This is a genomic window from Nonomuraea sp. NPDC048892, assembly GCF_040649735.1.
Classification (GTDB): Bacteria; Actinomycetota; Actinomycetes; order Streptosporangiales; family Streptosporangiaceae; genus Nonomuraea; species Nonomuraea maheshkhaliensis.
The window spans coordinates 1-56,632 of sequence record NZ_JBEZFZ010000008.1; the positions used below are offsets into that span (position 1 = coordinate 1).

General features: G+C 71.6%; 50 protein-coding genes (1 of these 50 cut by a window edge). 23 read left to right on the plus strand and 27 right to left on the minus strand.

What is annotated here, in order from left to right; genetic code table 11:
• Positions 1–1,239 (plus strand): GAF domain-containing protein (locus AB0C28_RS26530; RefSeq protein ID WP_358078134.1); only part of this gene is annotated, 1,239 nt, incomplete at its 5' end.
• Positions 1,240–1,264: 25 nt separating this feature from the next.
• Here AB0C28_RS26530 and AB0C28_RS26535 read toward each other — a convergent pair.
• The gene (locus AB0C28_RS26535; RefSeq protein ID WP_358078138.1) at positions 1,265–2,152 is read right to left on the minus strand and encodes a M48 family metalloprotease; all 888 of its coding nucleotides are present in this window, start codon (positions 2,150–2,152) and stop codon (positions 1,265–1,267) included.
• A 155-nt stretch (positions 2,153–2,307) separates the two neighbouring features.
• On the opposite strand from AB0C28_RS26535, the gene AB0C28_RS26540 reads away from it, so the two are divergent.
• The 4 genes from AB0C28_RS26540 to AB0C28_RS26555 all read left to right on the plus strand — a co-directional run bounded on the left by AB0C28_RS26540 (position 2,308) and on the right by AB0C28_RS26555 (position 7,723).
• Complete coding sequence (locus AB0C28_RS26540; protein ID WP_358078142.1) at positions 2,308–3,483, plus strand: OmpA family protein; 1,176 nt, start codon at positions 2,308–2,310, stop codon at positions 3,481–3,483.
• 155 nt (positions 3,484–3,638) lie between these two features.
• On the plus strand, positions 3,639–4,484 hold the full coding sequence (locus AB0C28_RS26545) for a shikimate dehydrogenase (RefSeq protein ID WP_357850297.1): 846 nt from the start codon (positions 3,639–3,641) through the stop codon (positions 4,482–4,484).
• 39 nt (positions 4,485–4,523) lie between these two features.
• A complete protein-coding gene (locus AB0C28_RS26550; RefSeq protein ID WP_358078144.1) occupies positions 4,524–6,260 on the plus strand; it encodes a TIM barrel protein in 1,737 nt (578 codons plus the stop codon).
• A gap of 113 nt (positions 6,261–6,373) precedes the next feature.
• Entirely contained in the window at positions 6,374–7,723 is a 1,350-nt protein-coding gene (locus AB0C28_RS26555; RefSeq protein ID WP_357850303.1) for an MFS transporter, read from the plus strand.
• Here the strand turns inward: AB0C28_RS26555 and AB0C28_RS26560 are convergent.
• Positions 7,686–8,033, minus strand: a complete 348-nt coding sequence (locus AB0C28_RS26560) for a nitroreductase family deazaflavin-dependent oxidoreductase (RefSeq protein WP_357850306.1) — start codon at positions 8,031–8,033, stop codon at positions 7,686–7,688. The two genes, AB0C28_RS26555 and AB0C28_RS26560, sit on opposite strands and share 38 nt — an antisense overlap.
• A 149-nt stretch (positions 8,034–8,182) precedes the next feature.
• Between AB0C28_RS26560 and AB0C28_RS26565 the strand changes: the two genes are divergently transcribed.
• The gene (locus AB0C28_RS26565) at positions 8,183–8,830 is read left to right on the plus strand and encodes a TetR/AcrR family transcriptional regulator C-terminal domain-containing protein (RefSeq protein WP_357850308.1); all 648 of its coding nucleotides are present in this window, start codon (positions 8,183–8,185) and stop codon (positions 8,828–8,830) included.
• Between the two features lie 69 nt (positions 8,831–8,899).
• On the opposite strand, the gene AB0C28_RS26570 is transcribed toward AB0C28_RS26565, so the two are convergent.
• Entirely contained in the window at positions 8,900–9,289 is a 390-nt protein-coding gene (locus AB0C28_RS26570; RefSeq protein WP_357850311.1) for a hypothetical protein, read from the minus strand.
• A gap of 296 nt (positions 9,290–9,585) precedes the next feature.
• Between AB0C28_RS26570 and AB0C28_RS26575 the strand changes: the two genes are divergently transcribed.
• The 4 genes from AB0C28_RS26575 (at position 9,586) to AB0C28_RS26590 (ending at position 13,742) form a co-directional block, all read left to right on the plus strand.
• On the plus strand, positions 9,586–10,218 hold the full coding sequence (locus tag AB0C28_RS26575; protein WP_357850314.1) for an isochorismatase family cysteine hydrolase: 633 nt from the start codon (positions 9,586–9,588) through the stop codon (positions 10,216–10,218).
• 135 nt (positions 10,219–10,353) lie between these two features.
• Positions 10,354–12,219: an ABC transporter ATP-binding protein gene (locus AB0C28_RS26580; protein ID WP_358078147.1), complete on the plus strand. Its 1,866-nt coding sequence runs from the start codon at positions 10,354–10,356 to the stop codon at positions 12,217–12,219.
• 52 nt (positions 12,220–12,271) lie between these two features.
• Complete coding sequence (locus AB0C28_RS26585; RefSeq protein WP_357850320.1) at positions 12,272–12,736, plus strand: MarR family transcriptional regulator; 465 nt, start codon at positions 12,272–12,274, stop codon at positions 12,734–12,736.
• A gap of 100 nt (positions 12,737–12,836) precedes the next feature.
• Positions 12,837–13,742 (plus strand): LLM class flavin-dependent oxidoreductase, encoded by a 906-nt coding sequence (locus AB0C28_RS26590; RefSeq protein WP_358078150.1) that lies wholly within the window; start codon positions 12,837–12,839, stop codon positions 13,740–13,742.
• A gap of 110 nt (positions 13,743–13,852) precedes the next feature.
• Here the strand turns inward: AB0C28_RS26590 and AB0C28_RS26595 are convergent, their stop codons facing one another.
• A complete protein-coding gene (locus AB0C28_RS26595; RefSeq protein ID WP_358078153.1) occupies positions 13,853–14,434 on the minus strand; it encodes a RidA family protein in 582 nt (193 codons plus the stop codon).
• 204 nt (positions 14,435–14,638) lie between these two features.
• On the opposite strand from AB0C28_RS26595, the gene AB0C28_RS26600 reads away from it, so the two are divergent.
• Together AB0C28_RS26600 and AB0C28_RS26605 are read left to right on the plus strand one after the other, a co-directional pair.
• Entirely contained in the window at positions 14,639–15,013 is a 375-nt protein-coding gene (locus AB0C28_RS26600) for a helix-turn-helix domain-containing protein (protein ID WP_358078156.1), read from the plus strand.
• A 256-nt stretch (positions 15,014–15,269) separates the two neighbouring features.
• Entirely contained in the window at positions 15,270–15,530 is a 261-nt protein-coding gene (locus AB0C28_RS26605; RefSeq protein WP_346112245.1) for a hypothetical protein, read from the plus strand.
• A 355-nt stretch (positions 15,531–15,885) separates the two neighbouring features.
• Here AB0C28_RS26605 and AB0C28_RS26610 read toward each other — a convergent pair whose 3' ends face one another.
• The 6 genes from AB0C28_RS26610 to AB0C28_RS26635 all read right to left on the minus strand — a co-directional run bounded on the left by AB0C28_RS26610 (position 15,886) and on the right by AB0C28_RS26635 (position 25,344).
• Entirely contained in the window at positions 15,886–18,363 is a 2,478-nt protein-coding gene (locus tag AB0C28_RS26610; RefSeq protein ID WP_358078159.1) for a beta-galactosidase, read from the minus strand.
• 51 nt (positions 18,364–18,414) lie between these two features.
• Positions 18,415–19,629, minus strand: coding sequence for an MFS transporter (locus AB0C28_RS26615; RefSeq protein WP_358078162.1), 1,215 nt, complete (start codon positions 19,627–19,629; stop codon positions 18,415–18,417).
• 412 nt (positions 19,630–20,041) lie between these two features.
• Complete coding sequence (locus AB0C28_RS26620; RefSeq protein WP_358078165.1) at positions 20,042–22,177, minus strand: protein kinase; 2,136 nt, start codon at positions 22,175–22,177, stop codon at positions 20,042–20,044.
• A 91-nt stretch (positions 22,178–22,268) separates the two neighbouring features.
• The gene (locus AB0C28_RS26625; RefSeq protein ID WP_358078168.1) at positions 22,269–23,666 is read right to left on the minus strand and encodes an MFS transporter; all 1,398 of its coding nucleotides are present in this window, start codon (positions 23,664–23,666) and stop codon (positions 22,269–22,271) included.
• A 4-nt stretch (positions 23,667–23,670) separates the two neighbouring features.
• Positions 23,671–24,738, minus strand: coding sequence for an FAD-dependent oxidoreductase (locus AB0C28_RS26630; protein WP_358078170.1), 1,068 nt, complete (start codon positions 24,736–24,738; stop codon positions 23,671–23,673).
• Between the two features lie 102 nt (positions 24,739–24,840).
• Positions 24,841–25,344, minus strand: a complete 504-nt coding sequence (locus tag AB0C28_RS26635; protein WP_357850345.1) for a peptidase inhibitor family I36 protein — start codon at positions 25,342–25,344, stop codon at positions 24,841–24,843.
• A gap of 198 nt (positions 25,345–25,542) precedes the next feature.
• Here AB0C28_RS26635 and AB0C28_RS26640 point away from each other — a divergent pair, with 198 nt between their 5' ends.
• A complete protein-coding gene (locus AB0C28_RS26640; RefSeq protein WP_357850348.1) occupies positions 25,543–26,019 on the plus strand; it encodes a hypothetical protein in 477 nt (158 codons plus the stop codon).
• A gap of 9 nt (positions 26,020–26,028) precedes the next feature.
• Here AB0C28_RS26640 and AB0C28_RS26645 read toward each other — a convergent pair whose 3' ends face one another.
• The 12 genes from AB0C28_RS26645 to AB0C28_RS26700 form a co-directional block, all read right to left on the minus strand.
• Positions 26,029–27,813, minus strand: coding sequence for a hypothetical protein (locus tag AB0C28_RS26645; RefSeq protein WP_358078173.1), 1,785 nt, complete (start codon positions 27,811–27,813; stop codon positions 26,029–26,031).
• A 194-nt stretch (positions 27,814–28,007) separates the two neighbouring features.
• Positions 28,008–28,319: a hypothetical protein gene (locus AB0C28_RS26650; RefSeq protein ID WP_357850354.1), complete on the minus strand. Its 312-nt coding sequence runs from the start codon at positions 28,317–28,319 to the stop codon at positions 28,008–28,010.
• Between the two features lie 170 nt (positions 28,320–28,489).
• The gene (locus tag AB0C28_RS26655; RefSeq protein ID WP_357850356.1) at positions 28,490–29,692 is read right to left on the minus strand and encodes an erythromycin esterase family protein; all 1,203 of its coding nucleotides are present in this window, start codon (positions 29,690–29,692) and stop codon (positions 28,490–28,492) included.
• Between the two features lie 97 nt (positions 29,693–29,789).
• A complete protein-coding gene (locus tag AB0C28_RS26660) occupies positions 29,790–31,718 on the minus strand; it encodes an amino acid transporter (RefSeq protein ID WP_357850359.1) in 1,929 nt (642 codons plus the stop codon).
• Between the two features lie 382 nt (positions 31,719–32,100).
• A complete protein-coding gene (locus AB0C28_RS26665) occupies positions 32,101–32,625 on the minus strand; it encodes a DUF1707 domain-containing protein (protein WP_357850362.1) in 525 nt (174 codons plus the stop codon).
• Positions 32,622–33,425 carry an ABC transporter permease gene (locus tag AB0C28_RS26670; RefSeq protein WP_357850364.1) on the minus strand — a complete coding sequence of 268 codons (804 nt, stop codon included), beginning with the start codon at positions 33,423–33,425 and terminating at the stop codon, positions 32,622–32,624. Before AB0C28_RS26670 ends, AB0C28_RS26665 begins: the two co-directional genes overlap by 4 nt.
• On the minus strand, positions 33,425–34,387 hold the full coding sequence (locus AB0C28_RS26675) for an ATP-binding cassette domain-containing protein (RefSeq protein WP_357850367.1): 963 nt from the start codon (positions 34,385–34,387) through the stop codon (positions 33,425–33,427). The genes AB0C28_RS26670 and AB0C28_RS26675 overlap by 1 nt, the downstream gene beginning before the upstream one ends.
• A 17-nt stretch (positions 34,388–34,404) precedes the next feature.
• Positions 34,405–35,346 carry a DUF4097 family beta strand repeat-containing protein gene (locus tag AB0C28_RS26680; protein ID WP_358078176.1) on the minus strand — a complete coding sequence of 314 codons (942 nt, stop codon included), beginning with the start codon at positions 35,344–35,346 and terminating at the stop codon, positions 34,405–34,407.
• On the minus strand, positions 35,346–35,882 hold the full coding sequence (locus AB0C28_RS26685) for a hypothetical protein (RefSeq protein ID WP_358078179.1): 537 nt from the start codon (positions 35,880–35,882) through the stop codon (positions 35,346–35,348). Before AB0C28_RS26685 ends, AB0C28_RS26680 begins: the two co-directional genes overlap by 1 nt.
• Positions 35,883–36,160: 278 nt before the next feature.
• Complete coding sequence (locus AB0C28_RS26690; protein WP_358078182.1) at positions 36,161–37,306, minus strand: indoleamine 2,3-dioxygenase; 1,146 nt, start codon at positions 37,304–37,306, stop codon at positions 36,161–36,163.
• A 211-nt stretch (positions 37,307–37,517) separates the two neighbouring features.
• Positions 37,518–38,429 (minus strand): diacylglycerol kinase family protein, encoded by a 912-nt coding sequence (locus AB0C28_RS26695; RefSeq protein WP_358078185.1) that lies wholly within the window; start codon positions 38,427–38,429, stop codon positions 37,518–37,520.
• Positions 38,430–39,086: 657 nt separating this feature from the next.
• On the minus strand, positions 39,087–39,902 hold the full coding sequence (locus AB0C28_RS26700; RefSeq protein ID WP_358078188.1) for a GDSL-type esterase/lipase family protein: 816 nt from the start codon (positions 39,900–39,902) through the stop codon (positions 39,087–39,089).
• 350 nt (positions 39,903–40,252) lie between these two features.
• Here AB0C28_RS26700 and kdpF point away from each other — a divergent pair, with 350 nt between their 5' ends.
• From kdpF to AB0C28_RS26730, 6 genes are all read left to right on the plus strand, one after another.
• A complete protein-coding gene (gene kdpF / locus AB0C28_RS26705) occupies positions 40,253–40,345 on the plus strand; it encodes a K(+)-transporting ATPase subunit F (RefSeq protein WP_357850385.1) in 93 nt (30 codons plus the stop codon).
• The gene (gene kdpA / locus AB0C28_RS26710; RefSeq protein ID WP_358078190.1) at positions 40,342–42,003 is read left to right on the plus strand and encodes a potassium-transporting ATPase subunit KdpA; all 1,662 of its coding nucleotides are present in this window, start codon (positions 40,342–40,344) and stop codon (positions 42,001–42,003) included. The genes kdpF and kdpA overlap by 4 nt, the downstream gene beginning before the upstream one ends.
• A gap of 1 nt (position 42,004) precedes the next feature.
• Positions 42,005–44,104 (plus strand): potassium-transporting ATPase subunit KdpB, encoded by a 2,100-nt coding sequence (gene kdpB, locus AB0C28_RS26715; protein WP_358078193.1) that lies wholly within the window; start codon positions 42,005–42,007, stop codon positions 44,102–44,104.
• Between the two features lies 1 nt (position 44,105).
• On the plus strand, positions 44,106–44,933 hold the full coding sequence (locus tag AB0C28_RS26720) for a potassium-transporting ATPase subunit C (protein ID WP_357850394.1): 828 nt from the start codon (positions 44,106–44,108) through the stop codon (positions 44,931–44,933).
• Positions 44,930–47,464 (plus strand): DUF4118 domain-containing protein, encoded by a 2,535-nt coding sequence (locus AB0C28_RS26725; protein WP_358078196.1) that lies wholly within the window; start codon positions 44,930–44,932, stop codon positions 47,462–47,464. The genes AB0C28_RS26720 and AB0C28_RS26725 overlap by 4 nt, the downstream gene beginning before the upstream one ends.
• A gap of 217 nt (positions 47,465–47,681) precedes the next feature.
• The gene (locus tag AB0C28_RS26730; RefSeq protein ID WP_358078199.1) at positions 47,682–49,511 is read left to right on the plus strand and encodes a BTAD domain-containing putative transcriptional regulator; all 1,830 of its coding nucleotides are present in this window, start codon (positions 47,682–47,684) and stop codon (positions 49,509–49,511) included.
• A 19-nt stretch (positions 49,512–49,530) separates the two neighbouring features.
• Here the strand turns inward: AB0C28_RS26730 and AB0C28_RS26735 are convergent, their stop codons facing one another.
• Positions 49,531–50,424 (minus strand): M48 family metalloprotease, encoded by an 894-nt coding sequence (locus AB0C28_RS26735; RefSeq protein ID WP_357850403.1) that lies wholly within the window; start codon positions 50,422–50,424, stop codon positions 49,531–49,533.
• The gene (locus tag AB0C28_RS26740) at positions 50,421–50,783 is read right to left on the minus strand and encodes a BlaI/MecI/CopY family transcriptional regulator (protein WP_357850406.1); all 363 of its coding nucleotides are present in this window, start codon (positions 50,781–50,783) and stop codon (positions 50,421–50,423) included. The genes AB0C28_RS26735 and AB0C28_RS26740 overlap by 4 nt, the downstream gene beginning before the upstream one ends.
• 170 nt (positions 50,784–50,953) lie before the next feature.
• Here AB0C28_RS26740 and AB0C28_RS26745 point away from each other — a divergent pair, with 170 nt between their 5' ends.
• Positions 50,954–51,607 (plus strand): SAM-dependent methyltransferase, encoded by a 654-nt coding sequence (locus AB0C28_RS26745; RefSeq protein ID WP_357850409.1) that lies wholly within the window; start codon positions 50,954–50,956, stop codon positions 51,605–51,607.
• Positions 51,608–51,670: 63 nt separating this feature from the next.
• Here AB0C28_RS26745 and AB0C28_RS26750 read toward each other — a convergent pair whose 3' ends face one another.
• Both AB0C28_RS26750 and AB0C28_RS26755 read right to left on the minus strand, forming a co-directional pair.
• Positions 51,671–51,820 (minus strand): hypothetical protein, encoded by a 150-nt coding sequence (locus AB0C28_RS26750; RefSeq protein WP_358078202.1) that lies wholly within the window; start codon positions 51,818–51,820, stop codon positions 51,671–51,673.
• 9 nt (positions 51,821–51,829) lie between these two features.
• Positions 51,830–53,050 carry an acyltransferase gene (locus tag AB0C28_RS26755; RefSeq protein ID WP_358078204.1) on the minus strand — a complete coding sequence of 407 codons (1,221 nt, stop codon included), beginning with the start codon at positions 53,048–53,050 and terminating at the stop codon, positions 51,830–51,832.
• 354 nt (positions 53,051–53,404) lie between these two features.
• On the opposite strand from AB0C28_RS26755, the gene AB0C28_RS26760 reads away from it, so the two are divergent.
• The 3 genes from AB0C28_RS26760 to mltG all read left to right on the plus strand — a co-directional run bounded on the left by AB0C28_RS26760 (position 53,405) and on the right by mltG (position 56,568).
• Complete coding sequence (locus tag AB0C28_RS26760; RefSeq protein ID WP_358078206.1) at positions 53,405–55,069, plus strand: ABC-F family ATP-binding cassette domain-containing protein; 1,665 nt, start codon at positions 53,405–53,407, stop codon at positions 55,067–55,069.
• A 75-nt stretch (positions 55,070–55,144) separates the two neighbouring features.
• On the plus strand, positions 55,145–55,657 hold the full coding sequence (locus tag AB0C28_RS26765; protein ID WP_357850421.1) for a SigE family RNA polymerase sigma factor: 513 nt from the start codon (positions 55,145–55,147) through the stop codon (positions 55,655–55,657).
• Positions 55,654–56,568: an endolytic transglycosylase MltG gene (gene mltG, locus AB0C28_RS26770; RefSeq protein ID WP_358078209.1), complete on the plus strand. Its 915-nt coding sequence runs from the start codon at positions 55,654–55,656 to the stop codon at positions 56,566–56,568. Before AB0C28_RS26765 ends, mltG begins: the two co-directional genes overlap by 4 nt.
• Positions 56,569–56,572: 4 nt before the next feature.
• Here mltG and AB0C28_RS26775 read toward each other — a convergent pair whose 3' ends face one another.
• Positions 56,573–56,632, minus strand: the 3' portion of a protein-coding gene (locus AB0C28_RS26775; protein WP_357850427.1) for a glycosyltransferase family 4 protein. Its footprint extends 1,113 nt past the window's final position; the window shows 60 of its 1,173 coding nt (coding positions 1,114–1,173); its start codon lies beyond the right edge, outside the window; it ends in the stop codon at positions 56,573–56,575.

The following is a 56,632-nucleotide window of genomic DNA, read 5'->3' on the forward strand; positions in this document are numbered from 1 at the left end:
GTGTTCGGCAACCTGTACCTGACCGAGAAGCGCGGTGGCGGCGAGTTCGACGAGGAGGACGAGGCGGTGGTGATCGCGCTGGCCACGGCGGCCGGCGTGGCGGTGGAGAACGCCCGTCTGTATGAGGAGTCGCGCAGCCGCGAGACCTGGTTGCAGGCGTCGTCGGAGGTGACCACGAGCCTGCTGTCGGGCGCCGACCCGCGCGAGGTGCTGTCGGTGGTGGCCGCCCGCGCCCACCGCATGAGCGACGCCGACGTCGTCCTGATGCTGCTGCCCGGCTCGTCGCGGGAGACGCTCGTGGTGGAGGTCGTCGAGGGGGAGGGCGCGGAGGAGCTGGAGGGGACCTCGATCGAGCTGTCGAGCACGCTCGCGGGCGAGGCCTTCACCCGGGGCGAGGTGGTGTCCTGCGCCGACCTGCAGACCGGCCCCTTTCCCGACTCGCCGCTGCGGCGGCTCGGCTACGGCCCCGCGCTCGTCGTCCCGCTGGGCGACGCGCCCGCCGTGCGCGGGCTGCTGATGCTGGCCAAGCGGAGCGGGCGGCTGCCGTTCAGCGGCGCGGCCGAGCAGATGTTGCGGGCGTTCGCCGGTCAGGCGGCGGTCGCGCTGGAGCTGGCCGAGGCGCGGCGCGACGCCGAGCGGCTGGGTCTGCTGGAGGATCGCGACCGGATCGCGCGAGACCTGCACGATGTGGTCATTCAGCGGCTGTTCGCCACCGCGATGACGCTGATGAGCACGCTGCGGCTGGTCGAGCGGCCCGAGGCGGGCAAGAAGCTGCAGCACGCGATCGACGAGCTGGACGAGACGATCCGGCAGATCCGCTCGTCCATCTTCGCCTTGCAGGCCTCCTACGACGACACGCCGCCGAGCCTGCGCGGGCAGATCGTGGAGCTGGTGGAGGGGGCGGGCAGCCACCTGGGGTTCATGCCGGGGCTGCGGATGGAGGGCCGGCTCGACACCGAGGTGCCCGAGGCCGCCGCCGAGCACGTGGTGGCGGTGCTGCGCGAGGCGCTGTCCAACGTCGTACGGCACTCGCACGCGACCAGGGCCGAGGTGTCCGTCGAGGTCGCGGCGGGCGCCCTCACCCTGCTGGTCACCGACAACGGCGTGGGCCTGGGCGAGGGCGGGCGGCGCAGCGGGCTGCGCAACATCGAGGAACGGGCCGCGCGACTGGGCGGCTCGGTGGAGCTGGAGCCCACGAAGGAGGGCGGGACCCGGCTGTGCTGGCGGGTCCCCCTATGAGACCAGGCTGTGAAGCCGATCGTCCTCAGGTCAGGCGGTTCACCCGCTGGGCGATCGTCGGGTGGCTCGACCACCAGCCGTGCCTGGCGGGCTCTGCGGCCACCAGGCCGACGGCGGGGATCGTCGCCGCCCGCAGGTCGGTGGCGGGGATCCCACAGCCGCTGATCTTGAGCAGGGTGGCGGCCAGCAGCGCGGGCTGCCCGGTCTGCACGGCCGCGTCGTGGTCGGCGGCCAGCTCGCGGCTGCGGCTCAGCGCCCGCAACGGCAGCCGGGCCAGCACGCTGAACACCCACAGCACGGCGATCCACGAGGCGAAGGAGGCCAGGAAGAACATCACCGGCAGGTCGCGGACCTGCTGGAGGAAGGGCACCGGGCGGCTGTTCCTGCGCACGTACTTGCGGGCGACCCGCATCCCCCAGGCCATGGCGATGGTCAGCGAGCCGGCCAGCGTCATGAAGGCCACGTCGCGGTGGCGGATGTGCGCGACCTCGTGCGCCATGGCCACGGTGAGCTCCTCCGGCTCCAGCGTGTCCAGCAGCCCCTGGGTCACCATGACGGTGGTGTGCCGGCGCGAGCGGCCGAGGGTGAAGGCGTTGGGCCGCGGGTCATCGCTGACCGCGACGCGCGGTATGGGTAGGTCGTTCAGCGCGCACAACCGGTCCAGCACGGCGTGCAGCTCCGGCTGCTCCTCGGGCGAGACGATCCGGGCCCTGGTCGCCTTGCGCGCCATCCACTCGGTCGCCCACCACTGCGGCAGCACCGCCAGCGCCACCGCGACCACCACCACGGGCACGACGATCCCGGCCAGCAGCGCCAGCCCGATGGGCACGGCGTAGACGAGCGCCAGCAGCGCCATCGCCACGATCATGCGCGGAACCAGTCCCTGTGCCGAGCGCCGGGCCATCAGCCTCATCCACCCATCTGCCTGAGGTCGCGTCCTCACTCCCCAGTGGACCTCTCGCGGCCGGGGAACTCAAGGCCCGTGATCCCTTTTCCGGCTCTATACAGATCCTGAAGGTGGATGTCCTACCGTCGTGGGTCTACGCGATCCTTGTGGGAGATTTGATCATGACGAGAACCCTGCTCGTGACACCGCTGCTCGCGATCGTGCTGGCCGCGTGTGGCGTGGGCACGACCGGTGGGGGCGGGGAGGAGCGCCAGACACCGGCGGCGACGGGCTCGGCCGGCACGGTGACCAGTCCGGCGCAGGCCGGTGAGACGACGGGCAGCCCTTCGGCGACGCCGACCGGCCCCGAGCCGACGCACTGCCCGAACGGCGAGCTCATCCCCGCCGTGGACAGTCCGGCCGTGCACGCCGATCCGGTGGTCATCCCTGAGGCGAAGGTGGGTGGCACGACCATTCCCGCCGTCACCATCCCCGGTGTGGACATCCCCGCCGTGCACATCCCGGCCCAGTGCACCGAGATCGCCCCGGCACCCGGCGGCTGCCTCGGCGCCGCGTCGATCCCGCCGGTGTCGATCCCGGCCGTGGAGATCCCCCCGGTCGAGATCCCCGGCGTGAACGCGGGCGGGATCAAGCTCGACCCGGTCAGGGCCGAGGGCAAGCGGGCGGAGGCCAAGCACGCCCAAGGCGTCTCGACGCCCGAGGTGTGCCAGGTCAAGCCGAAGCGCGGGAGCATCGTCCCGTTCGTGATCCGGCCCTTCATCATCAGGCCGTTCATCATCAGGCCCTTCGTGATCAGGCCGTTCATCGTCCGGCCCGGCGCCTGTAACAAGCAGAACGAGTGCCTGCCGGCCGTCGAGGTGCCCGCGGTGGAGGTGCCCGCCGTCGAGGTGCCGGCCGTGGAGATCCCGGCCGCGGAGCTGAAGGCGTACGAGGTGGGCAAGAGCGAGGTGCTGGAGGGAGAGGGCTCGATCGCGTTCAGCATCGAGGCCGACGTGCTCTTCGACTTCGACAGCGCCACCGTCAAGCCCGAGGCCGCCGCCGAGCTCAGGCGCGTCGCCCGCGAGATCGGGAAGAAGGCGGGGAAGGACGCGCGGATCGCCGTGGACGGGCACACCGACGCCAAGGGTGAGGACGCGCACAACCAGCCGCTGTCGGAGCGGCGGGCGCAGGCGGTCGTCGACTGGCTGGCGGACGAGGGCGGCCTGGACCGGTCGCGGCTGAAGGCGCGGGGATACGGGGAGAGCAAACCGGTCGCGCCGAACACGAAGGCGGACGGCTCGGATGACCCGGAGGGCCGCGCCAAGAACCGGCGCGTGGTGGTCTCCACCGCGACCTGAGCCATCCGGCCGAGAAGCCGGCGGCCCCCGCGCGATCGTCCGCGCCGGGGGCCGTTGAGTTTCGCCGTCCGTGAGGCTTCTGTCTGGTCATGTAACTCACTAGTACGTACATTAGGAGGACATGCGCGGTCGTACCCGCTGGAAAGGGAGAAGTGATGGATTCGTTCCTGATCGGACTGATCGGCTCGGGTATCGGCCCCTCCTTGAGCCCGCCCCTGCACGAGCGGGAAGCCGTGCACCACGGGCTGCACTACGTCTACCGGCTGCTCGACACCGACCGGATGGGCGGCGACGTGGGCGAGCTGATCCGCACGGCGCGCCGGTTCGGCTACGACGGGCTCAACGTCACCCATCCCTGCAAACAGGACGTCATCCCGCACCTGGACGAGCTGTCGCCGGACGCCCGCATGCTCGGCGCGGTCAACACCGTGGTGTTCGACGGTGATCGGGCGATCGGCCACAACACGGACTGGACGGGCTTCGCCGAGTCGTTCGCGCGCGGCCTGCCCGACGCGCCCGCCCGCCGGATCGTGCAGCTCGGCGCAGGGGGAGCGGGGGCAGCGGTCGCGCACGCGCTGCTCACGATGGGCGCCGACCGGATCACCGTGGTCGACTCGGAACCGGCGCGGGCCCGCACCCTCACCGGGGAGCTGACCGCCCGCTTCGGGGACGGGCGGGCCCGCCCCGCGCCCGCCGCCGAGCTGCCGCGGCTCATGGAGCGGGCCGACGGGCTGGTGCACGCGACGCCGACCGGCATGGCCCGGCATCCGGGGATGCCGCTGCCCGCCGGGCTCCTGCATTCCGGCCTGTGGGTGGCCGACATCGTCTACCGGCCGCTGGAGACCGAACTGCTGCGGCAGGCGCGGGCGGCCGGCTGCCGGACCCTGGACGGCGGCGGCATGGTCGTCTTCCAGGCCGTGCACGCGTTCCGGCTGTTCACGGGCCGGGAACCGGACGCCGAGCGGATGCTCGCGCACCTCACCGATCTCGTCGCCGTCTGAAGCCCGCCTGGCGAAACCGCCGTCAAAGGGAGGAAAAGCGTGCGCAAGTCCATCGCCACCGTGTCGGTGAGCGGCACCCTGGTGGAGAAGCTGGAGGCCATCGCGGCCGCGGGGTTCGACGGAGTGGAGATCTTCGAGAACGACCTGCTGGCCTGCCCGCTGCCACCGGAGGAGATCCGCGCCCGCGCGGCCGATCTCGGCCTCGGCATCGACCTCTACCAGCCCTTCCGCGACTTCGAAGGGGCGCCGGCCGAGCTGCTGGCGGGCAACCTGCGCCGGGCCGAGCACAAGTTCCGGCTCATGGAGCGCCTCGGCGCCGATCTGCTGCTGCTCTGCTCGAACGTCTCGCCCGCGGCCGTCCCCGATGACGACGTGGCGGCCGGGCACCTGCGGCTGCTGGCCGAGCGGGCCGCCGAGCACGGCATCCGCGTCGCCTACGAGGCGCTGGCCTGGGGCCGGCACGTCAACGAGTACCTGCACGCCTGGCGCCTCGTCCGGCTGGCCGACCACCCCGGCCTGGGCGTGTGCCTGGACAGCTTCCACATCCTGTCGCGGGGCTCCGACCCGATCGGCATCGAGGCCATCCCGGGCGAGAAGATCTTCTTCCTGCAGCTCGCCGACGCGCCGCGGCTGGCCATGGACGTGCTGCCGTGGAGCCGCCACTATCGCTGCTTCCCCGGTCAGGGCACGTTCGACCTGGCCGGGCTGCTCGTCGGCGTGCGGCGCGCGGGCTACGCGGGGCCGCTGTCGCTCGAGGTGTTCAACGACGTCTTCCGCCAGGCGTCGGCGGAACGCACCGCGCTGGACGGCATGCGCTCGCTCATCGCCCTGGAACGGGAGGTGGCGGGCGCGGCCCATCCGGCCGTGCCCGCCGGGTTCGCCTTCGCCGAACTGGCCGGCCCCGCCGGGCTCGGCGGGCTTCCCGCGGCGCTCGGCTTCACGCGTACGGGGACACATCCCGGCAAGCCGGTGGAGCTGTGGGAACAGGGCGGGGCGCGGCTGCTGGTCAACGCCACGGGGGCGGCCCCCGCGCTCGTCGCGGTCGGCCTGGACAGCCCCGACCCCGCCGGAGCGGCCCGGCACGCCGAGTCGCTGCTGTCGCCGATCCTGCCGCGCGCGCGTACGCCCGATGAGGCGGAGCTGAACGCGGTGGCCGCGCCGGACGGCACCGAGATCTTCTTCTGCGACGACGGCTGGCTCGCCGACTTCACCCCTTCCCGGCCGTACGGGGAGCAGCCGGGCCACGTCACCGGCATCGACCACGTCGCGCTCACCCAGCCGCGGCACCACTTCGACGAGGCGGCGCTGTTCTACCGCAGCGTGCTCGGGCTCCGGCCGCAGCAGAGCCTGGAGGTGCCCGACCCGTACGGGCTGCTGCGCAGCAAGGCGATGTCGAGCCCCGGCGGCGAGGTGCGCGTCGTGGTGAACGTCGCCCAGGTCGGCGCCGACCACCTTCCGTGGCAGCACGTGGCGCTGGCCTGCGACGACGTGGTGGCCGTGGCCCGCAGGCTGCGCGAGGAGCATCCAGGGCTGCTGCTGCCGATCCCCGGCAACTACTACGACGACCTGGACGCCCGGTGGGAGGTCGATCCCGAGCTGCGCGGCCTCGGCGTCCTCTACGACCGGGACGAGCGCGGCGGCGAGTTCCTGCACCTCTACACCGTCACCGCGGGCCGGGTCTTCTTCGAGCTGGTCCAGCGGATCGGCGGCTACCAGGGGTACGGCGCCGGCAACGCCGCCGTCCGGCTGGCGGCTCAGCACGCGGGACGTCGCTGAGGCGGCGTGTGCGCGGCCAGAACGTCCGAAACGCGGTCTTGTAACGTACGAACCAGTGAGTTAGTTTCGCTGGAAGCATCACCCCCCTCGAATTCCCCTGTGAGGAGCGAATCGTGACCGTGCCCGGCAAACCTCGGAAAGCGGCCGTCGCTGCCTGGATCGGCAGCGCGCTGGAGTACTACGACTTCTTCATCTACGGCACCGCCGCCGCGCTGGTCTTCAACCGGATCTTCTTCCCCTCCTCCTCGCCCGCCACGGGAACCCTCCTCGCCCTGGCCACCTTCGGGGTCGGCTACCTGGCCAGGCCCGTGGGCGCCTTCGTGCTCGGGCACGTGGGGGACAAGTTCGGCCGCAAGCGGGTGCTGGTCACCACGCTGGTGCTGATGGGCGCGTCGACGTTCCTGGTCGGCTGCCTGCCCACGTACGACGAGATCGGGGTGGCGGCGCCGATCCTGCTCGTCGCGCTCCGCCTGCTGCAGGGGTTCTCCGTCTCCGGGGAGCAGGCGGGCGCGAACGCGATGACGCTGGAGCACGCGCCTGAGGACCGCCGGGGCTATTACACCAGCTTCACCCTGAACGGCACGCAGGCCGGCCAGATCATCGCCACCGCGATCTTCCTGCCGGTCGCCGCCCTGCCCGAGGAGCAGCTGCTGAGCTGGGGCTGGCGGGTGCCGTTCTGGCTGAGCGTGGTGGTCGCGGCGGCGGGTGTGATCATCAGGCGGACGCTGGAGGAGACGCCCGCGTTCGAGCGGGAGGTCGCCACCGACACCGTGGCGAAGATGCCGCTGGCGGTGCTCTTCCGCGAGCAGTGGCGTGACGTGCTGCGCGTCGTCGTCGCCGCGGTCATCGCGTCCGTGAGCACGATCTTCACCGTGCACGCGCTGTCGTACGCGGTCAACACCATGGGCCTGGAACGCACGCCGATGTTGTGGGTGGGCGTGCTGGCCAACATCGCCGCGCTGATCTCCATCCCGCTGTGGGGCAGGCTGTCGGACCGGGTGGGCCGCAAGCCGGTCCTCATCGGCGGCTCACTGGGCAGCGCGGTGCTGATGTTCGGCTACCTGTGGTCGATCTACACCGGCGACTTCCTGCTGATCTTCGTCGCGGGCATCGCGCTGTTCGGCATCGTCTACAGCGCCGTCAACGCGGTGTGGCCGTCGTTCTACGGGGAGATGTTCACCACCCGGGTACGCCTGTCGGGCATGGCGATCGGCACCCAGATCGGCTTCGCCATCGCCGGGTTCGGGCCCACCGTGGCCACCGCCGTGGCGGGCACCGGCCCGGAGAGCTGGCTCGGCGTCTCGATCATCACCGCGGTGTTGTGCCTGGTCAACGTGGCCGCGGTCGCGACCGGGCGGGAGACGTACCAGGTGCCGACCGCCCGGCTCGGGCTGCCGCAGGAGGTCGGGGCCGGGCGGCGGGACGTCAGCTCGCGGCCAGGTCCATCCGCAGGAACTCCTTGATGCGGAGCACGCGTACGGGGCGGCGCGACTTGGTGGGCAGCGCCTCCAACGCCTCGTCCCTGCCGACGACGCGGGGGGTGGCGAGTTCCACCTCCTTGCCGTCCACCAGGAGTCGCGCGCTGCCCGCCGCCAGGATGTTGCGCACCCAGTCGGAGCGCGATCCGTACACGAGGATGAACAGGTAGCCGCCAGGGACGGGAAAGGCGTCGAGTGGCGTGTGGTAGGTGCGGCCGGAGGCACGACCGACGTGCGTCAGCACGGGCGATTTTCCCTGGGCGAGCGTGAGCGGGTTGAACACCCGCTTGTTCACGTGACCCCACCATAACGGCATCGGCATCGCGGACCCCTCTCGGCTGGCGTGCTCCGGCACGAAGACTTACGTTTGTAAGGTGACTTACTACCGTAAGGCTGACTTACACTCGTAAGGTTGTCAACCGTCACCAGCTCCGGAGTTCTCTCGTGTCACCAGCGCGGCCGCTCAGCAGGGACCTCGTGCTGGAGGCCGCGGTCCGGGTCGCCGATCGCGGTGGCATCGAGGCCGTCACCATGCGGCGGGTGGCGCAGGAGCTGGGCGTGGAGGCGATGTCGCTCTACCACCACGTGCCCAACAAGGACGCCATCCTCGACGGCGTGGTGGACGTGGTCTTCACGGAGATCGAGCTGCCTCCCGCCGGGTGCGACGACTGGCGCGACGCGATCCGTGTGCGCGCCGGCTCGGCGCGGGCGGTCCTGGCGCGGCACACCTGGGCGCTCGGCCTCGTGGACTCCCGCCGCAACCCGGGGCTGGCGACGCTGCGTCATCACAACGCCGTCCTCGGGGTCCTGCGTGAGGCGGGGTTCAGCCTGCAGATGGCCGCGCACGCCATCTCGATCATCGACAGCTACGTGACCGGGTACGTGCTTCAGGAGGCGAACCTGCCGCTGAGCACGCCCGACGAGGTCGAGGACGTGGCCGGCGGCATCCTCGCCGAGCTGCCGGTGGAGGAGTTGCCGTACCTCGCGGAGATGATCGTCGATCATGCCCTGCGGCCGGGCTACGACTACGGTGACGAGTTCGGCTGGGGCCTGGATCTGATCCTCGACGGGCTCGAAGCCCGCAGGAAGTGAGCCGCGCGGTCCTTCCCGCGGCTCAGGGCCTGCTCGGCGGAGGCGCAGACAGGGGAGCCCGGTCTGGAGTCACGCCGCCTTCGCCGGGTGCCGCCGCTGGTGCGGGTGGCGGCGATGCGGGCAGGACGGCGTATCGCCGGCACGCCCCCGGGTCCTGCGGGCCTCGGCGGCGGGGGTCATGGGCTCAGCGGAGGGGGTCGCGGGCTCGGCGGGCGGCAGGAGGTCGTCGGGTCCGGCCTCGGGGGACTCGGCGTCGAGCACGGCGAGGGCCACCGGCTGGGCGGCCGATGGGGGCTGGTCGTCGGGTACGGCGAGCGCCGGCTTGATCCGGATCTGGGCGATCTCGGGGGCGGGCGCGGGCGGCTGGGCCGGGGCCGCGGGCAGCAGCACCTCCTCCAGTCGCTGCATGAGCATCAGTCCGGCCAGGAGAAGCAGAGGGAGAGCCAGGACGGCCAGCATTCCAACGAACCTTCCAATGTCACTGTGAGCCAAGTCGCTTGCTGCCGACACTGCCCGGGACTTCGCCCGCTATGCGCAGGATCGCCGATCCGCCGCGGGTCAAGGGGCCGCGCGTCACCCACATCGGCAGTGATTATCCCATAACTGCATAAAGCGCGTGTCGTAGAACCCGCCCCGCTCCTCCCGTTCGCCCGTTGTGCCAGGTCGCGATGGGTGAGGGTGGGTATATCGGCAGCAGGAGCGGACCCCGTATGGGTGGCTTTCCGTTTCTTCGTCCGAATCTGAGGGGGAACGTCATGACCCGCGCCTACGGCCCAGGCAGCACGGCGGTGCTGCTGGTCGACCCGTACAACGACTTCCTCTCCGAGGGCGGCAAGCTCTGGCCCCGGCTGCGGCCCGTGGCGGAGGCGGTCGGGCTGGTGGACCACCTGCGCGCCGTGCTCGCCACCGCGCGCGGGGCCGGCATGCGGGTGATGTACGTCCCGCACCGCCGCTGGCGGCCGGGCGACTACGACACCTGGGACCATCCGAACCCGACCCAGCGCGGCATCCAGGAACGGCACTCCTTCGAGTACGGCACCTGGGGCGGGGAGTTCCACCAGGACCTCCAGCCGCACCCCGAGGACATCGTCATCCATGAGCACTGGGCGCAGAGCGGCTTCGCCAACACCGACCTGGACTTCCAGCTCAAGCAGCACCACGTCACCCACGTGGTGCTCATCGGCGTGCTGGCCAACACCTGCCTCGAATCCACCGGCCGCTTCGCCATGGAGCTCGGCTACCACGTGACGCTGGTGCGCGACGCCACCGCCGCGTTCCAGCCCGAGATGATGCACGCCGCGCACCACCTGAACGGCCCCACCTTCGCGCACGCCATCCTCACCACAGGGGAGCTCGTCACCGCGTTCGCGGGCGACACCGCCGGCTGAGCCCACCCGCCGGCCACCCGGCGCCCACCCGTCGGCTGCCCGCCGGCGCCGCTGGGCGCGGCGGAAAATCATTGGCTGTCCGGGCACGCCCTGCGGCAGCATGGCCACGGTGGGTCGCGGCGTTCGGGAGGGCCGATGTCTGTGCTTGAAACGGGGGAGGGCTCAGGAGACGGCCCGTCCGTACGGAAATCAGCGGTGCTGCTGGTCCTGCGTCATTACGGTGGGGAGCTGAGGCGTCAGTGGCGCGTCTCGGTGCCCGCGCTGACGCTGCCGGCGCTGGGCAACGTCTGCCTGTTCTATCTGGCGCCGCTCGCGGTGGCCGGGCTCGTCGGGCATCTGGCCGCGGGCGGCGACGGCTCCGTCATGGCGCTGCTGCCGTACGTGCTCGGCTTCGGCGCGCTCCTGCTGGCCGGCGAGACGCTGTGGCGCATCGGCCTGCACTTCCTCAACCGCACCGACGCCAGGGGCATCGAGCGGCTCGGCGTGATCGGCATGGACGAGCTGCTGGTCAAGGACACCGCGTTCTTCCACGACAACTTCGCCGGCTCGCTGACGAAGCGGGTGCTCGGCTTCTCCAGCAGGTTCGAGGAATTCGTCGACACGCTGACATTCTCGATCATGGCCAAGCTGGTGCCGCTGATCTTCGCCTCGGTGGTGCTCTGGCAGTACCACCCGCTGCTGGTCATCGTGCTCCTGGGCCTCATCCTGCTCACCGGCTTCCTCGTCGCCCCGCTCATCCGCCGCCGCCAGGCGCTGGTGGAGCGGCGCGAGGCCGCCAAGGTACGCGTGTCGGGCCACGTCGCCGACGTGCTGTCCAACATGGACACGGTCCGCGCGTTCGCCGCCGAACGCCGCGAGGCGAGCGAGCACCGGGAGCGGATCGCCGAGCAGCGCCGGCTGTCACTGCGCTCGTGGGACTTCGGCAACCTGCGGGTCGACACCGTCGTGGCCCCGCTGGCGGTCCTCACCAGCGCCGTCGGCCTGCTGCTCGCCGTGGCGCTCAGGGGCGGCCTGGGCGTGGAGGCCATCGTGGTGACCTTCACCTACTACTCGAACACGATCAACATCATGTTCGAGTTCAACCAGATCTACCGGCGGCTGGAGAGCACGCTCACCGAGGCGGCCCAGTTCACCGAGCTGCTGCTGGAGCCGCCGACCGTGGTCGACCCCGCCGACCCGCAACCGCTGCGCCCGGCCGACGCGGGCATCCGCTTCGAGCGAGTGAGATTCGCCTACGGCGACGGCCCGCCGCTCTTCGACGGGCTCGACCTCGACATCCCCAGCGGCACCAAGATCGGGCTGGTCGGCCAGTCGGGCGGCGGCAAGAGCACCCTCACCCGGCTGCTGCTGCGCCTCATGGACATCGACGGTGGCCGGATCCTGATCGGCGGCCAGGACATCGCCCGCCTGCGCCAGGCCGACCTGCGCAGTTTGATCTCGTACGTGCCGCAGGAGCCGGCCATGTTCCACCGGTCGATCCGCGACAACATCGGCTTCGCCCGGCCCGGCGCCACCGACGCCGAGATCCTCCGGGCGGCGCAGGCGGCTCATGTCACCGAGTTCGCCGAGTCCCTGCCCCACGGCTTCGACACCCTGGTCGGCGAGCGCGGCGTCAAGCTCTCCGGCGGCCAGCGGCAACGACTCGCCCTCGCGCGGGCCATCCTGCGCGAGGCGCCGATCCTGCTCCTGGACGAGGCGACCAGCGCCCTCGACTCCGAGAGCGAACTCCTGGTCCAGGAGGCGCTGTGGCAGCTCATGCGCGACAGGACCGCGCTCGTCGTCGCCCACCGGCTGAGCACCGTCGTCCGGATGGACCGGCTGATCGTGCTCAACCGGGGGCGGATCGTGGAGCAGGGCACCCACAGTGAGCTGCTGGAGGCCGACGGGCCCTACGCCCGGCTCTGGCGGCACCAGTCGGGCGGCTTCCTGATCGACGACGACCTCGACGCCGACCCCGCAGGAGCGGCCGGCACGGCCACCGCCGACGCCGTGCGCGGCTGACCGGTCGGGCAGTTCACGATAGTTCGTTGCACGAATTCGTTATTCTGGGTCGGTGAGTGAGAACGCAGGTGGCCCGATCGGGCCGGTGAGCGCCCTGGTGCGGGCCACGTTCCTGGTGAACGCCGTGTACGCGGCCTCCGCCCGCGAATACGGCCTCACCCAGCAGCAGGGGCAGCTGCTGTGCGTGCTGATGGCGCAGCCGTACGGGATGAGCGAGCTGGGCGCGGTGCTCGGCCTGGCGAAGTCGAGCCTGACCGGACTGGTCGACCGGAGCGAACGCAACGGCCTGGTCGAGCGCAGACCGGACCCGCAGGACTCCCGCGCCGTGCGGGTGGCGCTCACCCGGCGGGGCGCCAAGGTGGCCGAGGGCTTCCACGCCGAGACCTGCCACCGGGTCGAGGAGCTGATCGCGGGCTTCGGGCCGGCGGAGCACGACACAATCGCCGCCCTGCTCGGCCGGGTCGTGGCCGAGAACAAGGTGCCTACGGTCTTCCTGGAGCCGGAGCGGGCCGGCTGACTTGCAGTTCGTACTACGAATCAATATGGTTCGTAACACGAACTCAAAGTGACGATGGCGATCGACTGCCTATGGTCGCGCACGGGGGAAAGGCAGAACAATGTCCGCACATGACGTAGTCTTCGGTTTCGGCGCGCATCCCGGCATCGACGACATACCCGGGCTGCTGCGCACGGTCCAGCAGGCCGACCGCGACGGGCTCGACCACTTCAGCGTGGCCGACCACCCCTATCTCGGCGGGCGCCTCGACGCCTACGCCACGCTCGGCTTCGTCCTCGGGAGCACGCGGCACATCGCCGGCCTGGTCAACGTCACCAACGTGCCGACCCGGCCGCCGGCCATGCTGGCCAGGACGGTGACGTCGCTGTCGGCACTGTCGGGCGGCCGGGTCGTGCTGGGTGTGGGCGCGGGCGGGCTGTGGGACCGTATCGCCGACATGGGCGTGCCCCGGCTGTCGCCCGGCGCCGCCGTGGACGCGTTCGAGGAGGCGATCACCCTGGTCAAGCTGCTGTCGGGCGGCGGCGCGCCGGTCACCTTCGAAGGCGCCCACTACCAGGTGCGCCAGATCGAGCCCGCCCCCGTCGCCGCGCCGCCCGTGTGGACCGGATCGGTCGGCCCCAAGTCGCTGGCCGCCACCGGCCGCGTGGCCGACGGCTGGATCCCCGGCCATGCGGCCGACTGGCTGAGCGAGCGTTACCGTACCTCCCGGCCGATCATCGACGAGGCCGCGGCGGCGGCCGGCCGCGACCCGGGCGAGATCCGTACGATCTACAACCTTCCCGGCCGCATCACCGACCGGCCGCTGCCCGGCACCCGCGGCGACGACGGCCGCTGGCTCGGCGGCTCGGCCGCGCAGTGGATCGAGGAGCTGACCGGGGCGGTGCTGGAGCACGGCGCGTCCGGTTTCACGCTTTTCTCCGCCGAGAACGGCGCCGCGGACGACACCGTACTGGCCCGCTGGGCCCAGGAGATCGCCCCGGCCGTACGCGAGGCGGTCACGAAGTAGGACGCGAGGTGGCCACCGGGCGCGACCTGCTTCCTCGCCACCGCCGAACACGGCCGGCTCGCCGACCTGGAACCACGCCACCGCCGCCGGGCCCGGCAGGCAAAGGTTCCTCAGTCGAACAGCATCGCCGTACCCTGGATCTCCATCAGCATTTCAGGCAGCCATAGCCGGTTGATCCCGATCACGGCCATCGCCGGGTAGTTCGGTCCGACGAGCCGGCGCCAGACGGCCTGGATCTCGTCCCAATGCGCCTGGAACTGCGGCATGTCCACAACGTAGGCGGTGAGGCTCACGAGGTGCCGTGGCCGGCCGCCCGCCGCGCGTACCACGCTGAGCAGATTGCGTAGCGTCTGCTCGTACTGCGCTACGACACCGACCGCCCACGTGCCGTCCCGGTGCTGTCCGCTTGCGCCACCGAGCAGGAGCGTTCGACGAGCTTCGACCACGACGCCGTGCGACCAGCCCTGTGGCGCGGGAAGGTCGCTCGGGTTGATCACCTGGTACGGCCGCCCCGCCGCCTGGGCCGTTCCCGGCATCGTGGTGCTCGCGACCGCGGTGACCGCGGCGACTGCGGTGGCCGTGGTGACAGCGGTGGCCGCGCCCGCTGTGCCGGCCAGCAAGGCGCGCCGCGCGAGCGATCGGCCGGTCGAGGCCGCGGGCGGCTGCTCGTCCTCGGGGACTCGTACGTCCATGATCTGGTCCTTTTCGTGAGGGTGAAGTTGCGGATCTTCCGGCGGGAGGGGCCGTTCAGGTCGTCGGCGACGCGCTGTCCGAGTCGGCCGGGCGGACACCGGCGGCCGCGCGGTGCGGGTTCTCCGTGCCGGAATGAGCCGACTCCGCCCAAGCTAGAGTCATTGGATAGCGGGTACCAAAAGGAAACTAAAGGAGAGGGAGCCATGGTCAGCTGCACGAGTGATCAGGTGTTCGATCCGTGCCCGATCGCGCCCACCGTCCGGGTGATCTTCGGGCGATGGACCACGGACGTCCTGTGGGTGCTCATGCACCAAGGCCGGATGCGCTTCACCGATCTTCGGCACCGGATCCCCGATGTGACGCCGAAGGTTCTCTCCCAGCGCCTGCGTCAGCTGGAACGCGACGGGCTCGTAACGCGCTCCTACTATCGTGAAATGCCGCCGCGCGTCGAGTACGAGGCCACACCACTCGCGCACAGTCTCGTGTCGATCTACACGATGGTCGACAACTGGTCGAAAGAGCACACGCACGAGGTCGAGGCCGCACGCGCCGCGTACTCCGGCCCTCTGGTTTCATGACTTCTTGACCGCGACCGGTGACACGTGCGGCGGCTCCAGGAACTCCCATGATCCCTCGCAGACGGTGGTGCTCGCGGCGTAATGTGAGTTCTCCTCATTCACCGGGCTCGTTGTGAAACGTGGGGCCGCGGGGATTCATTTTCTAGATCCGGATGATATTGGGCGCGAAATCGATGTGCCGAGCGCGTACAAGTACATAGAGCGGAATTAATCGGCTTCCTATCGTGAGCAGCAATCTCCACGAAAGGAAGAGGTCATGCGAAAGATCCTCGCGGGCGGCGTCCTCGCCGCTTCATTGGCGCTCTCCGGTCTTGCCACCGCAGCCCCCGCCCAGGCGAGCACCACCACGACCGGGGTCACCTCGGTCAGTGACAGCGCCGGCTGCAAGCACGGCTACTACTGGCACAAGCACTGGTACAAGAAGTGGTACAAGAAGGGTCACTGGTGGAAGGGCCACTACCACAAGAAGGGCCACTACCACTCCTACTACAAGTGGCACTGCCACAAGAAAGGCTAAAGACAGCTGAAAAAGGGCCCACCGGCGTCTAGCCGGTGGGCCCTTTTCGCTGAGTCAGCGTCTCGCATGCGTCACAGCAATCTTCTTCACCTAGCGGCGGCGACGCCTGCGGCGTGCGCTCCTGCTGGTGTCGGAGTCTCCACTGCCTCCACCCGGAATCGGATAGGGCTTGCGTGACTGCTGCACGCTTGTCAGTCCGAGATAATGTAGCAACGACATGAGTTTCCCCCGATTGGATCATGTGCCGATCCCTCGTACGAACCGGTACTGCTTCGTTGTCGACACCTGTGCAAACCAGCCCCCCATAACGATGCTTCCCCGGTAGCCCCTTCCGGGCGAATCCTCGCCCAGCCTTTTACCAGCCGTGTACCCGCCCGGGGGGTGACCCGGCAGGGAGCACGGTCCGCGGGAGCCGAACCAGGCTGACGGAACGCAGCTCCAGCACGCTGCCGCCGGGGTATGCCGTGGGCCGGGCCTGGGGCGAGACGTACACGGGGGCGTCCTCGCGCAGCGGCAGCAGCCGCAGCTCCAGGCAGCCGTGTTCCCTGAGCGGTTCGCGGAATCTGCGCAGGCCGATCTCCCAGACGGGCCCGTGCCAGAACTGGTCGGCCACGAGGCGGCCGCCGAGGTAGGCCCGCCCGACGTCGCCGATCCAGTCCAGCCGCAGCAGCACCTCGTCCTCCTCTGCGCCGCAGTCCGCTGCGGCATTCTGCGCGAACGCCTCCTCCGGGATGGTGATCCGGTAGACGGCGGCCTGGCCGAAGTCGGCATCGGTGGGCGCGGAGGCCCGTCCTGAGGCGGCGTCCACGACCGGTGGCCGGGCCGGGCCCGCCGGTGCGACCAGCTCCACCTTGGCCTGGGGCATCGCGCCTTGCGCGGGGGCGGGCAGTGGCAGGACCCCGAACACGCCGTCGGTCGTGGTGGCGGAGTCGGGGGCGGGGAAGATCCGGACCTCGTCGGCTTCGCCGTAGCAGGTCAGGCATTCGTCGTCGATGACCGCCGGGCCGTCGCTCAGCACGAGCCGATCGGCGTCCCAGAGCCGGCCCCGGGTGGCGGTGAGGGCGCCGGCGGCGTCCAGCACGAGGACGGACGCCCGGCCTCCGGACGCGTCGCTCACCCGCACCAGACACCCGGGCCCCGGCCGCAGCCCCGCGACCACAAGCCGGTCGCCTTCCCGCCGCACGGTCGCGGGATTCGCGGCTGCTGTCACTGTCACGGGATCTGCGTCCCTGGTCGCGGTCGCAGAACCCTCGGTCGCGGTCGCCCGGCCCTCGATCACGGTTACCGTCGCGGCGTCGAAGACCAGCTCGACCGGGATTCCCGCCGTCTGCGTGAACACGTGCACAGGCTCTTCGTCGTCGATCACGCACACGGGCTGCGCGGTGGCCGTCAGCAGCAGGCTCCGTCCGACGGGCCGAGCGAGCGGCCAGGCGAAGTACGCGCCGGACGGCACCGTCACCGGCTCGCTCGGGACGACGAGCTCGCGGCCGTCCAGCTCGACGGCGAATTGGACGCCGTCATGGGCGGGCAGCGTCTCGACGGGCTGGTGGTTGTTGACGAACAGGAAGCCGGAACGACCGTCGGAACGCACGCACCAGCGCAGCGTCTCCCGGTCGGCGGTGTCGGCGGGCGCGCCGGGCGGCATGGTCAGCGTCATGGTCGCCAGATCGGGCCCGTCCGTGGCCAGCCACAGGTGCTGCAGCCGCAGGTGGCGGTAGGAGTCGCGGAACTGGCCGTACTCGCCGAGCGGGGCCTGGAAGTCGTAGTTGATCACCGGGCAGTCGTTCGGATAGCCGGTGGCGTGCGACTCCTGGAGGGTGGACAGCTCGCCGACCTTCTGCGAGGCGCCGTGGTACATGTAGTAGCCCTGCCACACCGACCCGCTGCCCAGCTTGACCAGCGCGAGCGCGGCGATGTCGGCGGCCGTCACGAGGGGACGGCGGTGGTAGGAGGTGTACATGCCGCCGCCCAGCTCACAGGTGGCGAACGGGTAGCGCGCGAGGTGGCTCTCGTCCGAGCCGGCCGCCTCGGTGGTGCGCAGGTCGGCGCCGATGGAGTCGTCGTCGCGGCCCGGGCCGAAGAAGTAGTGGGCCCGGCTCTGGCGCGGCCAGCCGTCGTGGGCGGTGTCCCACGCGGCCTCGGGATAGCCGCCGAACAGCGGGATCAGCTCGTCCGCAGGAAGCCGCGCGTGGCCCCAGCCGGTGGCCGTCCACAGGGGCGCGTCGATGCCCGCAGCCCTGGCCAGGCGCTTGAGCGTGCGAAGGTGCTCGGGCTGGTCGTACAGCTCGTTCTCGATCTGCACCGCCACCACCGGGCCGCCGTCCGCCCGGGTCAGCCCGGCGAGCCGGTCGCCGATCTGCTCGAACAGCGGCCGCACCAGCGCGAGGTAGCGGGGGTCGTCGGTACGCGGCACGCAGTCCGCCGCGAGCAGCCAGTCGGGGAAGCCGCCGTTGCGTGACTCCCCGTGCCCCCACGGGCCGATCCGCACCACCACGTCCAGGCCCAGCTCGGCGCAGGTGGTCACGAACCGCCGCAGGTCACGGTCGCCGCTCCAGTCGAAGACGCCCCGGCGTTCCTCGTGCAGGTTCCAGAAGACGTACGTGGCGACCACGCCCACGCCGCCGCCCCGTACCTTCAGCAGCTCCTCGCGCCACTCGGCGGCGGGGTAGCGGCCGTAGTGGAACTCGCCCATCACGGGGAACCACGGTCGGCCCGCCCGGCTCAGATGGCGCGAGTTCACCGTGATCGCGTCGGGATGCTCGAGTGGATCGCCGAGCCGTAGCGGCGTTTCCAGGGGCGGAGGTACGTGCCCCGGCACAGTCAGTCGCCGCATGGGCGCACCTCTCCTCAGACGGCAGCAAACTGGCGGAAATACTACTGAAGCTCACAGCGCGGGGCGGCGAAGGAGCCGCTCGCGCCCCTGGCCGCGCAGCGCGATCGCCGCCACCAGGGCGGAGGCGCCGACGCCGGTCAGCGCTGCCGTCGCACCCACCGGGCCCAGATCGAAGAGCTGCCCGATCACCAGTTCGCCCGCGAAGGAGAACATCCCGGCGCAGAACGCCAGCACGCCGTAGTACGAGCCGAACCGCTCGGCCGGGGCATGCCGGGTGACACGCTGGAAGATCGACGGCTGGATGAGCCCGTTCGCCACCCCGTTCAGCACGGCGGCGATCATGAGCGGACTCGGCTGCGTACCGTCCAGTGAGGCCAGCACGAAGAACGCCGCCGCCGCGCAGCACAGACCGGCGCGCAGCACCCACGGACGTTCGCCCCGCCGACCCGCCGCCACGAACGGCTGCGCCGCGGCGGCGACGGCGGCGAGGACGCAGAAGCAGAGCGTCGCCGCGCCGGGCGCGAAGCCGAGCAGCGGCACAGCCGTCATGATGTGGTTGGCCAGCAGCGTTGTGGGCGCGGTCAGCAGCGCGAAGAGCAGGAACGAGCGGTCGCCGAGCACCGCCCGCACCCCGGCGGCCACCCCGCTGAACGCCGCCGGCGCGGGTTCGGGCCGGCCCTTGGGCAGGAGCAGGAACAGCCCGCAGGAGATCGTCCACATGGCGGCGGCGGCCCCGGCCAGCAGCGCGAACCCGGGCCCCGCGGCGAGCAGCAGCAGCCCCACGGGCGGGCCCGCGACCGTCGCGACGTGCTGGGCGGTGACGTACGCGGCGAAGCCACCGGCCCGGTGCGCCGGCCCGGCGCTGGCCAGCAGCGTCTGGGCCGCCGGGTTGTAGAGCGCGCCGCCCACCGCGATGACGACGGCCGCGCACAGCAGCGTGCTCACCTCGCCCGCCGTACCGAGCAGCCCGAAGCCCAGCGCGCGCAGCAGGCACGCGATCACCCCCGTCCGGCGCGCCCCGAGGCGGTCGGTGAGCACGCCGATCGGCAGCAGGAGCGCGAACTGCAGCCCGGTACGCACCCCGAGCACCAGCCCCACCGTGCCGGCCAGCAGACCGAGATCGTGCCGGAGGTGCGCGACCAGGTGCGCCATCATCGAGAAGAAGCCCAGGCAGGCGGAGAGTTGGATCACGACCACCGTGACGACCACCCGGCGGCCGGAGACGTCCTGGAGGGGCGGGGGAGAGGCGGGTGCGGTGACGGTCACGGGAGTGAGCACACCAGAGAACGATCCGGCCGGTCCAATATCGGTACACCCCACGACCGATACCCGAAACCATATCAACGCCCATCCGCCCAGGCCGGCGCCTTTCCGACAGCATCGCTCGGCCCGCATTGCCCGGGGCCGCACCGCCCAGGCCGCAGAGTCCTGGGCTGCATCGCGCGGGACAGTACCGCGCGGGTCGCATCGTTCGGAGTAGCGCCGCCGGGCCGCCATCGCCGGGGCAGCACCGCGCGGGGTCGCATCGTCCCGCTGGAGGTGGGACGTTGGGCGGGGGACGAGGGACGTGGAGTGTCGGACGGGTGATGCTGGGAGCGGGATGGCGGAGGTCGGAATCGTGTCGCCTGGTTGGCGGTGACCCCGTCCCGATGGCGGGATCGCGCAGGTCGGAGCAGGGTCAGGGTGCTGTGTCGGTCCAGCTGTGCGTGTCGGCGATCACGTTCGCGTCCGCGTGACTGATCCGGTACGGCTCGGTGAAGTCGACCGGGGCCGTCTTCAGCTGCGCGCGGTCGAAGGCGACGGAGATGCTCGCCCCCGAGATCACTGGCTTGACCTCGACCGGGCCGGTCGCCGGTGCCCATTCGGCGCTCAACGCGCCGTCGCGGCCGGTGAATGACAGCACGAAGGTCTTGCCGTCCTGCTCGATGGAGACCGCCCACCGGCTCTGGCTCTTCCCTCCGGACGGAGCCTTCGCCGGGATGGGGCCGGCGGTGACGAACGCCAGCGTGACGCCGTCCTGGCCGCCGTTCGCCGCCGCCACCAGGAGGTCCGCGTACGGGGGCGCCTCGCCCGAGTCCGGCCCGCCCTTCACGTCCCCGCGTACGTCCTTCAACGCCGCGCTGCGGAAAGCCGGCTCGGGGATCGAGCACGTGAGGTCGGCCCGCGTGGTCCGGTCCGGCGTGACCCGGGCCGTCGTCGAACACGTCTTGCCGGCCACGGCCGTCTGGAGCCGGTAACCGCCCCGGGGCAGCGAGAAGCGGAACCCGCGGCGGTCCGCGCGCCGGCTCGCCACCCGCTTGCCCTTGCCGGTGAAGACGTCGACCTGCCCAGGCTGGTAACCGTCCTCTCCCGGATCGCCGGACGACGGCCCGCCGCTGTGCACGATGCCACCGACCAGCACGCCCTCGGCCGGAGCCGGAGGAGACGGGTCCTCGGAGGGGACGATCTCCGGGGTGGTCTTGACGGGGGCGGGGGTCGTCGGCTTGTCGCGGGGCTTGTCGTCGTCGTCCCGCGTGTGGGTGAGCAGGTCCGGCGACGGGTCGGCGGCGATCGGCGGTGTCGGGCCGGCCTGCGCCTGGGACGCGGACGACTCCGGCGGACCGGTGCCCAGCAGGTTCCAGGCCGCCGTTGCCGCGACGGCCATGGCGACGAGCCCGGCTCCCACGCCCAGCGCCCAACGCCGTACGCGCCGCCCACCGGCCGGGGCGGAAACCGTGGCCCGCCCCGTACCCATCCCGGAGCCCGCCGCCCCACCAGCCGCGCCACCAACCGCAGCCCGACCGCCGGCCTCCGGCCCGCCACTCGAACCGGCCCGCCCGCTCGCCGTCGGCCCGCGACCCGAACCGGTCCGCCGGCCCGCTGTCGGCCGCTCACCCGAGGCGTCCAGCGCTGACCGCCCGTCCAACCCAGGCCGCTCACCCGAGCCGGAAAGCCCGTCCAATGACGGGCGCGGGGCTGATCGGTCCGCGAGCGACGCGCCAGGCGCCGCCCGGTCGGCGAGCGCGCGGGCCACCACGGCCAGGGCCCCGGCGCTGGGCCAGCGATCCGCCGGATCCTTGGCCAGCGCCCGCATGACCACCTCGCCCACCGCCGCAGGCACGTGCGCGGGCAGCGGCGCCGGCGCCTCGTGCAGGTGCTTGAGCGCGATCGCGACCGCGTTCTCGCCCTGGAACGGCGCCTGCCCCGTCAGGCACTCGTAGGCGACCACGCCCAGCGCGTACACGTCCATCGCCGTGCTGGGCGCGGCGCCCTCGGCCTGCTCGGGGGCGCAGTACACGACGGTGCCGAGCACGATGCCGGTGGCGGTCAGCTTGCCGTCGCCCGCCGCCCGGGCGATGCCGAAGTCGGTCAGCACGACGCTGCCGTCCGGCCGGATCACGAGGTTGCCCGGTTTGACGTCCCGGTGCACCACGCCGGCGTCGTGCGCGGCCTGCAACGCCTCGGCGGTCTGCGCGACCAGGTCCATCGCCGCGCCGGCCGGGATCCGCCCGCCGCGCGACAGCAGCAGGTGCAGCGGCTCGCCGTCCAAATACTGCATGACCAGGTACGGAGTACGCCGCCCCGACAACTCGGCGATCCCGAAGTCGAACACGGCCACCACGCCCGGATGGTCGATCGTGGCCATCGACCGGGCCTCGGCATGGAACCGGGCCGCGAACTCGGGGTCGCCGTCCAGCCCCGCGCGGATGGTCTTCACCGCGACAATTCGGTCGAGCAGGAGGTCGTGAGCCCGCCACACCTCGCCGTGACCGCCGCCGCCGAGCCGTGACACCAGGCGGTAGCGATTCGCCAGCACGGTATCCGGACTGATCATGTTGCTGAGCCCCCGCCCTTCGCTCCGACACAAAGTGTCCGTTCTTGAAAGACGGCTCGGGCGGGTCAACGGTTCGAAGATCGGCCGATTTCTACGACGGCGCGCTCGCGGCGCGTACGTTCCGTGGCAGCAGGGCGACCAGCCCGAGCAGCACCGCGGCGGCCGGAACGCCCCAGAACAGCACCTCAGGAATGGCCGCCGCGGTCGCCGCGGGACCGGGGACGCGCCCCTGGAGCTCGCGGGTGAGCAGGCTGCCGAAGACCGCCACGCCGAGCGACAGCCCGAGCCCGCGCACGGACACCACGGCCGAGGTGGTGGCGGCCAGGTCGGCGGGAGGGGCCGCGTTCTGCGCGACGACGACCAGGTTCTGCATGAGCAGCCCGAACCCGGCGCCCAGCACCGTGATCCCCGCCGCGAACAGCAGGTAAGGGGCGCTGGGAGTGAGGCCGCCCAGCACCGCGAACCCCACCCCCGCGATGGCCGCACCGGCCATCAGATAGGGCCGGAACCGCCCGCTCGCGCCGATGCGGGCCCCGGCCAGGAAGGAGACCGCCATGAACGTCAGCACGTACGGATTCAGCGCCAGCCCCGCCTGCGTCGCCCCCATGCCGTACCCGGCCTGCAGATACGTGGGCAGGTAGACGATCGAGCCGCCGAGCAGCGCGCCGAGCAGCGCGGCGGCGGGCAGGGCGGTCCGCAGGGCGGGGTGGGCGAACAGCCGAGGCGGCAGCAGCGGGTCGGCCGCCCGCCGTTCCTGCCGTACGAACAGCGCAGTCAGCACCACCAGCGCGCCCACCAGCCCGAGGATCGTCCCGGATGTCCACGCGTAGACGCGTCCGCCCCATTCGGCCACCAGCAGAAGACTAACCATGGCGCCCGCGAGCAGCACGGCCCCGGCCACGTCGGCCCTGCCGTGCGCGCCGGGCGTCGGCAGACGCAGCGCGTACGCGGTGAGAGCCACGCCGAGCAGGCTGAGCGGCAGATTGACGTAGAAGATCCAGTGCCAGCCCCAGGCGTCGGTGATGGCGCCACCGGCGAGCGGCCCGCCCACGCTGGCCAGCGCGAACACGCCGCCGGTGAAGCCCTGCACCCTGCTGCGCAGCCGCGGCGGGTACAACTCGGACAGCGCGATCGTCGGCAGCACGAACAGCCCGCCCGCGCCGATGCCCTGCACCGTCCTGGCGGCGATCAGCTGCGGCATCGACTGCGCCAGGCCGCACAGCGCCGAGCCCGCGGCGAACACGACGACCGCCGTGACGAAGACGGCGCGCCGGCCGAACCTGTCGCTGACGCGGCCGTAGAGCGCGCCGGTCGCGGTCGAGGCCAGCAGGTACGAGGTGACGACCCAGCCGATCGCGTCCATGCCGCCCAGGTCGGCGGCGATGTCGGGCAGGGCGATGGCCACCACCGTCTGGTCGAGCACCGACAGCAGCATGCCGATCAGGAGCCCTGCCGTGGCGAGGGGGACGTTGCCCGTTCTGGAGGACATGAGCTCAGCCCTCCCGTCGCGCGAACGGGTCGGGCAGGCTGAAGTCCTCGCCGAGCAGGTCCTGGTCGACGGCCCCGCCGGCCAGGGTGCCGCTCGCGGCGGCGGCGATCACCGCGGCGAGCGGCATGGGCACGGTGCGGCGCCTGGCCATGTCGCCGGCCGCGTACACGCCGGGCACACTCGTCCGGCCGAACTCGTCGATCTCCACGCACCCGTCGGCGAAGGCCGCGCAGCCCAGGTGCTCGGCCAGGGCGGAGCGCCGGCGCGGCACGTTCGCGACGAACACCGCCGCCCGTTCCAGCGGCGGGCCGCCCTCGAACACGATCTGTTCCAGCCGTCCGTCCGCGCCTTCCAGCCGGGTGACGGGCTCGCACCGCACCGCCACGCCGTACGCGGTGAGCGTCTCCCGCGCGGCCGGGGCCAGCGGCTCGCCGCCGGTGCAGAGCACGACGCCGGCGGCGAACCGGCTCAGCTGCAGCGCCAGCCGTACGCGGCCGGGCCCGGCGCCGAGCACCGCGACCGACAGGCCGGTGCACTCGAAGCCGTGGCAGTACGGGCAGTGGAACGCCGACCGGCCCCACAGCTCGGCCACTCCGGGCGGGCCGGGAAGCTCGTCGGCCAGCCCGGTGGCCAGCAACAGCCGCCGCGCTCCCACCGTCCTGCCATCGGACAACTCAACCCGGAACCCGCCACGTGCCACGTTAGCGCCGGGAACGCCCTCCACGTTCTCCGCCGCAGAGGCCGCAGAGGCCGCAGAGACCGTGGGGACCGTGGGGACCGTGGGGACCGTGGGGACCGTGGGAACCGTGGGGACCGTGGGAACCGCCTCCGCAGCGGCAACCGTCCCCGCCAGCGTCCGCACCGCCGGATACCCGGCCAGCTCCCGCCGGCCAAGCTCCCGCAGCTCGTCCGGCGGGGTCCCGTCCCTGGTCAGAAAGTTGTGCACCGCATCGGCCCGGGCATTGCGCCCGTCCCCGGCGTCGACCAGCAACACCGTGCGGTGCACCCGCCCCAGCACCAGCGTCGCGGCCAGACCGGCCGGCCCCCCGCCGGCGATGACGACGTCGTACATCGTTGCCTCCATGAGTTCGGTTGTTCGAACGGAGGCAAGTCTGCAAGTTAAGGTAAACATGAAGTCAAGCGACTCCACGCGACCCCCCGCACGGGCCGGCCGTCAGCCGGTGTAGCCGCGCGCCGCGTAGTCGTAGGCGTCGTTGTAGTAAACGTACGGCTTCTTCCCCTCGAAGGGCTGGAACTGGTCGGGCTGCCACTTCTTCTTGTTCTTGAGGAAGTAGTTGTCGGCCGGGCACTTACCGCGAGCCCAGAACGAGGAGATCCTGTCGCGCCACCAGTCGGTGAATTCGTACTTCTTGCACTTGGACGCGGACGCCTTCCACCTGGCCATCGCACCACGGAAGTTCGAGTCCGTGTAGACGCAGTAGTACCCCGCCTTGCAGTCCTTCGCCGTGGCCGAAAGCAGCACGGAGACCGCGCCGCCCTCATAGGAGATCTCGTTGTTGCTCACCTTGGTCCCGTTAGGGAAGGCCGCCATGTACGCCTCGACCCTGGCACTGCCGGAGGCGGCCTGTGCCGGGACCGCGCTGGAGGCGACGACCCCGGCGGCGACGGCGACACCGGCGGTCCTCAGGACTTTGACGAGAAGCGGATGCTGGCTCATTTCGTCTCCTTCTCCGTGTGGTCGCCACGAAGATAGGCACCCCGATGTTGAGCCCCCGTTGAGTCCCCGTTGACCCCCGTGCTCGTGCTCAGGCCGCTTCATACCACCAGGGCATGAAGCGGTGAACCGCTGGCGCCCGGACCTGGGCTGGGTCAGGATTGAAGCATCTGTCGGCACGGCCGTTCACGGAGGTATGGCATGCGCGCCCGATGCGTGGCCATGGTGGCGTGCGTACTCCTCTCGGCATCCTGCTCGGCCGGGCCCTCGCTCGGCGACGCCGTGGCCGAACTGCGGAAGGACACCCGCACTCTGGAGACGGACGACGTCTTCAAGAACCCGCTCAAGAAACTGACCATCCTCGAACGCCCGGACAAGGACGTCCCGTGTGGCGAGGGCCGGTTCAAACGGGTGATGCGAGCCACGGCCGACTACGAACGCGCCGCCGGCCAGACCGTGGACGCCTACCTGAACCTGGCCCAGAGCCTCATGGAGGACACCCTCTCCCTGCCGCGATTCGGTTACACGGTGACGTCCGACCCCGGCCGGCGGGACAAGCCGGCGGCACGGGTCATCCGGGGGGTGAAGGACGAGGCGGGGGTGACGATGACCGTCGACGTGCGGCCCGACTCTCCGACGTGGTCCATCCGCGCCGAGACCGGCTGCTTCGCCTCCTGAGGATCGTCGTCAGCTCCAGATGTCGATGATGTCCCGGGAAAGAGTGCTCGTGCCCAGCCGGGAGGAGTCCTCCATCTTCGCGTCGAACCGCGGATTGTCGTCCATCCACCGTTCGAATTTTGCGAGCTTGTCCCTGAGGGTCTTCCCGCGGTCGCCGTTCCCGGCCTCCCTGGTGGCCTCCGCGACGATCTCGTCGTAGGTCTTGAGCCGGCCGGTCGTGCCGCTGATCAGTTCGGGAGGCGGGGCGCTCGCCGGGAATCCGGCTTCGTACAGCATGCCCGCCAGGTCGTAGCGGTGCCGTACGACATAGTCGAGCTGCTCGGCCTCCAGCTTCTCGGCCCGGGTCTCGAAGCTGTCGGCCCATCCGTCCAGCGCGGTGCTGACCCCGTACGCCTTGGCGACGTCCCATGCCGCGTTGACGACCCGCTCCCTGACCACGGCGCCGCCCAGGGCGGCCAGGTCGCCCACCGGAAGCTTGTCGATGCCCAAGGAGAGGGTGTTCTTGACGATGTCGCGCAGCAGCTCGTCCTGTGCGTCCATCTCGCCCCGCACGTCGCTGATCGCCTTGTACTCGATCCCGCCGAAGTCGCCGAACACCTTGCTCGCCATCTCGAACTGACCGCTGTCCTGGCCCTTGTCCAGGCGGGCGGCGGAGACCATGGTGTCGTGGTAGAACGTGGCCATCGCGGCATCGAAATCACCGGTGGCCCGTTCGTCGGCGGCGAACGTGCGCAGGAAACGATAGGTGTCGCCCGGGCTCAGATGGAAGGACGGCGTGATCCCGGCGACGTCGGTCCATCCCTCCGGCGCTCCCATGGTCGATGAGCGGTAGAGCGCCCTGTCGATCCGCGCGCCCGTGACCATCTCGTGGGCGTACGACGTGGCGATCGCACTCATCGAGTCAGCGGCGGTGAGCGGCAGATCCTCGCCGAAGGAGCCCATGGCGGCGATGGTGTCGAACGCGAAGGCGGCGGCTTCGGGGGAGTGCCGGCCGGGCCGCTCGTCCACGGCCTCGGACCCGTCGGCCAGCACGCGGCCGAGAGAGTCGGCGACCTGGTCGCCGTAGCCGTGGCCTTTCGCGTACTGGACGAAGAGCTTCATCTTCTCGGTCTGCGAGAGCTTCACGTCGTCCCCGCCCATCCGGGCGAACGTGTCGCGGATGACGGCTCCGTCGCCTTCGAGCACCGACAGGGCCATGGCCACGGTGTCCGGGGGAAACCCGTAGGCGCTGACGTCGGTGACGGTTCCGGCGCGGAAATCCCCGCGCGGATCGGCCACGAACTCGTCGAGCACCAGGGCGCGGGCGGCGGACGCGCGATAGGAGGCCGGCGCGCCGGAGTCCTTGAGCAGGGCGAGGCGGTTCCAGGCGACGTCGCGCCCGGCGGGCTTCAGCAACTGGCTCCTGACTTTCGCGAAGCCAGGGATGGCGGTGGGCGCCGCGAGAGCCGCGCCGAGGGCCTGGCTGAATGCCGCCAGATCCGCTTTCGCCGTCGAACTGCCGGTCGCGGCGATGATCTGAGGCAGGTCGTCGCGGATGTGGGGCGGCAAGGACGCGTAGAAGGCGGCGGCAGCCTGGGGGTCCTGCTTCAGGGCCGCGATGTCGTCGGCGTACGCGTGGATCTCCGCGGCCTGGTCGCGTTGCTCGTTCTTCGTCCTGGTGCTGAAGACGCCGGTGACCTTCTTGGCGAGGCGGTGGGCTCGCTCGAGGTCGTCCAGATCGTCGGGCAGCAGCAGGAAACCGGGGCTCGCGCCGTCGCCCAGCTCCTCGATGGTCTCGACACGATAGGTCAGCATGGAAAGCTGGCTCGTGCCCCAATCGGCGATATCCCGTATTTCGCGGAATATCGCGGTGCTCATGTCGTTCCGGCGAAAGCCGGCCTCGAACTCCGCGCAGAAAGCGGTGATGGTGTCGATTCCGCCTTCCAGCGAACGAGACATTCGTTCCATTCTTCGTGGATCAACGCCGCAGAACTCGTTGACCGGAGTCGTCATGGGATCCTGCCCGCCATCTCACGCCGGATGTGGTTCGCCTCCGCGGCCGTCACCTGGGGCGGATGACGGCTCAGCTCCTCCTCCAACGCGTTGACCACCTGCTCGGCGAGCCGGGCCAACCGGCGATGACGAAACTCGAGGTCATGCGTCCACTTTCTGGCGGTGGGCCCCGTCCACACCTGGTTGGAGTACATGTCGGCGACCGGGGCCTGGTAGGCCGTCCGTACGTGGGCGGCCTGGTCGCGAGCGCGGGTGAGAAGCTCGCGGAGCACCATGTGCCTGGGATTGGGCACCAGCGGCTCGGCCATGGAGGTCTCCCTGGGCCTGACTCCAGAAATGGTCAACGTGAACCGTAGACCGGCTTATTGCCGGCGGCAAGCGAAAAGCCCGCTTGGCTATGGGAATGGCGGACGCCGCCGATCGGAATTGCGCGAACCGGCACCAGGATCATCTTCCGGCGCCGGTCGCGGGCGGGGGCTCAGGCCGGTGGCAGGTCCTTGATGTAGAGGAGGCCGTCGTACGTGGGCGGGTGGGTCGGGTTCAGGGGGATGTAGCCGTAGTACGGGGATTCGCGGGGTGCGGGGGCGGCGGTGAGGGTGGTGGCGAGGTGGCGGGTGTCGATGAGGTGGCGGTCGCCGGGGAGTTGGTGGAGGAGGCCCTGGAGGGTGTCGGGGGGTGGGGCGGGCACGTCGTGGTGGGCGATGGTGCCGACGTCCGTGGCCAGGAAGGCGTAGTCGTCGCCGAGGCGGGGGCTCACCAGCGCGCCCGCGCCCCACCAGTCGAACGGCCGGCCCGCCATGGTCAGCGTGCCCTTGTCGCGCTGGAGGTGGGTGTTGTGGGCGTAGACCAGGGTCGGGCCCTGTTCGGCCAGGGCGAGGAGGTTGGCGGCCATCATCGTGTCCCGCACGCTCGCCAGCCGGGGCCAGCGGGCCGGTGAGGTGTCGGCCATCCAGTAGTGGTAGCGCAGCAGGCCGGTGGCGGTGCGACCGTACAGGCGGGCCCGTTCGAGCTCGCCGGGGGTGGAGGTCGCGATCAGGTGCGGCAGGGACGCGTCGAACAGGGCCACCAGGTCGTCGGCGAGCAGCCGCAGTTGCCTGGCGTCGTCGGAACGGCCTACGGATTTGGACGGTTCCCAGGCGGCGGCGGGGTCGGTCCAGCGTTCGTCGGCGCCGATGAGCTGGTCGAGGGTGTCGGCGGTGCAGGGGAGCAGGGCCGGCTCGACACGGGCGGCGAGGTAGGCGTGGAGTGCGGTGAGGACCTGCCGGGGGCTCGCGGCGGCCTCCGTCTCCAGCGGGCCGTCGAAGCCGGCGAAACGCAGCTGCTCGGAGGCGGGCCTGCCCTCGTTGTACGCGCGCATCCAGCGAACGAGCTCGCGGTTGCCCGGTGACGTGCCCCATCCGTGGCTGATGCCGCGCTCCACGACCTCGTCGAGCGTGCCTGTGCCGGAGGTGACGTAGTCGTCCACGGTCAAGCCCGCCAGGCAGTCGCTCTCGAGCGCGATGATCCGGTAGCCGTCCTGCTCGACGAGCTGCCGGAACAGGTCGTTGCGTACGTCGAGCAGGAGTTCTTCGCCGTGGGTGGGTTCGCCGAGGGCGAGCAGGCGCGGCCGGGCCCGCAGGAGTCTGGAGACGGTGGCGGCTTCGACGGCATGGGCGGATTCTTGGATGATGCCGATGTCCATGCCTTCAACGGTATCGTTGAACTTTCGGTGTGAACTTTTGCCGATATCTCCGTGGTCGTGGTGCTGAAAGCTTCAAACGAGGGGCAACGGCGAGCGGTCAGCCGACGTGGACGACCGGGCGGCGGGCGGGATCCGGTTCGGCCTGGCGGAGCACCTCGCGGGTCAGGGGCGGCACGTCGCCGCCGCCGAAGACGAGGTAGCGCAGCAGCGCGCCGATGGGGTTGCCCTCGGCGGCCCAGTGGAAGTAGACGTGAGGCGTCTTGCCGTACGTGTCGCGCAGGTGCAGCAGCAGAGCGGCGATGGAGTTGGCCACGGTGGTGCTCTGCAGGCGCAGGACACGGAAGCCGTGCCGTTCCTCGCCGACCACCCGCAGTTCACCGGCGAACTCCGAGGCGTCGGGGATGGTCACCTCCAGGAAGAGCAGGCCCTCGCTGGTGCGCAGGCGGTGCAGCTCCCACGCCTCGCGGGCCTTGTCGACGTACTCCTTGGCGTCGCGGGTGTGGGGCTCGTTCGCGATCAGGTAGATCTCGCCGGCCTCGTTGATGAAACGGTGGGCGCAGTCGTCCAGGCTGATGGTGGTGACGCGCAGTTCGGTGGAACGGGTGGCGCGGGAGACCAGCGAGATGACCACGATGGCCAGGACGAACAGCAGGGCGATGACCAGGCCGTCGGGCCGTTCGATGATGTTGGCGACGGTGGCGTAGGCGAAGATCAGGCTGATGAGCCCGAAGTAGGCGGCGGCCTTGAACCGGCGCGCGGTCCAGGCGGCCAGGGTGACGGCGACGCCGGCCGACAGGATCAGGGCCAGCACCCCGGTGGCGTACGCGCCGCCCTGAGCCTCCACCTCGGCGTCGAAGAACACCGTGATGAGGAACGCGATGCCGGTGAAGACCAGCACCATCGGCCGGGTGGCGCGGGTCCAGTCGGGGGCCATGCCGTAACGCGGCAGATAACGCGGGACGATGTTGAGCAGCCCGGCCAGGGCGGAGGCCCCCGCGAACCACAGGATGGCGATGGTGGACAGGTCGTACGCGGTGCCGAACCAGTCGCCCAGGTAGAGGTGGGCGAGGTAGGCCAGGGCGCGGCCGTTGGCCGAGCCGCCCTCCGCGAACTCCTCGGCCGGGATGAGCACGGTGGTAGCGACGCTGGAGGTGATCAGGAAGACGCTCATGATCAGGGCGGCGGTGGTCAGCAGCTTGCGCGCGCCCCTGATCCGTTCCGCGAGCTCGCCCTTGACCAGGGGCATGACGGCCACGCCCGTCTCGAAGCCGGACAGGCCGAGGGCCAGCTTCGGCATCACGTACAGGGCGACGGCCACCATGGCGATCGGGCTGGAGTAGTCGGAGGCGAGCACGTCCCGCCAGCCGGCCACCTGCTCGGGATGGGTGAGCACCCGCTGGACGGCGGTGCCCACGACGACCAGGTTGAGCACCAGGTAGACGGCGACGAGGACGACCGCGATGGAGATGGCCTCGCTGAAGCCGGCCAGGAACACCCCGCCGAGCGCGGCGATCAGAGCCAGGGTGACCGGCACCTGCCAGCCCGCCCAGGAGTGCGGGACGAAGGGATTGTGCAGGATGTGCGCGGTCGCGTCCGCCGCCGACAGCGTGATGGTGATGACGAACGCGGTCGCCACGAACCCGAGCAGGAACAGCACCAGCAGCTTGCCCCGCCAGCCGGGCAGCAGCCGCTCCAGCATCGACAGCGAGCCCAGCCCGTTGGGGCTGTCGGCGGCCACCTTCCGGTAGACCGGCAGCGCGCCCAGCAGCGTCAACGCCACCAGCAGGAGCGTCGCCACGGGGCTGAGCGCGCCGGCGGCCAGCGCGGCGATGCCCGGCTGGTAGCCGAGGGTGGAGAAGTAGTCGACGCCCGTCAGGCACATCACCTGCCACCACTGGTGCCGGTGCCCGGCGGGCTCCTCGGCGGCGGGGCGGTTCACCGGGGTCTCGGGGGTGGGCAGGCCCTTGAGCAGCCACCGCCGCAACGGCGTGTCGGGCACAGCCGCACGCTGGTCCACCTCGGTCACCTGGGTCCTTCCGTCGTCAAGGGGACGTCAGGACGAAGACACTAGTGAGGCAAGTACGGGTACCAGCGTGATCATGGCGTCAATAAAACGTCAATATTCGGGCGGATGGGGTCGGGGTCGGGGGTGGGAGCGGGTGGTCTCATCCGCAGGGAGGCCTGACGGGGGGCGGACGGGGGTCAGACAGGTAGCCGGTGGCCGGGATCTCACCTGCGGGCACGCGGACTTTAGGGATTCACCTGAGGGAGGGTCGGCTGTGGGGATCGCACCTGCAGGCGGGCCGGCCGTGGGGATTGTGCCCGTGAGTGAGTCGGCCGAAGGGATCGCATCCGCGGGAGGGCCGCTGTGGGGGTCACGCCCGTGGGTGGGCCGACCGTGGGGGAGGTCAGCTGCGGGCTGGGCGGATGACGAGGCGGCCGTAGGGGAGGGCGCCGGTGACCTGGACGTGCAGCTCGCCGGGACGCCGGCGGCCCGGTGCCTTGCAGATCACCCGGCCCCATTCGGCCCGCACCCCGTCGGCGTCCACACTCGCACCCGCGGGCACGATGATCGTGGCCTGGCCGTAGGCGAGGTGGAGCTCGATGTCGACCTGCGCGTGCCGGATGACGGCCCGCGACAGGTCGAGCCGCACCCTGCCGTACGCGGACTCGATGTGCAGGCGCCGGGGGACGTTCCAGTCGCCCGACCGCTTGAGGCCCCCGCCGACCGACTGGAGCCTGACCACCTCGTCGTGACGCGGCAGGTCGGCGACGACGAGTTCGAGCTCCTGGACCGAGCCGGCGCCGAGTGCGCGTTCGAGCCGCCGCTCCAGCTCCTCCTGGTCGAGCCGCCCGTCGGCGTACGCCTGCTGCACCAGCTCCACCGCCCTGTCGCGGTCCCCGTCGGAGACCCGTGCCGTCGCGGGGTTCACCGGCTGACGGCTCTCTTGTACAGCCGCGTGGCCAGCGGCACGAACACGGCCAGCAGCACGACCGACCACGCCAGCGACACCGGCACCGCGTGCTGGAGCGGCCACGCGGCGGGCGTCGGTATGGCCGGGCTGGTGTTGCCGAACAGCTCACGCGCGGCCTGGACCAGCGTGGAGACGGGGTTCCACTCGGCGATCGGCTTGAGCGGGCCCGGCAGGCGGGCGCTGTCGACGAAGGCGTTGGACAGGAACACCATCGGGAACGACAGGATCGTGGCCACGTTGTTGAACACCTCGGGCGTACGCAGGGCCAGCGCGACCGTCGCCGTCACCCAGGAGAAGGCGTAGGAGAACAGCAGCAGCATCAGGAAGCCCAGCGCGGCCTCCGGCGGCGAGGAGTTGATCCGCCACCCGACGAGCAGGCCGACCGCGACCATCGTGACCATGCTGGTCAGGTTCATGATCACGTCGGCGATGGTCTGGCCGGTCAGCACCGCCGACGGGGACATCGGCAGCGTGCGGAACCGGTCGAAGATGCCCCGCTGCAGGTCCTGCGTCAGGGTGTAGCCGGTGATCTGCGCGCTCGAGACGATGGTGAGGACGAAGATCCCGGGGAGCAGGTATTCGCCGTAGGACATGCCGGGCAGGCTGATCATGCTGCCGAAGACGTAGGTGAACAGCAGCACGAACACGATCGGCAGCATGACCACGCCGCCCAGCAGGTCGGGGGCCCGGCGGATCTTCAGCGCGTTGCGCTTGGCGATCGTCATGCCGTCGGCGACGGCCAGGTTGAGGGCGTTCATCACACGGTCTCCTTGACCTTCTCGTCGGCCTGGTGTCCCGTGAGGGTGAGGAACACGTCGTCCAGGGTCGGCCGGCGCAGCCCGGCGTCGCGTACGGTGACCCGTTCGGCGGCCAGGCGGCCGAGCGCGGCGGTCAGCGCGCTCACCCCGCCGCTGACCGGGACCGTCACCCGCAGGATGTGCGGATCGCGCTGCGGCGCTCCTACGGCCAGCGGCGCCAGCGCCCGCTCCGCGGCCTCCAGGTCGGCCGGGCTGGTCAGCCACACCTCGACCCGGTCGCCGCCGACCTGCCGCTTGAGCTGGTCGGACGTGCCGAGCGCGATCACGTGCCCGTGGTCGACCACCGCGATGCGGTCGGCCAGCCGGTCGGCCTCCTCCATGTATTGGGTGGTGAGCAGGACCGTGGTGCCCTCGGCGACCAGCTCGGAGATGACGTCCCACAGGCTCGCCCTGGCCCGCGGGTCCAGGCCGGTGGTGGGCTCGTCGAGGAACAGCACCGGCGGGTTGGCCACCAGCGCCCCGGCCAGGTCGAGCCGCCGCCGCATGCCTCCCGAGTAGCCCTGCACCGGCCGGTCGCCGGCCTGCGTCAGGTCGAAGCGCTCCAGCAGCTCGCGGGCGCGCTGCCGGCTGCGCTGCACGCCCAGGTGGTAGAGGCGGCCGACCATCTCCAGGTTCTCGGCGCCGGTGAGGTGGTCGTCCACGGCCGCGTACTGGCCGGAGGCGCCGATGTGGCCGCGCAGGGCGCGTGCGTCGCGGACGACGTCGAACCCGGCCACCGTGGCGTGCCCGGCGTCGGGGCGCAGTAACGTCGTCAGGATGCGCACGGTGGTGGTCTTGCCGGCGCCGTTCGGGCCGAGCAGCCCGAACACCGTGCCCTCGGGGACAGACAGGTCCATCCCGTCGAGGGCGACCACGTCGCCGTATCTTTTGACCAGCCCCTCGGCCATGATCGCGTCAGGCATGAAAGTCTCCTTGATCGTCAGGATCGGTGGATGGAGATGTCGCCGTGCGCGGTGTGCGCGCGCACCTCGACGACGTCGTCGGTGTGACCGGGGCCGTCGCTGGACTCCAGCTCGACGTCCACGGTGCCGTAGGTGGAACTGAGATCCAGCCAGGCCGCGCTGCCCTCGCGGATGCCGAGGTCGAGGCCGCCGCCGGTGGTCTCCATGACGACCGAGCCGACCACCACCTCGCCGATGCGCGCGCTGCCGTACGAGGTCTTGATGGCGACGCCGGACAGGGCGCGGTCGACGGCGATGTCGCCGTGGGAGGTCTGCACCCGCAGCTCGCCGGTGATCTCGCCGAGGCGCAGGTCGCCGTGGGAGTTCTTCAGCACCGCCGTGCCGTCGATCTCGCCGATCCTGATGTCGCCGTGGGTCGTGGTGACCTCGGCGTGGCCGGACGAGCGGGTGACCGAGATGTCGCCGTAGGTGGTCTTCAGCCGCAGCCGGCCGGACTCCTCCACGTTGACGTCGCCGTAGGTGGTGGTGAACGCCACCTCGCCGAGCGGGCCCCGGCAGTGCAGGCCCGTCGCCGCCTTGGCGTCCACGCGGGAGCCGGCGGGCAGGTCGATCGTCACCTCGATCGAGCCGCTGTGGCCGAGCAGCAGCGAGCGCGCCCAGGACGTGGGCGACTCGACCAGTTTGTCGAACGACAGGCCCCAGCCGAGCGACGTGGCGGGCCCTCCGCCCTCCACCCGGAGCAGCAGCCTGCCGCCGGTGAGGTCGACCCGCGCCTGCCGGGCGGCCTCGACGTCGGATTCGTCGAACTCGTTGCTCGGGCGCACCTCCACGACGGTGTCGGTGCGCTCGCTCGCGTTGATCCTGATGGTGGCCGTCGGCAGGTCGATGACGACGAGGACGGGCTCGGGAGTGTCGAAGGTCGGCATGGCGATCCAGTCGTCGCGGGTTGACGTGGTCATCAGCGCACCCAGCCGCTGTAGCGGTTGCCGGCCTGCCGCGGCGCGCTCTTGCCTGAGCGCCGGGTGTCCTGGCCGGGGTCGAGGGCGGCGGAGACGGCGCGTACGAGCCAGGCGTTAACGGACAGGCCGTCGCGGGCGGCGGCCTCCTCGATGCGCGGCTTGAGGTGCTCGGGAACGCGCAGGGAGATGCGGGACGTGCCGCCGTCGTCGGCGTCGGGCGGCATAGGTGGTGGCGGCGGTGGCGGGGCGGGCGGGCCGTGCCGCTCGCCGTCGTCCTCGAACGAGGCGGCGACCAGCGGTGGCGTCACCACGAAACCGGGTTCGCGGCCACGCAGGCGGACCTCGACCGAGCCGGGGGCGAGGTCGCGGGTGATCTCGTCCGCGGCGGCGGACAGGGCCTCCAGCAGGGCGAGCCGGGTAGCGGACTCGAGCGTCGCGGCCAATCGCTCGGCCAGCGCCCGCGCCTCGTCACCGCCCGCCGCGGCGGCGATGGCCAGATCGCGCCGGAGATTGTCAACGTACGGAGCCAAGTCCATGGCGTCACTATGACATCATCGTGGCGTCATATCAAGTGGGCTGGTGGGAGTGGGTGGAGTCATCATGGCGTCATGCGGCGTCACCAGACTAGTGGCTCCTGCGCGATCGTGGTCTTCCATCGAGGGCCACGAAGAGCTTGGGCAGGCACGACAGAATCCGCACGCGCTGCGCTGGCGTGGTGTCGCGGCAGGATCCGTACGCGCTGCACCGGCGTGGTGCCACGGCAGGCGATCAGCAGGACGACCGCCATCGCCAGCAAGCCCCGCCGCCTCGCTGATCAGGGCAGCAGGTGGCCGATGGTCTCCTCGCGGGCGCGGCGGAGGAAGCCGGTGTAGTCGCTGCCGCCCGTGCCCTTGGCCGCGCCGTCGCGTTCGAAGCGCTGGATGTAGCGGCCGGTGATGCCGATGTGCTGGGCCCTGAGCCGGGCCAGCGCGTCCACGGCTCCGTTGTACGCCTCCACCAGCCGTGGCCGGTCGCGGCGCCGGTCGGCCACGTAGGCGCGTACCGAGGGGCCGGTCTCCAGGTCGGTGAGAAAACGGCGGTGCGGCGCCGGCATGTACGCGCGCATGCCGGTGAGGAAGCCGGCAGTCACCTCGTCGTCGTGGCGGATGCCGAGCCCGGCGTCGAACGACTGGATCAGTGAGCTCTGCGCGGCGCTGCCGCCGGCCAGGACGACGGGCCCGCGATCCACGCCCTCGAAGATCAGCCCGGGTTCGGCCCAGCCGGTGAGGAACGGCCTGATCCGGTGGAAGAAGACGTGCGGGTCGCACCAGCGTTCGATGCCGAGCAGCGCGTCCGTCGTGCGGCCGAGCACCTCCTGCACGCCTAGCAGCGCCTCTGTGAGCAGGTCGGGGGCGTTGGCGATTACGGCGTCGTGGGCGCGCACGAGCAGCGGCAGCCCGGGCGCGCCGGCCAGCTCGACGCCCACGGTGGCGAGGTAGAACCACTTCTCGTCCACGCCGCCGAGGAACGTCACCTGGGTGTCGATGTTGGACGTGCTCAGCGGCTCCGTGCGGTCGAGGCGGCGCCAGTTGTTCAGGACGATCGAGGCGTGGGCGATGATCGGCGGCCGTTCCAGCAGGCGGGCCAGCTCGTCGAGGGGGCGGGCCACGGGGGCGGGGAGCGTGCGGGCGGGGGTGGTTGATCCCCATACGTACGCGTTCGCCAGGCAGGTCAGCAGCAGCATGGCCCGTTCGCGCTCTCCGTGTGAGCTCAGTTTTTCGAGTGTGAGCACGGGCAGCGACGCGACGGTGCCGCGCAGGCGGCCCGTCATGATCAGGGCTGACAGGTCGCGTACGGTCCGCTCCCAGGGGCGGTAGTACGGCGGCAGCGTGTTCGGCGGGTCGTCGGCGGGGACGAATCCACGGACCGGGTCGATGGCATAGTCGCCCAGGCCGGCCATCCGTCCCGCCCCAGATGTCATCGGCCCCTCCAGCCCGGACGCCGACGCCGCCTCACGCACATGAACTCCGCCGAACCGGGCCCCCGCGCCGTCTCAGGTGTCATGGGTTCTTCCGGTCCGTGCCCCTGTGCTGTCCCCAGCTCTTCCGGTCCGTGCCCCTGTGCTGTTCCGGGCGCCTCTGGTCTGGATGCCCGCACCGTTCCAGGATTCTCCAGGTCGGCCGTTTCCGTGGTCATCGGTTCTTCTCCGGCGAACCGTTCGCGGGGGCGAGGATGCGCCAGGCCGCGGGATGCACCGTCCAGGCGTAGGAGGGGCTGGCCTGGTACAGCTCCCCGTCGGCGTTGGCCGGGACCGGCTCGCCGTCGATGGAGATGGCGCGCGCTCTGAGGGTCACGACGTCGTCGTGGCGGCGCTGTCTGCCTAGCCGCAGCAGCAGGCCGAAGGTCAGCCGGGCCAGGGGTGAGACGGCGAAGGAGACGACCACGTCCGCCAGGCCGTCGTCAGGACGGGCCTGTGGGGTGAGCGGGGTGCCGCCGCCGATCGAGGTGCCGTTGCCGACGCCCACCATCAGGATCCGCCGCCGGCCGTCGGCGATGGTCCTGCCGTCCGCGCGCACCCGCAGGTGCCAGCCCTTCGCGCGTACGCCTGCCAGCAGCGCCCCCGCCGCGTACGCGACCCGGCGCAGCAACGGTTTGAGGGGCGTCGCCTCCTCGGCGGCCAGTGCGCCGACGCCGACGTGCACGGCGTTCACCACGATCGTGCCGTCGCCGGCCACGAGCAGGTCCATCGGCCGCTCCCGGCCCCGCAGGACCACCTCAGCGGCCTCGCACGGGTCGAGCGGGATGCCCAGGGAACGTGCCAGGTCGTTGCCGGTGCCCATCGGGATCAGGCCCACCGGGCGCTCGGCCAGCTCGTCGCGGGACAGCAGCTCGGCCACCAGCGTGTGCAGGCTGCCGTCGCCGCCGAGCACGACCGGAATGCGATCGGCGTGCTCGGCCAGCGCGCGGCCGATGTCCTCCGGCCGTTCCGTCACCCGCTCCACGACGTCGGCCCCGCCGGAGAGGACGTCCAGCACCGCCTTACGCCGCTCCTCGCCGGCTCCGCCCGCGGCCGGATTGCCCATCACCAGCAACCTGCGAGCCATCGCGCCTGCCCTCCCCGATCCCTGCCCTGTCAGAGTCCTGCCCTCCCGGCCTTGCCTTTCCGGGGTCCTGCCCTCCTGCGGTCCTGCTCTCCCGGAGTCCTGGGCGCTCGATGCCCATGATTCGCCCCGCGAAACCGGGCTGGTGGAGCCGGTGGTGGTGAGGCTGGTGGTGCTGACGGCGCGGGTGGCCGAGCTGGAGCGCTTTCCGAGCCGGTCGCCGTACATCGGCGGACAATGGATGGAGCGTTCCGGTCGACGAGAGGAGACCCGTGGCGGCCCAAGGTCGGGACATGACGCTGGAACTAGCCGCCGAGGAAGTGTGGCGGTTGCTGGACCTGATCGCCCCTGACGTGCGGGCGGTCGCCGAGGCGGAGCTGCGGGCGGAGGGATTCGGCCCGGACGAGCCGGAGGGGCCGTCTGCGTCTGACAGGCCTGACGGACCGGACATGTCGGAGGGGTTGTCTGGGCGGGTTGGGCTGCTTGGGCGGGGCGGATTATTCCGGCGGGCCGGACGGCAATCTGCCCGAACTCCTCACCATCGCGACCGCCCAAGCCCGCCTCCCGCCAACCTCCTGAGAGCCAGGCGCCGCCTGCGAGCGCCGGGCGAGGGAGCATGGGGTGTCCAGTGGAGGATCACGCGGGACGGCCGACGAGGGGTCACGCGTGCGGCCGGTGCTCGGTCAACCGTTCCACGAGCGCCCGTACGATCGCGATCTGCCCGTCCAACGACGGATGCACCCCATCCTCACCCTGCAGATCAGACCGCGCCGGAACCCCGAACGCGGCCGTCAGGTCCACGACCGGCTCGGGAAAGCCCAGCACCTCCCCGGCCAGCGCCACCACGTCGGCGTTGCGCCAGCCGACCTGGCTGAACCCGAAGGCGGGGAAGGCGGCGACCCGTTCCTCGCGCACCGGCACAGGAGTCAGCCACACCCACGTCTCCACCGCCCCGCCGATGCGCCGCAGCTCCCGCAGGTTGGCCACGCTCTCGGCCAGGCCGACCTGGGGCTTGGCGGACTCGGGGCCGATGCGGGTGACGTCGTTGCCGCCGAGCGCGCAGATCACCCAGTCGGGGCGGACCGCGTTCAGTGTGGCCGGCCAGCGACGCAGCAGCATGGCGGTCGTGTGCGCGGACAGGCCGCCGTTCACGACGCGCACGCCGCGCGGGCGGAGCAGGTGGCGCAGGATCTCGGCCCAGGACTGCAGGTCGTCGGTGATGCTGTCGCCGATCGCCAGGATCGTCCGCCCGGCGGGTACGGGCAGCGCGGCCAGGCGGGCGGCGAACTCCCCGTCGGTGAGCAGGGTCTCGGCGGCCTGGCCGGCGCGGGCGTCGTACTCGGCGATGACCTGGACGTACTCGTCCCGGCTCAGCCCGAAGATCGTCGGCAGCGCGTCCGCCATGCCGGGCAGGTAGCCGTACAGCTTGTCGAGATGGGTGTGCTGCAGCCAGGTCTTGCCTGTCATGGGCTTCATGGCCGTCCATGGTCCACCTCCGGGTGGCAGGGGGACAGGCACGTAGCAGGACACTCACCGGACATCCGGCCCGGCATCGCGAGAAAGCGCCTTATGCGCGTCAAGAATCCCCGCCCGGCACCGTGAGAAAGCGCCCTGTGCGGATGGCGTCAAGAATCCCCACCCGGCCGTATGAAACCCGTCAAGGAATGCGAAACAGGGCTATTTCCCAGATTTGCTGGACTCTGTCCCGCTCATCCGAGCGGAGGAAACCAGAACTGAGGAGTGGAGATGGCCGACGTCGTCTTCGTCGCTCTGACGATCGCGATCTTCGTGATCTTCGGGCTCGTCGTGAAGGCGGTGGAGCGCCTGTGAACGCGGTCAACGCCACGGGCCTGGCGATCGTCGTCGCCCTGACGGTCTTCATGGTCGCGGCCCTGCTGTTCCCGGAGCGGTTCAGATGAACGCCACGACGGCGGGGGTGCTCTTCGTCGCCTCCCTGGTCCTCGTGCTGGCTCTGCTGCACCGGCCACTCGGCGACCACATGTTCCGCGTCTACACGAGCAAGAGACACACCGCCGCCGAGCGCGGCGTCTACCGGCTGCTCGGCGTGCGGGCCGACGCCGAGCAGAGCTGGGCGGTCTACGCGCGCAGTCTGCTCGCGTTCTCGGTGATCTCCATCCTGGCCGTGTACGGACTCCAGCGCCTCCAGGACCGGCTCCCGCTGAGCGAGGGCATGGCCCCGGTCACCGATCACATCGCCTGGAACACCGCCGTCAGCTTCGTCACCAACACCAACTGGCAGGCCTACTCCGGCGAGTCCACCATGGGCCACCTGACCCAGATGGCCGCCCTGGCCGTGCAGAACTTCGTCTCGGCCGCGGTCGGCATGGCGGTGGCCATCGCGCTGGTGCGCGGCTTCGCCCGCAGCCGGTCGGGCACGATCGGCAACTTCTGGGTGGACCTGGTCCGCGGCACCGTCCGGGTGCTGCTGCCGATCGCGTTCCTGGGCGCGTTCGTGCTGGTCGCGGGCGGGGTGATCCAGAACCTGTCGGGCGTGCACGAGGTCAGCACGCTGACCGGCGGCACGCAGGCGATCACCGGCGGCCCGGTCGCCTCGCAGGAGGTCATCAAGCTGCTCGGCACCAACGGCGGCGGCTTCTACAACGCCAACTCCGCCCACCCGTTCGAGAATCCGACCACCTGGACGAACTGGTTCGAGCTCCTGCTGATCCTGGCGATCCCGTTCGCGCTGCCGCGGACGTTCGGCCGGATGGTCGGGCAGGTCCGTCAGGGGCACGCCATCCTCGCCGTCATGGGCGTGCTGGCGCTGGCCTCCGTGCTGCTCACCAACGCCTTCGAACTCGGCGGCCACGCGACCGTGCCGCAGGCCGTCGGCGCGGCCATGGAGGGCAAGGAGGTCCGCTTCGGTGTCTCGGACTCCGCCACCTTCGGCGCGGTGACCACGCTCACCAGCACCGGAGCCGTGAACAGCTTCCACGACTCCTACACGCCGTTCGGCGGCATGATGACCATGGCGAACATGATGCTCGGCGAGATCGCCCCCGGCGGCGTCGGCGCGGGCCTGTACGGCATGCTCGTGCTGGCCGTCATCACGGTCTTCGTGGCCGGACTGATGGTCGGGCGCACCCCCGAGTACCTGGGCAAGAAGATCGGCCCCCGCCAGATCAAGCTGGCCTCGCTCTACTTCCTGGTCACCCCGGCGCTCGTGCTGATCGGCACGGCGTTCGCGATGGGCTCGCCGGAGCAGCGCGCGAGCATGCTCAACTCGGGCCCGCACGGCCTGTCGGAGATCCTGTACGCCTTCACCAGCGCCGCCAACAACAACGGCTCCGCCTTCGCCGGCCTCACGGTCAACACCCCGTGGTACGACGTGGCGCTCGGCCTGTGCATGGTCTTCGGCCGGTTCCTGCCGATCATCCTGGTCCTGGCGCTGGCCGGCTCGCTGGCCCGCCAGTCGCCCGTCCCCGAGGGCGCGGGCACGCTGCCCACGCACCGGCCGCAGTTCGTCGGCCTGGTCGTCGGCGTCACCGTCATCCTGGTCGCCCTGACCTTCCTGCCGGCGCTCGCGCTCGGCCCGATCGCGGAAGGACTGTCCTGACATGTCAGCCCCCGTACTGGAGAAACCCCTGGAACGGACCGGCCGCGCCGGCGGCGGTCTGTTCGACCCCCGGCACCTGCTCCTGGCGCTGCCCGAGGCGCTGAGGAAGCTCAATCCCGCCACGCTGTGGCGCAACCCGGTCATGTTCGTCGTGGAGATCGGCGCGGCGTTCACCACCGTCCTGGCCGTCCTGCGGCCGTCGTTCTTCGCCTGGGCCGTCGTGGTGTGGCTGTGGCTGACCGCGATCTTCGCGAACCTGGCCGAGGCCGTCGCCGAGGGGCGCGGCAAGGCGCAGGCGGCCACGCTGCGCCGGGCCAGGACCGGCACCAGGGCCCGCCGCCTGAGGAGCAGGGACGCGGCCGAGTGGGACGAGATCGGCGCGCCCGAGCTCAGGCCGGGCGACTTCGTGGTCGTCGAGGCGGGAGAGATCATCCCGGGCGACGGCGACGTGGTGGAGGGCATTGCCTCGGTGGACGAATCGGCCATCACCGGCGAGTCCGCCCCCGTCATCCGCGAGTCCGGCGGCGACCGCAGCGCCGTGACCGGCGGCACCAGGGTGCTGTCGGACCGGATCGTCGTGCGCATCACGCAGCAGCCGGGCGAGAGCTTCATCGACCGCATGATCGCCCTGGTCGAGGGCGCGAACCGGCAGAAGACGCCGAACGAGATCGCGCTCAACATCCTGCTCGCCGCGCTGACGATCGTCTTCCTGGTCGCCACCGCGACCATGCAGCCGCTGGCCGTCTACTCCAAACTGGTCAACCCGGGCGTGCCCGACTCCCTGGCTCTCGACGCGAACGGTGTCACCGGCGTCGTGCTGGTGTCGCTGCTGGTCTGCCTGATCCCCACCACGATCGGCGCGTTGCTGTCGGCCATCGGCATCGCCGGCATGGACCGCCTGGTGCAGCGCAACGTCCTGGCGATGTCGGGACGGGCCGTCGAGGCGGCGGGGGACGTGTCCACGCTGCTGCTGGACAAGACCGGCACGATCACCCTGGGCAACCGGCAGGCGTCGGAGTTCGTCCCCGTCGCCGGGGTCGCGGAACGGGACCTGGCGGAGGCGGCGCAGTTGTCGAGCCTGGCCGACGAGACACCAGAGGGCCGCTCGATCGTGGTGTTCGCCAAGGAACGTCACGGCCTGCGCGAGCGCGAGATCCACGGCGCCGAATGGGTGCAGTTCACCGCACAGACCCGCATGTCAGGCGTGAACTTCGAAGGCCGCGAAGTCCGCAAGGGCGCCGCCACGGCGGTGATGAAGTGGGTGCGCGACGCCGGCGGCCACCCCACCGACGAGGTGGGGCACATCGTGGACGGCATCTCGGCCTCCGGCGGCACCCCGCTGGTCGTGGCCGAGCGCGACCGGGTGCTCGGCGTGATCCACCTCAAGGACGTGGTCAAGCAGGGCATGCGGGAACGGTTCGACGAGATGCGCCGCATGGGCATCCGTACCGTCATGATCACCGGCGACAACCCGCTCACCGCCAAGGCCATCGCCGACGAGGCAGGCGTGGACGACTTCCTGGCCGAGGCCACCCCCGAGGACAAGCTCGCGCTCATCAAGAAGGAGCAGGAGGGCGGCCGGCTGGTCGCGATGACCGGCGACGGCACCAACGACGCGCCCGCCCTGGCGCAGTCGGACGTCGGCGTGGCCATGAACACCGGCACCAGCGCCGCCAAGGAGGCCGGGAACATGGTCGACCTCGACTCCAACCCGACCAAGCTGATCGAGATCGTGGAGATCGGCAAGCAGCTGCTCATCACGCGCGGCGCGCTGACCACGTTCTCGATCGCGAACGACGTCGCCAAGTACTTCGCGATCATCCCGGCCATGTTCGCGGCCGTCTACCCGGGCCTGGACGCGCTCAACGTCATGCGCCTGTCCAGCCCGCAGTCCGCGATCCTGGCCGCGGTCGTCTTCAACGCGCTGATCATCGTCGCGTTGATCCCGCTGGCGCTGCGCGGCGTCCGCTACCGCCCGTCGAGCGCGTCCAAGCTGCTCAGCCGCAACCTGTACGTCTACGGCCTGGGCGGCATCGTCGCGCCGTTCATCGGTATCAAGATCATCGACCTTCTGGTCCAGTTCCTTCCGGGGATGAGCTGACATGCAACGTCTGCCCGCCTGGCTGCGCCCGCATCTCGCCGCGATCCGCGCGGTGGCCGTACTGACGGTGCTGCTCGGCCTGATCTACCCGCTGGCCGTCACCGGCCTGGCCCAGGTGCTGTTCCACGACTCGGCCAACGGCTCGATCGTCAATGGGAACGCCGGGAGCGCGATCATCGGCCAGTCCTTCACCGACGCGCGCGGCGTGCCGGTCGGGAAGTACTTCCAGTCCCGGCCCTCGGCCGCCGGAGACGGTTACGACCCGACCGCCACCGGCGCCTCCAACCTCGGCCCCGAGGACGTCGTGGACACCCTGCCCACGCCGGGCGAGGAGGGCAGGCAGTCGCTGCTCACCCGGGTCTGCGCCCGTTCCAAGGCGGCCGGCGAGCTGGAGGGCGTCAGCGGCGCCCGTCCGTACTGCACGCCCGACGGGGTCGGCGCGGTGCTGAAGGTCTTTCCCGATCACGCGGTCAGCGTCAACCAGCCCTGCCCCGCCACCCCGTTCCTGGCCACCTACCAGGGGCTGCCGGTCGAGTGCGGCCGGCCGGGCGCGGACTACGCGGCCGGCCGGACCGTCCCCGTGCGCGGCGACGCCGGCGCGCCCGCCGTCCCCGCCGACGCGGTGACGGCGAGCGGCTCGGGCCTGGACCCGCACATCTCCGTGGCCTACGCCGACCTCCAGGCGCCCCGCGTGGCCAGGGAACGCGGCATCGCCGTCGAACAGGTGAAAGCGCTGATCGCCGAGCACACCACGGGCCGCGTGCTCGGGTTCGCCGGCGAGCCCGCCGTCAACGTGCTCGAACTCAACCTGGCGCTCGACCGGACATGAGCCGGGGCCGCCTGCGCGTCTACCTCGGGGCCGCGCCCGGGGTAGGCAAGACGTACGCGATGCTCGGGGAGGGCCGCAGAGCCGTCGAACGGGGCCGGGACGTGGTCGTGGGGCTCGTCGAGACCCACGGCCGCCCCCGCACCGCGGCCCTGCTGGACGGCCTTGAGGTGGTTCCGCGCAGGACGGTGACGCACCGGGGCGTGCCGCTCACCGAGCTGGACACCGAGGCGGTGATCGCCCGCCGGCCCCGGGTGGCGCTGATCGACGAGCTGGCCCACACCAACGTGCCCGGCTCGAAGAACGCCAAGCGCTGGCAGGACGTCGACGAGATCCTCGACGCCGGCATCGACGTCGTCTCCACGGTCAACATCCAGCACCTGGAGTCGGTCAACGACGTCGTCGAGCAGATCACCGGCGTGCCGCAGCGCGAGACCGTGCCGGACGAGGTGGTGCGCGGCGCCGATCAGGTCGAGCTGGTCGACATGTCGCCCGAGGCGCTGCGCCGCCGCATGGCGCACGGGAACGTCTACGGCTCGTCCAAAGTGGACGCCGCCCTGGCGAACTACTTCCGCGTCGGCAACCTGACCGCGCTGCGCGAGCTGGCCCTGCTGTGGGTGGCCGGTGAGGTGGACGACCAGCTCGACCGCTACCGCGCCGACCACGGCATCGCCACGACCTGGGAGACCCGCGAACGCGTGGTGGTCGCCCTGACCGGCGGCCGCGAGGGCGACACCCTGATCCGCAGGGCCGCCCGCATCGCGGCCAGGACCAAGGGTGCCGACCTGCTGGCCGTCCACGTCACCAGCGCCGACGGGCTGGCCGGGGCCGACCCGGCCAGCCTGGCCCGCCAGCGCACCCTCGTCGAGAGCATGGGCGGCAGCTACCACCAGGTCGTCGGGGACGACGTCTCCCAGGCGCTGCTCGACTTCGCCCGTGGCGTGAACGCCACCCAGCTCGTGCTCGGCGCCTCCCGCAGGGGCCGCTTCGCGCAGATCCTCTCGCGCGGCGTCGGGGTCGAGACCACCGCCCGCTCCGGCTCCATCGACGTCCACATGATCACCCACGAGGAGGCCAGGAAGGGGCGGCGCCGGCGGGCCGGCTCCCGCGCCGCGCTCACCCGCAGGCGGCGGCTGGCCGGCTGGGTGCTGGCGGTGGCCGGGATGCCGCTGCTGACGCTGGTGTTGTCGCCGTTCCGCGACGTGCTGTCGCTGCCCAGCGAGATCCTGCTCTTCCTCTGCCTGACGATCGGGGTCGCGCTGGCCGGCGGCATGTGGCCGGCCATCACCGCGGCCGTGGGCGGGTCGCTGCTGCTCAACTGGTACTTCACGCCGCCGCTCGGCGAGTTCACGATCAGCGATCCGGAGAGCCTGTTCGCGCTGGTGGTGTTCGTCGCGGTGGCGGCGGCGGTGAGCACGATCGTGGACGTCGCCGCCCGCCGTACCCGCCAGGCCGCCCGCGCAGGGGCCGACGCCGAGCTGCTGTCCACGCTGGCCGGGCACGTGCTGCGCGGCCAGGCCGCCGTACCGTCCCTGCTGGCACGCATGCGCGAGACGTTCGGCCTGGACTCGGTCACGCTGCTCGAACGCCGGCCCGAGGCCGCTCGCACGCCCGACGTCCGCACCGACCCCGGCGCCTGGCGGATCGCGGCCACCTCCGGTGGCGAGCCCGCGACCTGCCCCGGCCGGGCCGACACCGACGTGGTCATCGACGACGACATGATCATGGCCGCCAGGGGCGGGCCGCTGGAGGCGGCCGACCGCACGGTGCTGGAGGCCTTCGCCGCCGAGGCCGCCGTCGCCCTGCGCCAGGAACGCCTGCGCGAGGAGGCCGAACGGGCCCGCCCGCTGGCCGCGGCCGACCGGATGCGCACCGCGCTGCTCGCCGCCGTCAGCCACGACCTGCGCACCCCGCTCGCCTCGGCCAAGGCCGCGGTCGAGAGCCTGAGCGGCACCGAGGTCGCCTGGTCGCCCGAGGACCGCGCCGAACTGCTCGCCACCGCCGCCGAATCCCTCGACAAACTGGACCGGCTCGTCGCGAACCTGCTCGACATGAGCCGGCTGCAGGCCGGAGTGCTCGGCGTCGCTCTGGAGCCGGTCGATCTGGAGGAGATCGTCCCGCGCGCCACCGACGACCTCGGGCCGCCGCGCGACCGCGTCGAGTACGACCTCCCCGCCGGGCTGCCCGACGTCCTGGCCGACCCGGTGCTGCTGGAGCGGGTCCTGGTCAACCTCATGTCGAACGCCGTCCGCTACAGCCCGCCCTCGGAACGGGTGAGGGTCACGGCCGGGCGGCACGGGGAGCGGGTCGAGGTACGCGTCGTCGATCGCGGGCCCGGCCTGCCGCCCGAGGCGTACGACCGGGTGTTCCAGCCGTTCCAGCGGCTCGGGGACCGGGACAACCACGCGGGGGTGGGGCTCGGCCTGGCCCTGTCGCGCGGGCTCACGGAGGCGATGGGCGGGGCTCTCGTCCCCGAGGAGACGCCCGGGGGCGGGCTCACCATGACCCTCACCCTGCCTGTCGCCGCCGATTGATCGGGGGTGATCCGGCGGGGAGCGGCGGGCGAATCAGTTCCCGGAGGGGATTGCCGCCGCTGGGAGGGGCGAGGCGTTGAACGAACCACATATTTCCGGAATATCTGCTGGTTTCCCTGGCCAGGGGGCTGGTGGTCCGGGCAGACCGGCTGGGTTCTTTGATTCGGGGGTCGGGCGGGCGGCCGGGTTTCCTGACGCGTGGGCCGGCCGGGCGGCCGTGACCTGGGGGCTGCCCGCAGCGGCGGATCCCGGGACGGTCCTGCCGTGCGTGGTGTTCGTGGACCAGGCGGGGAGTGCCGAGTTCACGGGGCTGCAGCGGGGGCTGTCCGCGCTGGGCGTGCCGAGCCTGCGGATCGACGCCCAGGCGCTCGCGGGCCTGGCGCTGACCCTGGAGGAGGACGGCTCGCTGCGGATCGACGGCCGCCGGATCGTCCCCGCAGTCACCTGGGCCCGCCACCTGCCGCCAGGTGCGGCGCCCGGCCACGCGTTCCCGGCGCCGTCCCCGGTCATGGCCGGCCCGTGGCACGCGCTGATCGGCCGGTTGCCGGAGCTGTCCAGGGTGCGGCTGCCCGGCGCGGGCGATCCGGGGCGGCTCGTACGGCTGAGGGACGCGGCCAGGGCGGGCGTACGCACCCCCAGGACGATCGTCACGACCGACGCCGCCACGGCGGCCGGAACCCTCGGCGGCCCCCGCGCCGTCGTCAAGCCCCTCGACCGCCACACGACAGGCACCACCCCCAGCCTCGTCCCCTGCCCCGTGCCAGGAGCCAACGCAATGCCAGGAACCGGTCCGGTGCGGGGCGTGCCGGTCATCGTGCAGGAGTACGTCGAGCACCGGGCCGAGCTCCGCGTCCACCACGTGGACGGCGTCCTGCGGGCCTTCCGCGTGACCAGGCCCTCACCCACGGCGAGCCGGCATCACCCGGCGGTCACGGTCGCCCAGGTGGCGGTCCCCGAGGCCGTCGCCAGGGCCGTGCGCGAGCTGGCCGGGCGCTGGGAGCTGCGTTACGCGGCCTTCGACTTCCTGCTGACGGCACGGGGCCCGGTCTTCCTCGAAGCCGACGGCGACGGCGACTGGCACTGGTACGAGACCAGGGCAGGCGTGGAGGACGTCTCCCGCGCCGTGCTCGCCATGGTCCGCGACCTGCACGCCCGCGCGGCCCGACGGAACAGCGCGCCGGCCCCCGGCACCACGGCGGAAATGCCGGCAGGCCGGACGGCCGGGCGTGCGTCGATGGGCCGGGTAGCGGGGCGCACCCTGGTGGAGCCGGTGGCGGAGGACACTGGTCTGGCCGGTGGCGCGGGACTGGACGCCCGTGTGCTCGGGCCGCTCGACCTGAACATGGCCGGCACGCCTCTGCCCGTCACCGCCAGGAAGGCGCGGCTGCTGATCGCCGTCCTGCTCACGCTGCCGAACGAGGTGGTCCCCACCGACCAACTGATCGCCACACTCTGGCAGGACGCTCCGCCGCCCACAGCCCGCAAGAACCTCCAGGTGTACATCTCCACGATGCGCAGGCACCTCGGCGACCGGATCTCCTTCCACGGCCGTGGCTACCGCGTGGCCGTGGAGCCGGAGGAGCTGGACCTGCTCAGGTTCCGCCGGCTGGCCGGCGCCGGGCGCGACCTGCGGGGCAGGGGAGAGACCTGCGCGGCGCTGGAGGCGCTGGAGGGGGCGCTGCGGCTGTGGCGGGGCGGGCCGCTCGCGGAGTTCGCCGGGGTGCCGATGGTCGACGAGGCGATCGGCCGGTTCACCGAGGCGTACCTGGCGGCCGGTGAGGACTGGGCGGAGCTGGCGATCGAGCAGGGCCGGCCCGCCGAGGCGCTCGCGAGGCTCGACGAGGTGGTGCGGCTCTCGCCTGACCGCGAGCGGCTGGTCGCCGCCCGGATGCGCGCTCTGGCCGGCTGCGGGCGCACCTCCGAGGCACTGTCGCAGTACGAGTCCGTACGCCGCGATCTCGCCGCCCGCCTGGGCCTGTCCCCGAGCCCCGCCCTGACCAGGCTCTACGAGGAGATCCTGGGCGGCGAGAAGCAGGGCGCGGCCTGAGCACCGGGCAGGGGAGGCGTCACAGCAGCACCAGGACGAGGTTGACGTGATGGGTGACGGTGGGGGAGATGGCGCCGCCGGTGGCCATCCAGGCGCCGCCGAACAGCACGGGCCCGGCGATCCGGCTGTCGGGCGGAGTGCGTCCGAGCAGCGCGGTGACCCTGCGCGTGACATGGGAGCCGGTGAGTGCGAGCCGGCCCGGCCCATCATGGGGGCCGGAAGGGGCGGACCCCATGATGGGCTGGGCCAGCGCGACCCGGGCGATCGTCCGCGCGGTCAGCACCCGGTCGCCGACCGCCACGGCGGCCTCCTCGTCGGCCCAGCGTTCGAGCGCGTACCGCAGCGCCCGGTACGGATACGCCAGGAAGGGGAAGACGCGGGTGAAGACCGAGCCCGCCACCAGGTAGAGATGGTGGCGGTGCTTGAGATGGGCGGCCTCGTGGCGGAACACGACCTCAAGCTCGCGCCTGGACAGCAGCCCGACCAGGCCGCTGGAGAGGATCACCCCGCCCTCGTGCCCCGGCACCGCCATCGCGTATGGCCGTTCGTCGGCGACGACCCCCGTGCCCAGAGCCCTGACCGCGCGGAGCTCCCGCCGCCAGCGCAGCGCGGAGCAGGTCACCGCCACGGCGATGAGCACCAGCAGCGCCCCCGCCGCGACCCCCACCGGAAGGGGGACCCGGCCGTTGTCGGCCAGCAGGCCGCCCGCCAGCGCGGCTTTCGCCGGGGTCCAGACGCCGGTGGCCATCACGACGAGGAAGGCCAGCAGGCCGAGCACGGCCGACGCGGAGGCGCCGATGAACAGGATCAGGATCCGCGCCGTCCAGGCGGGATGCATGCGGGGCTGCCGCCACGCGACGACCAGGGTGCTCAGCGCCAGCAGCGCGGTCGGCAGGTAGATCTCCAGGTTCACCGCTGCTCTCCCGTCTCGTCGAGCAGCGCGCGCAGGGCCTCCTCCTCCTTGGGGTTGAGGCCGTGGACGAACTGGCTGAGCACCGCCGACGGATTGTGCGCCAGCCGCAGGTGGCCGAACATCCGCTCGGCGGCCAGGCCGGGCTCGTCGGCGGTCAGCCGGTAGACGTAGGCCCGCCCCCGCTTCTCGCGGTCGACCATGTTCTTGTCCAGCAGGCGGAACAGGATCGTGTTCACCGTCGTGTACGCGGCCCCGCCAGCCAGCCGGTCGCCGATGTCGTTGGGCGACAGGAACCCGTCCGCCCCCGCCAGCACGGCGAGCACCTCGGCCTCCAGTTGCCCGAGCTTGCGCCGCGACATCGAACCGCACCTCCACCGCTCCGACGGCCCTCTCTGCCGGAACCGTATCCCATCCTCCGGCCGGTGGCAGGCCGGGCTCGTCCACCACGCGGCTCCAGGCAGCCGCGCGCAGCTACGACATTTGTCGTAGAAGAAAAGGAGTGACCCAAGGAGCGACCCCAAGGAGTGACATGGCCAAGGCGGGCGACGCCCTTCACCGCGCATTCTTCGGCCTGCTGGCCCTCCTGCCCGCCACGGGCGCGCAGGAGTCGGTACGCCGCTACTTCGACTGGTGGCACCGCAGGCCCGACCCCTGGCGCTACACCAGCGACGGCTACGAGCGCGACCGGCACGCGGCACTGCTCGGCTGCCTGCCCCGGCGCGAGTACGCCCGTATCCTCGACGTCGGCTGCAGCGAGGGCGTCTTCACCGACCTGCTGGCCACGGCCCACCCGGGGGCGGAGACGCTGGGCGTGGACATCTCGTCGCAGGCCATCCGCAGCGCCGCGCGACGCGCCGCCTCGGCCGCCCGCTTCGCCTGTCTGGACATCCGCAGGCACGCGCCGCAGGGCGCGTTCGACCTGGTGGTCTGCACCGAGATGCTCTACTACGTGGGTGGTGCGCGCAGCCTGCGCCAGGTCTCGGGGCGGCTGGCCGGCCTGCTGGAGCCCGGCGGCGTGCTGATGGTCTCCCACCCGTTCCCTGAGTCCAGGCGGCTGCACCGCCACTTCTCGGCGGCGGGCTCGCTACGCCAGATCGAGGAGCTCGTCGTACGCGGGAACGGCCGCCCCTACGGGATCTCGGTGTACGGCCGCGCCCCGGACACCCTCACCGCGAGCCCCTGAGACCGCGAGCCCCTGAGACCCCGAGCCCCTGAGACCCCGAGCCCCTGAGAGCCCGAGCCTCGTTCACCGCAGCCCCCTGACGGACAGCAGGAACGAGGCGGCCCCCATCGCCACGGACAGCAGGACCAGCAGCGCCGCGCCCACGACCAGCAGCACGCGGCGCCCACGCGTGGGCCGTCCTGAGCGCTCGTTGTCGGGCGGAGGGACAGCCATAGGCGGACGCTAACATCCGGGCCCCGCCGCGACCGGCGCGGACGCGCGGACGACCGGTTCCCGCCTGCTCGTCAGCGCCCGCCCCAGACGCTGCGCGGGCACCTCGACGAGCCGGTACGTGACCCAGCTCGCGGCCAGCACGGCCCCCGTGACGAGCACCGTGGCGACCGCCTGGAGGGGCAGGGAGGCGGCACGCAGGTCGCCCGCCAGCTCGACGAGCACCTTCAGCAGCGGGACGTGCGTCAGGTAGAGCGAGTAGCTGACGAGCCCCAGCCACGCCAGCGCCCGCGGCACCCGCCGCTCCCGCAGCGCCATGCCGGCGGCGAAGGTGAGCGCGGCGAGCGTGAGCGTGGTGATCCACACGTCGGGCCGCACCCACCACCAGCCGGCCTGCGGCGCCCACACCGGCGCCACGGCGACGAGCGTGGCGGCGGGCACGATCGGCCAGAGCCGTCCGGTGCCGCGTTCCCACCGGTGGACCGCGTTCCCGACGAACATGACCGCCAGCATCGCCGCGCCGAACCAGGGCGTGCGCCCGCTGAGGAACAGCAGCGCGACCGCCCCCGCGCCCAGGGCGCACGTCGCGGCCATCGCGGCCCGCCGCGCGAGCACGCACGCCAGCCCGGCGGCGAAGCCGGCGCTCGACACCCACACGGGCCAGTCGCCGGCCAGCGGCGGGCCGGACAGCATCAGCCCCGCCACCATCGCGCCGGCCGCGAACAGCAGCGCGGCCACGCCGCCGCCCGCGTGCACGCCCGCCGCGTACATGGCGGCGGCCACGAGATAGAACACCATCTCGTACGACAGCGTCCACATCGGGTCGACCACCGCGGCCACGCCCACCACGTCGGTCAGCATGGTGAGATGCGCCGCCACGGCCGTCAGGTCGCGGGGGACGGCCTCGCGCACCGGGATCCACCACGACAGCGCGAGCGTCAGGACGATGACCGCCAGGTAGAGCGGATACAGACGAAAGGCACGGGAGATCCAGAAAGCCCGCAGATCACCCCGCCGCTCCAGCGAGAACGGAATGATGTAGCCGCTGACCAGGAAGAACACCAGCACGCCATAGATGCCCAGATTGCACCAGTAGGGGCGCAGCGAGGGCATGACGGCCTGCAACATGTGCTCGGCGAGCACCGCGATCGCCGCGATCCCCCGGAGAGCGTCCAGCCAGGCCAGGCGCGGGCGGGCAGACGCAGGTGAGGAATCAGGCGCGGCGGGGATCACCCCGGCAATTTACCGAACCTTTAACGTCGCGCCATCCCGTTATCCGCAGGGGGTGTGGCAGGTGTGGCGGAAGCGGTCCTGGGCGGCTGCTAGGGTGATAGGCACTTTTGATCGAGTGCCTGGTTGACCTCGACAGGGCAGCCCCTCGGATCGCGTACACAGGGAGAGCGGACATGGCAGGTGACGACGACATCTCCGGGTGATACCGGAAGATGACCGGCCCCGGCGGGCGCGCCCATGCCGCCGCCGTGCGGGCCATGCCGTCGTTCCACCGTCCCTGCCCCCGCTCATCGGGGTTCCCGTCACCGGGCGACCGCCGTCGCGCGCCCGCGTACCCGTACGAGGTTTTTCGCCATGTCCGATGCCTTCATCGTCTGCTCCGGCCTGTCCTTCTCCTGGCCCGGCGACGTGCCGGTCTTCCAGAACCTGTCCTTCACCGTCGGCGCCGGCCGCACGGGGCTCGTCGCCCCCAACGGCGCGGGCAAGAGCACGCTTCTCAAGCTGATCGCCGGCGAACTCCGGTCGGCCGCCGGGTCGGTGACCGTCCAGGGCACGCTCGGCTACCTGCCGCAGACCCTGCCCTTCTCGGCCGGGCCGCGCTCCGGCGGGCTCACCGTGGCCGAGGTGCTCGGCATCGCGCCCGTGATCGCGGCGCTGGACGCCATCGAGGCCGGTGACGCGAGCGAGGAGCACTTCACCACGATCGGCAACGACTGGGACATCGAGGAGCGCACCAGGGCCCAGCTCGACCGCCTCGGTCTCGGCGAGCTCGGCTTCGGCCGCACCCTCGACACGCTCAGCGGCGGCCAGGTCATCTCGCTCGGCCTGGCCGCGCAACTGCTGCGGCGCCCCGATGTGCTGCTGCTCGACGAGCCGACCAACAACCTCGACCTCGACGCCAGGAACCGGCTGCACGGCGTGCTGGAGACGTGGAACGGGTGCCTGCTGCTGGTCAGCCACGACCGGGCGCTGCTCGACCGGATGGACCGCATCGCCGAGCTGCACGAGGGCGAGCTGCGTTCGTACGGCGGGAACTTCACCGCGTACGAGGAGGCCGTGCGCGCCGAGCAGGAGGCCGCCGAGAAGAACGTGCGCAACGCCGAGCAGGAGCTCAAGCGCGAGAAGCGGGAGCTGCAGCAGGCCAGGGAGCGGGCCGACCGCCGGGCCAGCAACGCCGCCCGCAACCTCAAGAGCGCCGGCCTGCCCCGCATCTTCGCCGGGAACATGAAACGCGGCGCCCAGGAGTCGGCGGGCAAGGCGGGCCAGACCCACGCCGCGCGGGTCGGCGACGCCAAGGCCAGGCTCGACGAGGCGGAGCGCGCCGTGCGCGACGACCAGAAGCTGGTGCTGGAGCTGCCGGGAACCCGCGTCCCGGCCGGCCGCACGCTCTTCCACGCCGAACGGCTGCAGGCGGGCTTCCCCGGCGAACGGCCGCAGGCGGGGCACGACGGACGGACGCTCTACGCAGGAGAAGGGCTGGACCTGACCGTGCGCGGGCCCGAGCGCATCGCGCTGACCGGCCCCAACGGCGCCGGCAAATCCACCCTGCTACGCCTGGTCGAGGGCGGTCTTGAGCCGGAAAGCGGCCTGATCAGGCGGGCGGACGGCCGGATCGCCTACCTGTCGCAGCGGCTCGACCTGCTCGACGTGGACCGCACCGTGGCGGAGAACTTCGCCGCGTTCGCCCCCGAGCTGCCCCAGGCCGACCGGATGAACCTGCTGGCCCGCTTCCTGTTCCGGGGCGCCAAGGCGCACCTGCCGGTGGGGGTGCTCTCGGGCGGCGAACGGCTGCGCGCCACCCTGGCCTGCGTCCTGTGCGCCGAGCCCGCGCCCCAGCTCCTGCTGCTCGACGAGCCCACCAACAACCTCGACCTGGTCAGCGTCGGGCAGCTGGAGAGCGCGCTGAACGCGTACGAGGGGGCGTTCATCGTGGTCAGCCACGACGAGCGGTTCCTGGCCGGGATCGGGGTCGAGCGGCGGCTGCGGCTGGCGGAGGGCCGGCTGACCGAGCTCGCATGAGCGGACACATCCCGCAGGAGGCATAGTTTCGCGGTCCCGTCTCGTCCTTGCTGGTGACATCGTGAGGAGGACCGGGTGGATCCAGGATTTGCGGCGAACTTCCGGCAGTTCGTCATCGACAGGTCGGGCGCGCTCTTCCGCACCGCCTACCTGCTGACCGGTGACCGGCACGCCGCCGAGGACCTGGTGCAGTCGGCTCTGGCCAAGACGGCCGCGCGCTGGCGCGGCCTGCGGGACCCGGCGGCCATCGAGGGTTATGTCCGCCGGGCCATGTACCACGAACAGGTGAGCCGGTGGCGCCGCCGCGCCAAGATCGTCGAGCTGAGCACCGCCGAGCAGCCCGACGTGCCGCGCGACGGGCACGCCGACAGCGCCGACCTGCGCCTGACCATGCGGGCGGCGCTGGCCAGGCTGACGCCGCGCCAGCGGACCATGCTCGTGCTGCGTTACTTCGAGGACATGTCGGAGACCGAGATCGCGCGCCTGCTGGGCGTGCGGGTGGGCTCGGTCCGCAGCCAGATCTACCGCTCGCTGGAGCGGCTGAAGCGGTCCGCCCCCGAGCTGAGCACTGTGAGGGAGTTCAGATGAACGTCGAGGACCTGCTCCGCGAGACCCTCGCCGAACTGGCGGACGAGGAGCGGCCACCGCACCCCGAGCGTTTCCTGCGCTCGCTCCCGCCGCCCCGCACGCACCGGCGGGGCGTCGCCCTGGCCGCCGCGGCCGCCGTCGTGGTGCTGGCGGCGGGCGGCACCGTCGCGGTGCGGACCCTGTCGGAGCCGGACCGGCCGGCCCCGCCGGCGGCCACGCAGGCGGCCACGCGGCCGCAACCGCGGCCGGACCGGGTCGTCATCAAGGAGGGGACACGCCTCGCCGACGTTCTCGCCCGGCTCGCCCACGCGACCGGCAGACCCCTCGCCGCCTTCGCGCAGGCCGCGCGGGACGGGCGGGCGCTGAGCCTGCCCGCCTACGCCAAGGGCCGGCTGGAGGGCTTCGCCTACCCGGGCACGTACGAGTACACCACCGCCACCACCCCCACGGAACTCCTCGCCGCGATGGTGGCCCGATTCCGCACGGAGTCCGCCAAGCTCGGCCTGGACGCCCGGCCCGCGCCTCTCGACGTCGTCATCATCGCCAGCCTGGTGCAGGCGGAGTCGCCCAGCAAGGCCGACATGCCCAAGGTGGCCCGCGTCATCCGCAACCGCCTGGATCGCGGCATGTATCTGCAGCTCGACTGCACGGTCATGTACGGACTCGGCAAGTACGGCATCCAGGCGACCGTGAAGGACGTCAAGGCGCGGACGCCGTACAACACCTACCGCCACCGCGGCCTGCCTCCGGGCCCCATCCTCGCCCCCGGCACGGCGGCGCTCAAGGCGGCCCTGCACCCCGCCAAGGGGTCCTGGCTGTACTTCGTGGCCGTCGATCCGAAGACCGGCGCCCTGGAGTACGCCACCACCCAGGCGGAGTACGAGGACCTCGTCAAACGCTACAAGGGCTGACCGGTCAGCCGGCCGCTCTGGAGCCGTTCGCGCGCCCGTGTTCCAGCGACGCGAACAGCTGCTC

Excerpts from the sequence above, each read along its gene's own strand:
- AB0C28_RS26610 (WP_358078159.1), bottom strand. The coding sequence starts at position 18,363 with ATGCGGCGACTGACTGTGCCGGGGCACGTACCTCCGCCCCTGGAAACG.
- AB0C28_RS26690 (WP_358078182.1), bottom strand. The coding sequence starts at position 37,306 with ATGACATCTGGGGCGGGACGGATGGCCGGCCTGGGCGACTATGCCATC.
- AB0C28_RS26680 (WP_358078176.1), bottom strand. The coding sequence starts at position 35,346 with ATGACCACGTCAACCCGCGACGACTGGATCGCCATGCCGACCTTCGAC.
- AB0C28_RS26650 (WP_357850354.1), bottom strand. The coding sequence starts at position 28,319 with ATGGCCGAGCCGCTGGTGCCCAATCCCAGGCACATGGTGCTCCGCGAG.
- AB0C28_RS26630 (WP_358078170.1), bottom strand. The coding sequence starts at position 24,738 with ATGTACGACGTCGTCATCGCCGGCGGGGGGCCGGCCGGTCTGGCCGCG.
- kdpB (WP_358078193.1), top strand. The coding sequence starts at position 42,005 with ATGTCAGCCCCCGTACTGGAGAAACCCCTGGAACGGACCGGCCGCGCC.
- AB0C28_RS26740 (WP_357850406.1), bottom strand. The coding sequence starts at position 50,783 with ATGTCGCGGCGCAAGCTCGGGCAACTGGAGGCCGAGGTGCTCGCCGTG.
- AB0C28_RS26655 (WP_357850356.1), bottom strand. The coding sequence starts at position 29,692 with ATGGACATCGGCATCATCCAAGAATCCGCCCATGCCGTCGAAGCCGCC.
- AB0C28_RS26750 (WP_358078202.1), bottom strand. The coding sequence starts at position 51,820 with ATGGCTGTCCCTCCGCCCGACAACGAGCGCTCAGGACGGCCCACGCGT.
- AB0C28_RS26575 (WP_357850314.1), top strand. The coding sequence starts at position 9,586 with ATGACCCGCGCCTACGGCCCAGGCAGCACGGCGGTGCTGCTGGTCGAC.
- AB0C28_RS26675 (WP_357850367.1), bottom strand. The coding sequence starts at position 34,387 with ATGCCTGACGCGATCATGGCCGAGGGGCTGGTCAAAAGATACGGCGAC.
- AB0C28_RS26745 (WP_357850409.1), top strand. The coding sequence starts at position 50,954 with ATGGCCAAGGCGGGCGACGCCCTTCACCGCGCATTCTTCGGCCTGCTG.
- AB0C28_RS26535 (WP_358078138.1), bottom strand. The coding sequence starts at position 2,152 with ATGAGGCTGATGGCCCGGCGCTCGGCACAGGGACTGGTTCCGCGCATG.
- kdpA (WP_358078190.1), top strand. The coding sequence starts at position 40,342 with ATGAACGCCACGACGGCGGGGGTGCTCTTCGTCGCCTCCCTGGTCCTC.
- AB0C28_RS26605 (WP_346112245.1), top strand. The coding sequence starts at position 15,270 with ATGCGAAAGATCCTCGCGGGCGGCGTCCTCGCCGCTTCATTGGCGCTC.
- AB0C28_RS26760 (WP_358078206.1), top strand. The coding sequence starts at position 53,405 with ATGTCCGATGCCTTCATCGTCTGCTCCGGCCTGTCCTTCTCCTGGCCC.
- AB0C28_RS26720 (WP_357850394.1), top strand. The coding sequence starts at position 44,106 with ATGCAACGTCTGCCCGCCTGGCTGCGCCCGCATCTCGCCGCGATCCGC.
- AB0C28_RS26685 (WP_358078179.1), bottom strand. The coding sequence starts at position 35,882 with ATGGACTTGGCTCCGTACGTTGACAATCTCCGGCGCGATCTGGCCATC.
- AB0C28_RS26700 (WP_358078188.1), bottom strand. The coding sequence starts at position 39,902 with ATGAAGCCCATGACAGGCAAGACCTGGCTGCAGCACACCCATCTCGAC.
- AB0C28_RS26670 (WP_357850364.1), bottom strand. The coding sequence starts at position 33,425 with ATGAACGCCCTCAACCTGGCCGTCGCCGACGGCATGACGATCGCCAAG.
- AB0C28_RS26695 (WP_358078185.1), bottom strand. The coding sequence starts at position 38,429 with ATGGCTCGCAGGTTGCTGGTGATGGGCAATCCGGCCGCGGGCGGAGCC.
- AB0C28_RS26625 (WP_358078168.1), bottom strand. The coding sequence starts at position 23,666 with ATGTCCTCCAGAACGGGCAACGTCCCCCTCGCCACGGCAGGGCTCCTG.
- AB0C28_RS26590 (WP_358078150.1), top strand. The coding sequence starts at position 12,837 with ATGTCCGCACATGACGTAGTCTTCGGTTTCGGCGCGCATCCCGGCATC.
- AB0C28_RS26595 (WP_358078153.1), bottom strand. The coding sequence starts at position 14,434 with ATGGACGTACGAGTCCCCGAGGACGAGCAGCCGCCCGCGGCCTCGACC.
- AB0C28_RS26725 (WP_358078196.1), top strand. The coding sequence starts at position 44,930 with ATGAGCCGGGGCCGCCTGCGCGTCTACCTCGGGGCCGCGCCCGGGGTA.
- AB0C28_RS26635 (WP_357850345.1), bottom strand. The coding sequence starts at position 25,344 with ATGAGCCAGCATCCGCTTCTCGTCAAAGTCCTGAGGACCGCCGGTGTC.
- AB0C28_RS26600 (WP_358078156.1), top strand. The coding sequence starts at position 14,639 with ATGGTCAGCTGCACGAGTGATCAGGTGTTCGATCCGTGCCCGATCGCG.
- AB0C28_RS26620 (WP_358078165.1), bottom strand. The coding sequence starts at position 22,177 with ATGATCAGTCCGGATACCGTGCTGGCGAATCGCTACCGCCTGGTGTCA.
- AB0C28_RS26580 (WP_358078147.1), top strand. The coding sequence starts at position 10,354 with ATGTCTGTGCTTGAAACGGGGGAGGGCTCAGGAGACGGCCCGTCCGTA.
- mltG (WP_358078209.1), top strand. The coding sequence starts at position 55,654 with ATGAACGTCGAGGACCTGCTCCGCGAGACCCTCGCCGAACTGGCGGAC.
- AB0C28_RS26545 (WP_357850297.1), top strand. The coding sequence starts at position 3,639 with ATGGATTCGTTCCTGATCGGACTGATCGGCTCGGGTATCGGCCCCTCC.
- AB0C28_RS26645 (WP_358078173.1), bottom strand. The coding sequence starts at position 27,813 with ATGCTGACCTATCGTGTCGAGACCATCGAGGAGCTGGGCGACGGCGCG.
- AB0C28_RS26640 (WP_357850348.1), top strand. The coding sequence starts at position 25,543 with ATGCGCGCCCGATGCGTGGCCATGGTGGCGTGCGTACTCCTCTCGGCA.
- AB0C28_RS26540 (WP_358078142.1), top strand. The coding sequence starts at position 2,308 with ATGACGAGAACCCTGCTCGTGACACCGCTGCTCGCGATCGTGCTGGCC.
- AB0C28_RS26570 (WP_357850311.1), bottom strand. The coding sequence starts at position 9,289 with ATGCTGGCCGTCCTGGCTCTCCCTCTGCTTCTCCTGGCCGGACTGATG.